General features: G+C 71.7%; 53 protein-coding genes (2 of these 53 running past the window's edge). 29 read left to right on the forward strand and 24 right to left on the reverse strand.

Annotated features, from left to right (window positions below; translation table 11 throughout):
* A protein-coding gene (locus tag FXF65_RS31310) for a hypothetical protein (protein WP_148353649.1) crosses the window boundary here: on the reverse strand, positions 1–85 show its 5' end (the start). Its footprint begins 197 nt before the window's first position; 85 of the gene's 282 nt are visible here — the first part of the coding sequence; it begins with the start codon at positions 83–85; the stop codon falls past the left edge of the window.
* A gap of 420 nt (positions 86–505) precedes the next feature.
* Here FXF65_RS31310 and FXF65_RS31315 point away from each other — a divergent pair, with 420 nt between their 5' ends.
* Positions 506–2,152, forward strand: a complete 1,647-nt coding sequence (locus tag FXF65_RS31315; RefSeq protein WP_378231044.1) for an NsdA family TPR-like regulatory protein — start codon at positions 506–508, stop codon at positions 2,150–2,152.
* A gap of 6 nt (positions 2,153–2,158) precedes the next feature.
* Positions 2,159–2,770, forward strand: a complete 612-nt coding sequence (locus FXF65_RS31320) for a GNAT family N-acetyltransferase (RefSeq protein WP_148353650.1) — start codon at positions 2,159–2,161, stop codon at positions 2,768–2,770.
* A gap of 389 nt (positions 2,771–3,159) precedes the next feature.
* Here FXF65_RS31320 and FXF65_RS31325 read toward each other — a convergent pair whose 3' ends face one another.
* The gene (locus FXF65_RS31325) at positions 3,160–4,308 is read right to left on the reverse strand and encodes a hypothetical protein (protein ID WP_148353651.1); all 1,149 of its coding nucleotides are present in this window, start codon (positions 4,306–4,308) and stop codon (positions 3,160–3,162) included.
* A gap of 111 nt (positions 4,309–4,419) precedes the next feature.
* Between FXF65_RS31325 and FXF65_RS31330 the strand changes: the two genes are divergently transcribed.
* A complete protein-coding gene (locus tag FXF65_RS31330) occupies positions 4,420–4,833 on the forward strand; it encodes an ATP-binding protein (RefSeq protein WP_148353652.1) in 414 nt (137 codons plus the stop codon).
* 408 nt (positions 4,834–5,241) lie between these two features.
* Positions 5,242–5,613 carry a hypothetical protein gene (locus FXF65_RS31335; protein WP_148353653.1) on the forward strand — a complete coding sequence of 124 codons (372 nt, stop codon included), beginning with the start codon at positions 5,242–5,244 and terminating at the stop codon, positions 5,611–5,613.
* A 198-nt stretch (positions 5,614–5,811) separates the two neighbouring features.
* Here FXF65_RS31335 and FXF65_RS31340 read toward each other — a convergent pair whose 3' ends face one another.
* The 3 genes from FXF65_RS31340 to FXF65_RS31350 form a co-directional block, all read right to left on the reverse strand.
* The gene (locus tag FXF65_RS31340; RefSeq protein ID WP_148353654.1) at positions 5,812–6,954 is read right to left on the reverse strand and encodes a site-specific integrase; all 1,143 of its coding nucleotides are present in this window, start codon (positions 6,952–6,954) and stop codon (positions 5,812–5,814) included.
* 482 nt (positions 6,955–7,436) lie between these two features.
* The gene (locus FXF65_RS31345; protein WP_246199251.1) at positions 7,437–8,213 is read right to left on the reverse strand and encodes a methyltransferase domain-containing protein; all 777 of its coding nucleotides are present in this window, start codon (positions 8,211–8,213) and stop codon (positions 7,437–7,439) included.
* On the reverse strand, positions 8,210–10,312 hold the full coding sequence (locus FXF65_RS31350) for a prolyl oligopeptidase family serine peptidase (protein WP_148353655.1): 2,103 nt from the start codon (positions 10,310–10,312) through the stop codon (positions 8,210–8,212). Before FXF65_RS31350 ends, FXF65_RS31345 begins: the two co-directional genes overlap by 4 nt.
* Positions 10,313–10,590: 278 nt before the next feature.
* Here FXF65_RS31350 and FXF65_RS31355 point away from each other — a divergent pair, with 278 nt between their 5' ends.
* Complete coding sequence (locus FXF65_RS31355) at positions 10,591–11,100, forward strand: HNH endonuclease (protein ID WP_148353656.1); 510 nt, start codon at positions 10,591–10,593, stop codon at positions 11,098–11,100.
* Positions 11,101–11,148: 48 nt separating this feature from the next.
* A complete protein-coding gene (locus tag FXF65_RS31360; protein ID WP_148353657.1) occupies positions 11,149–11,361 on the forward strand; it encodes an FmdB family zinc ribbon protein in 213 nt (70 codons plus the stop codon).
* Here the strand turns inward: FXF65_RS31360 and FXF65_RS31365 are convergent.
* The 3 genes from FXF65_RS31365 to FXF65_RS31375 form a co-directional block, all read right to left on the reverse strand.
* The gene (locus FXF65_RS31365) at positions 11,358–11,705 is read right to left on the reverse strand and encodes a DUF1330 domain-containing protein (protein ID WP_148353658.1); all 348 of its coding nucleotides are present in this window, start codon (positions 11,703–11,705) and stop codon (positions 11,358–11,360) included. The genes FXF65_RS31360 and FXF65_RS31365 overlap by 4 nt on opposite strands.
* Positions 11,706–11,800: 95 nt before the next feature.
* The gene (gene ilvD / locus FXF65_RS31370; protein ID WP_148353659.1) at positions 11,801–13,654 is read right to left on the reverse strand and encodes a dihydroxy-acid dehydratase; all 1,854 of its coding nucleotides are present in this window, start codon (positions 13,652–13,654) and stop codon (positions 11,801–11,803) included.
* A gap of 362 nt (positions 13,655–14,016) precedes the next feature.
* Positions 14,017–14,859, reverse strand: coding sequence for a nuclease-related domain-containing protein (locus FXF65_RS31375; protein ID WP_246199252.1), 843 nt, complete (start codon positions 14,857–14,859; stop codon positions 14,017–14,019).
* A gap of 224 nt (positions 14,860–15,083) precedes the next feature.
* Between FXF65_RS31375 and FXF65_RS31380 the strand changes: the two genes are divergently transcribed.
* On the forward strand, positions 15,084–16,508 hold the full coding sequence (locus FXF65_RS31380) for an amidase (RefSeq protein ID WP_187412595.1): 1,425 nt from the start codon (positions 15,084–15,086) through the stop codon (positions 16,506–16,508).
* A gap of 28 nt (positions 16,509–16,536) precedes the next feature.
* Entirely contained in the window at positions 16,537–18,618 is a 2,082-nt protein-coding gene (gene malQ / locus FXF65_RS31385) for a 4-alpha-glucanotransferase (RefSeq protein ID WP_148353660.1), read from the forward strand.
* Here malQ and FXF65_RS31390 read toward each other — a convergent pair.
* Both FXF65_RS31390 and pepN read right to left on the reverse strand, forming a co-directional pair.
* Positions 18,599–19,606: a hypothetical protein gene (locus FXF65_RS31390; protein ID WP_148353661.1), complete on the reverse strand. Its 1,008-nt coding sequence runs from the start codon at positions 19,604–19,606 to the stop codon at positions 18,599–18,601. The genes malQ and FXF65_RS31390 overlap by 20 nt on opposite strands.
* 108 nt (positions 19,607–19,714) lie before the next feature.
* A complete protein-coding gene (pepN, locus tag FXF65_RS31395) occupies positions 19,715–22,249 on the reverse strand; it encodes an aminopeptidase N (protein WP_148353662.1) in 2,535 nt (844 codons plus the stop codon).
* Positions 22,250–22,418: 169 nt separating this feature from the next.
* Between pepN and FXF65_RS31400 the strand changes: the two genes are divergently transcribed.
* The 5 genes from FXF65_RS31400 to FXF65_RS31415 all read left to right on the forward strand — a co-directional run bounded on the left by FXF65_RS31400 (position 22,419) and on the right by FXF65_RS31415 (position 25,783).
* Complete coding sequence (locus FXF65_RS31400; protein WP_246199253.1) at positions 22,419–23,033, forward strand: mycothiol-dependent nitroreductase Rv2466c family protein; 615 nt, start codon at positions 22,419–22,421, stop codon at positions 23,031–23,033.
* 144 nt (positions 23,034–23,177) lie between these two features.
* Entirely contained in the window at positions 23,178–23,900 is a 723-nt protein-coding gene (locus FXF65_RS31405) for an energy-coupling factor ABC transporter permease (protein ID WP_222868815.1), read from the forward strand.
* A gap of 13 nt (positions 23,901–23,913) precedes the next feature.
* Positions 23,914–24,258: a PDGLE domain-containing protein gene (locus FXF65_RS44860; protein WP_222868816.1), complete on the forward strand. Its 345-nt coding sequence runs from the start codon at positions 23,914–23,916 to the stop codon at positions 24,256–24,258.
* The gene (cbiQ, locus tag FXF65_RS31410; protein ID WP_148353664.1) at positions 24,258–25,022 is read left to right on the forward strand and encodes a cobalt ECF transporter T component CbiQ; all 765 of its coding nucleotides are present in this window, start codon (positions 24,258–24,260) and stop codon (positions 25,020–25,022) included. Before FXF65_RS44860 ends, cbiQ begins: the two co-directional genes overlap by 1 nt.
* Positions 25,019–25,783, forward strand: a complete 765-nt coding sequence (locus FXF65_RS31415; RefSeq protein ID WP_148353665.1) for an energy-coupling factor ABC transporter ATP-binding protein — start codon at positions 25,019–25,021, stop codon at positions 25,781–25,783. The genes cbiQ and FXF65_RS31415 overlap by 4 nt, the downstream gene beginning before the upstream one ends.
* Positions 25,784–25,802: 19 nt before the next feature.
* Here FXF65_RS31415 and FXF65_RS31420 read toward each other — a convergent pair whose 3' ends face one another.
* Together FXF65_RS31420 and FXF65_RS31425 are read right to left on the reverse strand one after the other, a co-directional pair.
* Positions 25,803–26,909 (reverse strand): hypothetical protein, encoded by a 1,107-nt coding sequence (locus FXF65_RS31420; protein WP_148353666.1) that lies wholly within the window; start codon positions 26,907–26,909, stop codon positions 25,803–25,805.
* The gene (locus FXF65_RS31425; protein WP_246199254.1) at positions 26,906–27,445 is read right to left on the reverse strand and encodes a SigE family RNA polymerase sigma factor; all 540 of its coding nucleotides are present in this window, start codon (positions 27,443–27,445) and stop codon (positions 26,906–26,908) included. The genes FXF65_RS31420 and FXF65_RS31425 overlap by 4 nt, the downstream gene beginning before the upstream one ends.
* A gap of 272 nt (positions 27,446–27,717) precedes the next feature.
* Here FXF65_RS31425 and FXF65_RS31430 point away from each other — a divergent pair, with 272 nt between their 5' ends.
* On the forward strand, positions 27,718–28,665 hold the full coding sequence (locus FXF65_RS31430) for an ATP-binding protein (RefSeq protein ID WP_222868817.1): 948 nt from the start codon (positions 27,718–27,720) through the stop codon (positions 28,663–28,665).
* A gap of 43 nt (positions 28,666–28,708) precedes the next feature.
* A complete protein-coding gene (locus tag FXF65_RS31435) occupies positions 28,709–29,809 on the forward strand; it encodes a hypothetical protein (protein ID WP_148353667.1) in 1,101 nt (366 codons plus the stop codon).
* Positions 29,810–29,841: 32 nt separating this feature from the next.
* Here FXF65_RS31435 and FXF65_RS31440 read toward each other — a convergent pair whose 3' ends face one another.
* Positions 29,842–30,318 (reverse strand): ribose-5-phosphate isomerase, encoded by a 477-nt coding sequence (locus FXF65_RS31440; protein WP_148353668.1) that lies wholly within the window; start codon positions 30,316–30,318, stop codon positions 29,842–29,844.
* A 44-nt stretch (positions 30,319–30,362) separates the two neighbouring features.
* Complete coding sequence (locus FXF65_RS31445) at positions 30,363–30,590, reverse strand: hypothetical protein (protein WP_148353669.1); 228 nt, start codon at positions 30,588–30,590, stop codon at positions 30,363–30,365.
* Between the two features lie 120 nt (positions 30,591–30,710).
* On the opposite strand from FXF65_RS31445, the gene FXF65_RS31450 reads away from it, so the two are divergent.
* Entirely contained in the window at positions 30,711–31,829 is a 1,119-nt protein-coding gene (locus FXF65_RS31450) for a PP2C family protein-serine/threonine phosphatase (protein WP_148353670.1), read from the forward strand.
* Between the two features lie 49 nt (positions 31,830–31,878).
* Here the strand turns inward: FXF65_RS31450 and FXF65_RS31455 are convergent, their stop codons facing one another.
* On the reverse strand, positions 31,879–32,997 hold the full coding sequence (locus FXF65_RS31455; protein ID WP_187412596.1) for a serine/threonine-protein kinase: 1,119 nt from the start codon (positions 32,995–32,997) through the stop codon (positions 31,879–31,881).
* A 439-nt stretch (positions 32,998–33,436) separates the two neighbouring features.
* Between FXF65_RS31455 and FXF65_RS31460 the strand changes: the two genes are divergently transcribed.
* Positions 33,437–34,783, forward strand: coding sequence for a sensor histidine kinase (locus tag FXF65_RS31460; protein ID WP_222868818.1), 1,347 nt, complete (start codon positions 33,437–33,439; stop codon positions 34,781–34,783).
* A gap of 14 nt (positions 34,784–34,797) precedes the next feature.
* Here the strand turns inward: FXF65_RS31460 and FXF65_RS31465 are convergent, their stop codons facing one another.
* Positions 34,798–36,225 carry an amidase gene (locus tag FXF65_RS31465; RefSeq protein ID WP_148353673.1) on the reverse strand — a complete coding sequence of 476 codons (1,428 nt, stop codon included), beginning with the start codon at positions 36,223–36,225 and terminating at the stop codon, positions 34,798–34,800.
* A 72-nt stretch (positions 36,226–36,297) separates the two neighbouring features.
* Here FXF65_RS31465 and FXF65_RS31470 point away from each other — a divergent pair, with 72 nt between their 5' ends.
* The 3 genes from FXF65_RS31470 (at position 36,298) to FXF65_RS31480 (ending at position 39,278) form a co-directional block, all read left to right on the forward strand.
* Positions 36,298–37,785 (forward strand): carboxyl transferase domain-containing protein, encoded by a 1,488-nt coding sequence (locus tag FXF65_RS31470; RefSeq protein WP_222868839.1) that lies wholly within the window; start codon positions 36,298–36,300, stop codon positions 37,783–37,785.
* Positions 37,782–38,399 (forward strand): class I SAM-dependent DNA methyltransferase, encoded by a 618-nt coding sequence (locus tag FXF65_RS31475; RefSeq protein ID WP_148353675.1) that lies wholly within the window; start codon positions 37,782–37,784, stop codon positions 38,397–38,399. Before FXF65_RS31470 ends, FXF65_RS31475 begins: the two co-directional genes overlap by 4 nt.
* 159 nt (positions 38,400–38,558) lie before the next feature.
* Positions 38,559–39,278, forward strand: a complete 720-nt coding sequence (locus FXF65_RS31480) for a type 1 glutamine amidotransferase (protein WP_148353676.1) — start codon at positions 38,559–38,561, stop codon at positions 39,276–39,278.
* On the opposite strand, the gene FXF65_RS44865 is transcribed toward FXF65_RS31480, so the two are convergent.
* Positions 39,223–39,942, reverse strand: coding sequence for a gamma-glutamyl-gamma-aminobutyrate hydrolase family protein (locus FXF65_RS44865; RefSeq protein ID WP_222868819.1), 720 nt, complete (start codon positions 39,940–39,942; stop codon positions 39,223–39,225). The two genes, FXF65_RS31480 and FXF65_RS44865, sit on opposite strands and share 56 nt — an antisense overlap.
* On the reverse strand, positions 39,939–41,408 hold the full coding sequence (locus FXF65_RS44870) for an aldehyde dehydrogenase (protein WP_222868820.1): 1,470 nt from the start codon (positions 41,406–41,408) through the stop codon (positions 39,939–39,941). Before FXF65_RS44870 ends, FXF65_RS44865 begins: the two co-directional genes overlap by 4 nt.
* A gap of 108 nt (positions 41,409–41,516) precedes the next feature.
* On the opposite strand from FXF65_RS44870, the gene FXF65_RS31490 reads away from it, so the two are divergent.
* The 3 genes from FXF65_RS31490 to FXF65_RS31500 are packed head-to-tail and all read left to right on the forward strand — an operon-like array spanning position 41,517 to position 44,703.
* On the forward strand, positions 41,517–42,965 hold the full coding sequence (locus FXF65_RS31490) for an aldehyde dehydrogenase (protein ID WP_148353677.1): 1,449 nt from the start codon (positions 41,517–41,519) through the stop codon (positions 42,963–42,965).
* Positions 42,953–43,858, forward strand: coding sequence for a DODA-type extradiol aromatic ring-opening family dioxygenase (locus tag FXF65_RS31495; protein WP_148353678.1), 906 nt, complete (start codon positions 42,953–42,955; stop codon positions 43,856–43,858). Before FXF65_RS31490 ends, FXF65_RS31495 begins: the two co-directional genes overlap by 13 nt.
* Positions 43,855–44,703: a fumarylacetoacetate hydrolase family protein gene (locus FXF65_RS31500; protein WP_148353679.1), complete on the forward strand. Its 849-nt coding sequence runs from the start codon at positions 43,855–43,857 to the stop codon at positions 44,701–44,703. Before FXF65_RS31495 ends, FXF65_RS31500 begins: the two co-directional genes overlap by 4 nt.
* Here FXF65_RS31500 and FXF65_RS31505 read toward each other — a convergent pair.
* Both FXF65_RS31505 and FXF65_RS31510 read right to left on the reverse strand, forming a co-directional pair.
* Entirely contained in the window at positions 44,700–45,632 is a 933-nt protein-coding gene (locus tag FXF65_RS31505; RefSeq protein ID WP_148353680.1) for a TIGR03619 family F420-dependent LLM class oxidoreductase, read from the reverse strand. The two genes, FXF65_RS31500 and FXF65_RS31505, sit on opposite strands and share 4 nt — an antisense overlap.
* Positions 45,633–45,723: 91 nt before the next feature.
* Entirely contained in the window at positions 45,724–46,296 is a 573-nt protein-coding gene (locus tag FXF65_RS31510; protein ID WP_148353681.1) for a MarR family winged helix-turn-helix transcriptional regulator, read from the reverse strand.
* A gap of 286 nt (positions 46,297–46,582) precedes the next feature.
* Here FXF65_RS31510 and FXF65_RS31515 point away from each other — a divergent pair, with 286 nt between their 5' ends.
* The gene (locus tag FXF65_RS31515) at positions 46,583–47,386 is read left to right on the forward strand and encodes an SAM-dependent methyltransferase (protein ID WP_246199258.1); all 804 of its coding nucleotides are present in this window, start codon (positions 46,583–46,585) and stop codon (positions 47,384–47,386) included.
* A gap of 88 nt (positions 47,387–47,474) precedes the next feature.
* Here FXF65_RS31515 and FXF65_RS31520 read toward each other — a convergent pair whose 3' ends face one another.
* Positions 47,475–47,915: a MarR family winged helix-turn-helix transcriptional regulator gene (locus FXF65_RS31520; protein ID WP_148353683.1), complete on the reverse strand. Its 441-nt coding sequence runs from the start codon at positions 47,913–47,915 to the stop codon at positions 47,475–47,477.
* A gap of 91 nt (positions 47,916–48,006) precedes the next feature.
* Here FXF65_RS31520 and FXF65_RS31525 point away from each other — a divergent pair, with 91 nt between their 5' ends.
* Entirely contained in the window at positions 48,007–48,672 is a 666-nt protein-coding gene (locus FXF65_RS31525; RefSeq protein ID WP_222868823.1) for a maleylpyruvate isomerase family mycothiol-dependent enzyme, read from the forward strand.
* A 72-nt stretch (positions 48,673–48,744) separates the two neighbouring features.
* Positions 48,745–49,392 carry a hypothetical protein gene (locus FXF65_RS31530; RefSeq protein WP_148353684.1) on the forward strand — a complete coding sequence of 216 codons (648 nt, stop codon included), beginning with the start codon at positions 48,745–48,747 and terminating at the stop codon, positions 49,390–49,392.
* Here the strand turns inward: FXF65_RS31530 and FXF65_RS31535 are convergent.
* Complete coding sequence (locus tag FXF65_RS31535; RefSeq protein ID WP_148353685.1) at positions 49,344–50,132, reverse strand: acetoacetate decarboxylase family protein; 789 nt, start codon at positions 50,130–50,132, stop codon at positions 49,344–49,346. The two genes, FXF65_RS31530 and FXF65_RS31535, sit on opposite strands and share 49 nt — an antisense overlap.
* A gap of 161 nt (positions 50,133–50,293) precedes the next feature.
* On the opposite strand from FXF65_RS31535, the gene FXF65_RS31540 reads away from it, so the two are divergent.
* From FXF65_RS31540 to FXF65_RS31550, 3 genes are all read left to right on the forward strand, one after another.
* Positions 50,294–51,682, forward strand: coding sequence for a glutamine synthetase family protein (locus tag FXF65_RS31540; protein ID WP_222868824.1), 1,389 nt, complete (start codon positions 50,294–50,296; stop codon positions 51,680–51,682).
* A gap of 10 nt (positions 51,683–51,692) precedes the next feature.
* The gene (locus FXF65_RS31545; protein ID WP_246199259.1) at positions 51,693–52,946 is read left to right on the forward strand and encodes a cytochrome P450; all 1,254 of its coding nucleotides are present in this window, start codon (positions 51,693–51,695) and stop codon (positions 52,944–52,946) included.
* 152 nt (positions 52,947–53,098) lie between these two features.
* Positions 53,099–54,112: an alpha/beta hydrolase gene (locus FXF65_RS31550; RefSeq protein ID WP_222868825.1), complete on the forward strand. Its 1,014-nt coding sequence runs from the start codon at positions 53,099–53,101 to the stop codon at positions 54,110–54,112.
* 6 nt (positions 54,113–54,118) lie between these two features.
* Here FXF65_RS31550 and FXF65_RS31555 read toward each other — a convergent pair whose 3' ends face one another.
* Both FXF65_RS31555 and FXF65_RS31560 read right to left on the reverse strand, forming a co-directional pair.
* A complete protein-coding gene (locus FXF65_RS31555; protein ID WP_148353687.1) occupies positions 54,119–55,546 on the reverse strand; it encodes an aldehyde dehydrogenase family protein in 1,428 nt (475 codons plus the stop codon).
* Positions 55,547–55,550: 4 nt separating this feature from the next.
* A protein-coding gene (locus FXF65_RS31560) for a PucR family transcriptional regulator (protein ID WP_148353688.1) crosses the window boundary here: on the reverse strand, positions 55,551–55,832 show its end. It continues 1,215 nt past the right edge of the window; 282 of the gene's 1,497 nt are visible here — the last part of the coding sequence; the start codon falls outside the window, past its right edge; it ends in the stop codon at positions 55,551–55,553.

Consider the following 55,832-nt stretch of genomic DNA (forward strand, 5'->3'; position numbering starts at 1 on the left):
TCCGGACGACGCGGGCGACGAGCCCCCGCGTGTCGAGCTCGTGCTCAAGCTGTTCGAGGTAGCCGACGCGTCTGTCGCTGACCACCTTCGCACCCCCTCCGTAGGCGAGCGCCGGCCGCGTTGCGGGCGCGGGCTCCGTGAGCACCGGACGAGTGATCGACAACTGATCGACTCTGTGGAGCCGTTCGGTCACTCGCGGCGAGAATTGCAACTCTCACGGTGCCCGGTCAAGTGACCCGGCGTCCGGCGGAGAACCGGATTGCCCCACCTCAGAGGAAGTCTCCACCCCTGCGGAGGAAGATTCTCTACCCACGGTGCGCGGGACCCATCCGAGACCTCACCACTTCCGCGGAATCGCTTGGCCCGCACTGTGACGGGGGTTACGCTGCGTGCGCGAGAGATTATCTCTCGTGGCCAACCAAAATGACCGGTCGCCGTGGCCGGGACGACCGTCCTCCCCCCGGGAAGCGACGTCCCCGCCCGACGGTGGAGGAGGCCGGAGCCGATGTCGGATCCCCCCCGTAAGGAAACGGACGTGGCTCGCCGGATCCGCGCGCATGCCCTGGCCAGAGGGCGCTCCCCGGTCGAGATCGCGCAGGAGATCCACGAGGCGTGCGGGCCGCTGTTCGGCACCAGCCGGGTCAAGGCGCACCGCCTCGCCCACGGCGTCGCGCTGTCCGACATCGTCGCCCAGGTCAAGGCGCTCTACGAGGTGGACGGCAAGCCTCCGCCCCGGTTAGGCGAGACGCTCCTGTCCGCCTACGAGAGCGGCTACAAGCGCCCCGGCCCCGAGTACCTCCACTACCTGTGCGCCGTGTACCGGGTCGAGCCCGACGCGCTCGACTACCAGAGCCCCTGCATCTGCGGACGTGGCCACGCCGTCCGTCCAGGCGCGGGGAACATCCCCCAGCCCCGGGTGTCCGAGCGGCGCCCGGCCCAAGACCCCGACGCGCTCGTCGGGGCGATCGTCCCCAGGTCCGGAGAGCGGCCCTGGGCGACGGTGACGGATCTAAGGGGCCCCGACCGCGCAGACGGCCCCTTGAACATTGATGTGGGAGAGGAGGACATCGTGCTTCGTAGGACCCTTCTGCAACTTCTGGCCGGAGCGGGCGTGGCGCTCGACGGTCAGTTCCTCGGCGCGGTCGACAACCTGCGCCGCAAGATGGACGACACCCTCGTCGGCGCGACCGTCTCGCCGACCATGCTCGACCAGTGGGAGGAGACCACGTACGGCTACGGACAGCAGTACCAGGCCACCCCTTCCCTGCGCATGCTCTGCGACGTCCTGCTGGACTTCAGCGAGGTGCGGCGGATGTGCGACAAACGGCAGCCGGTCGAGCTCCAGGAGCGGCTCTGCCGGATCGCCGCGCAACTGTCCGGGCTGTCCGGGCTGATCATGATCAACCTCGGCGACCACCGGCTGGCCCGCTCGTTCTTCCGCACCGCGCGCACCGCCGCCGACGAGACCGGCGACCGGCAGCTGCGCGCCTGGGTGACCGTCCGGGAGTCGCTCGTCCCCATGTACTACGGCGACCCGCGCGAGGCGCTGCACCTCGCCCGCAAGGCGCAGGACCTCGCCGGCCGGACGCCCGGCGTCGCCGCCGCCATGGCCCCCGCCGTGGAGGCCCGCGCGCTCGGCATGCTCGCGCTGCGCGGCCGCGGCGACGCCGCGCCGAGCGCCCGGCGCGCCCTCGTCCGCGGCCGGTCGGTCTTCGACCAACTCTCCAAGACCGACACCGGCGACCTCGTGTTCGGGTTCACCGACCGGCAGATGGCGTTCTACGAAGGCGACACCTTCACCAGCCTCGGCGACCACAAGCACGGCGACGAGGCGCTCAGCCACGCCCTCACCCTCTACTCGCCCACCGACCGCGTCGACCTCACCCTCGTCCGCCTCGACCGGGCCATGTGCAAACTCCACGGCGGCAACCCCGACGCCGCGCTCGCCGCCGGGCAGGAGGCCATCCACGACCTGCCGCCCGACCACCGGTCCGACATCCTCGTGCACCGCGCCCGCCAGATCGGCGCCGCGGTCTCCGCGAAACACGGCGAGATCCCCGGGCTGAAGGACTTCTACGAGGCGCTCGCCGGGCCCTTCGTGCAGAGTCCCACCCAGGGCCGCCCGTCCGTCCCGCCGTCCGAGCAGGTCTGAGGCGGCATGGCCACGCCCGACAACGCATCCTGGCCGAGCCATCCCGCGCGCACCCTCGTCCGGCTGACGGACGAGCCGCCCGAATGGCGCTTCGGAGAACTCCGGCTGCGCCGCTACCACGCCGCCGACCACGGCACCGTCCTCGCCCTGCACCGCGAGGGCCTCGCCCAGGTCGGCCTGCGGCCCGGCGACGGCGTCTACTACGACCACGACTTCTTCCGGATGGACGACATCTACCTCCGCAACGACGGCGAATTCCTCGTCGGCGAACTCGACGGCGGCATCGTCGCGATGGGCGGCCTGCGCCGGGCCGACCTCGTCCCCGGCGGCCGCGCCCGCGCCTACGGCGGCTACGCCCCCGGCACCCCCGCGCTCGACGCCGCCGAAATGGTCCGCCTCCGCGTCCTGCCCGCCCTCCAACGCCGCGGCTACGGAGCCGCGCTCGTCCAAGCCCTGGAAGAACGCGCCGTCGAACACGGCTACCGCATCCTGCGCGCCGACACGACGGAACTCCAGGAGCCCGCCCTCGCCCTCTACCGCAAATTCGGCTGGACGGAGACCCGCCGCGAGACCATCGGGGGAATCGTCAACATCTACATCGAGAAACAACTCCGGTGAACACCTGAGCCGCGGGGTCGTCACGCCGGTGGCGCGGCCCGACGGGGCGGCCCCGCTTGTTTATTGCGTTTCTCTCCTCCTTCGGGCCTTGGAGGCACTCAGTCAAGGAGTCCCGTCACGGAGTCGGACGGAGTATGACGGGTGCCTGTTGGCCTGGCCGTGCGCCGTTCGGGCGTCGTAGTGGCGTCTGAGGCGGTCAGGCTGGAACTTCCGGGGTTGGCTCCCGGTGTGGCTCCCGGCTCCCGTGTCGGCGCTCTGAGCACCGTGCCCCCGGCGTCCTCGTCCACGTCACCGTCCGTGTCCCTGTCCGCGTCCCCCTCGGGGGACGCGGACGGCTCGCATTCACGCTGGTCAACCCGATCGGCCGTCGGCCAACCTCGATCATCTCTCTACGTTCGCCGGGGGGCTGGCGTCGCAACCGAGCGGAGGTGCCCGATTGCCTCTCGCATTTCAGGGACGCGGTGCCACTGATTCGCGTAGGTAAGAATTTGCCTCACGTGCCCGTCCAATCGCGCTGAGGTCACGAGTGGAGCGACTGCGGATAGCCCCTCGATTTGGTCCGCCGCCGTGGAGATCTGGCCCGCCGCAAGCGATGCCAAGATCTGACGTGAACGCCAATTTGCGGAGAAGAGCGGGAGGTTCTCAAACATGCGGACGGCATCCTCAAACGCCATGTTTGCCCGCTCGTAGTTCCGCACCTTCGCGAGCGAGAGTCCAGCGTTTGCGGCGATCACAGCCTCGGTGATCGGAGATAGCCCCTCAAGCTCACGGGCGGCGTCTATCGCGGAGAGTGATTCGCTGATATTGAAACCTGATACCCTTGCACTTTGTCCAAGTGCGACTGCAAGCCTGGCGTTCAAGCGTGCCCGATGTTCAGTTGTGATCTCTTCGAGTTGCAGCCCCCGTCGGGCATAGTGTGCCGCCCTTCTTGAATCAACTGACGTGGTGAAGCAACAGAGATTCTCAAGGCTGTGTGCGACGCCCTCAACGTAGTTTGCGCGTCGTGCGAGCGTTAGTCCGACTGATCCGACCTCTTCGGCTTCCCGGGGGAGTCGCGCGTCGTGAAGTATCAGTGACGCACTCCTCGCGAGGTTGGATGCTGCCTCTTGAAGGCGCTGGTCTCGCCCCTTGATCGCGCCTTTTGCGTTCTGGACGTGACGAAGTGCTGTCGAAACAAGTGGGGTCCCGCCGAATTGGGCTTCCGACGCAGTAAGCCGATTGGCCAGTGTCTGGACGTATTCCGCGTCTCCGTACGGGCTGGCGGTAGGGGTTGGAATCAGGGTCACCGACGCGGCGGCGGCAATGAACTCGCGACGCTTCACGGGGTCCGACTCCTCATTTTGAGGGGTTATGCGTATTTTCCAGCCTACACGGGCGAGCAATGCGGCAGCGTGGTTGATCTTCAGGTCTCGCTTGCCGCCGATCAGGCGCGACACCGTGGGCTGATCCATGTCCAGTTCCGAACCTAAGCGGTCCTGGGTCCAACCGCGCCCATCCAAGATCATTTGAAGTGCCTCGGAGATGTTGTGTGCCTCCATGACGTCAGCGTATGCGCGTACGGACATGACGCGCTAGCGCTTCGTGGACATGGTGACAGGATATGACTCACCAGAAAGCACGAAGCGGCCGCCGCAACGCGAGGAGAGGAAATGAAGACATTCACGCAACCAATGAAAGGAGTGACGCTCTGCTGCTCTCCTGAAGAAGTCTCCCGAGCGCGCCGAGCAATTCGTGTCGGGCTGATGGAACGCTTCCCTCAACACGTTGTTGAAACCATCGAGCAGTGCACAAGCGAGACAGTCACGAACGCCATTGTTCACTCCACCTCGAAGGACAACGGCGGTAAGATCCTGCTTCTCATCATCGAACTGCGGGACCGAATTCGGGTCGAGGTCATCGACGGTGGCTCCTCACACAGCACGCCGAGAATCACCGAGCCTGGCACGCCATATCCCGAACACGGGCGAGGATTGTTTCTCGTCAACGCGCTCGCAAGCGCTTGGGGCTCGTACGCAGACGAGACCGGCGGCAATGTCTGGTTCGAGGTCGAGACTTCTAAGTGAGACTCCGGCGCGGCTTCATTTCCGAGACCTAAGGCGGGAACGGCAGTCGCGCCGGTTGGGAGGAAGGTTGCGCGCGGTAGGCGAGAGCCCCCAACGCTCCCTGCCGCGCGACTCCGCGTCATCTCCAACCTCTTGAGGAGTTCTGAGTGCACATATTCCGGCGTATTCGAGAAAGGTGGCAACTCGAAGTATTGCGATGTCGATTCCCGGAATGGGACATCGTTCGGACGGATCATGATATGTGGAGCATCAATCGTTGCCAGGTTCACCGTGCTGTCCATGGCGACATCCAGACGGTTTATTCGGAACTGAAATGGTTTGACAAGCTCTTCCGGTTCGGAATCGCGCGCCACGGCCGACGTTGGCCCTAAGCGGCTGACGCAAGCAACGCAAGAGAAGGGAGCCGCGATGAAGCATTGGCATATGTGGCGATTGAAGTGCGACTCCACGAAAATGTCCACTGAGAACGCCATTGACGTCAATCTCTTCTTCGGCTGGGACCGATACTCCACCACTACGGCGGCGCACGAAGCCATGCGCGAGGACATCCTCCAGCAATACCCACAGGCGAAACAGTTCGCAACGCTCGGCAATACTCCGATAAAGTTCGGCGTCCACTACAGAATCCATCCCGACCTGTTCGTCACCTGGCAACTTGCAGAATGCTCCAGGCGGCGCTGCAAAAAGGTTCGACGCTCGGTAGAGCAACAAATGCACGCTTTTCTTGCTAAGCATCTCGGTGTTGCGCCAACCGTCACCCGGGAACAGGAGAGATCCTGACCGATACTTCTGCTGCAACGGTGCCGTCGCCGCATCCCTCGGTGCATCCGTCGGCGCACCTTTCAGGACGCGCCGACGGATGCACATACCATCAGGTCAGCCCCCATAAATGCAAGCCGTTCCTGTCGGGATCTACATTCTCGGCGGGTGTGCGAAGCCCCTGACGCAAGCGTCAGGCGCTTCCGGGTGTGTGATTGGTCAGGCGGCGCGGAACACGCTGTTGATCACGTCGGCGCTCTGGCGGTGAACCGGGCGCAACACCTTGCGGTAGTACCTCTCCAGCGTCCGGACCGTGTGACCGCAGATATCTGCGATAACCTCGCGAGGGACGCCATTGTGCGACATGACGCTGACGAACGTTGTCCGGGTTTCTCGCACGGCCCAGGTGTCCGGGTCGCTGATCCCCGCCGCGATAAGGACCCTACGGAAGTCATACCGCGCCGTCCGCTGCGTGTACTGAGTCCCGTCCGGGCGCGTGAAGACGAACGTTTCGTCGCTGACCGTTCCACGGAATGCGGCGAATTCCTTTACCTGGATTTCCCGCCACACCCTGAGTGCGGCAATGGCGATATCCGCCAACTCCAGCGACCGGACCGATTGCTTGGTCTTGGTCTTCCCTCGGTGTCGGTCGGCGCGTACGACCGATACCGTTCCAGCATCCATGTCTAGCCCGTACCATTTCAGGCCGTCCAGCTCGTCACCGCGCAGTCCGCTGGTGAGAGCGAGAACCACGTACGCGCCGAACCGCAGGCGATAAGGAACCTCCGCGCTCGCGCGCGCCAGGATCGCGCGAACCTGTTCAGGTGAGAAACTCTTACTCTCTCGACCGTCCTTCTTTCCTTGGATGTTGGCGACCATTCGAGACACGTTCCGGTCGGTGATCTCGTGAACGATCGCGCGGTCAATTGCGCTCGACAACAGGCCATGAACGTTGATGATCGATTTCGTGGACAAGTTCTCTGCGATGTCGATCAACCAGTCGGAGACCCGCGTCGGGTTCAACTCGCTGTCCACTTTGAGCGCGCCGATTCTCGCGATGTGGTTCCGATGCGCCGACCGGAGACCCTTGATGGTTTGCGGGGCGCGCCCCTGCCGCTCCAGGTCGTCAATGTAGTCCGCGACGACTTCGGTAACGGTTTTGTCCCTCGTGGCTATGCGGCCCTTTTCGAGCGATTCAGCTAATTTCGTCAGCTTGTCCTCGACGGCGGCCTTCGTTGCAGCTTTGCGCTTGGGGCGGTTGCGCTTGCCATTGGGGTGCACTCCCAAATCGAGGACGCCTGTGTACCCCTTGCCTTCCCGGTAGATGCTGCCCCTGTACCCGTTGATGAGTACGCTTGCCATTGCGTTCGCCTCTCGCCTTTACCGAGTGGTGGACGAAGGGAGGGGCAGACGTTGGCGCGTCTGGCCTTCCCGCCTCGACCTCTCATCAGTTCGAACGCATGTTCGAGCTGATGGGTTCCTGAGAGCGCGGTGATAGCGGCTCCCGCGATGGCTCCCTTGAGGTCGTTTGAACTTGTGGCCCCTGTTTGACCTGGGGAAACACAGCATCGCACTTTGGAGGCCCTCCATCGTCGAGAAACGCGGTGCGATCGCTGCATCGCTCCGGCTCGCCTTGCGGCTCGCTGCGCGATCAGGTTCTCGCTTCGCTCGAACCTGCCTTCGGACGCGATCGCGATTCTTTCGCCTGTTGCGGGGTCCTGTGGTGGCTGGGGTCGGTGCAGTAGACGGTGCGGGGGGTGCCGCTCGCTCGCTTGGGCTCGCTTTGCTTTTTGGTTTCGGCCAGGTTCTCGCTTCGCTCGCACCTGGCCTGGCCTTACTACGCTCTAGTGCGGGCGGCGGGCGCCTACAAGCTGCATGAAAGGGTAGCGGTGTTGTTTTAGGTCTTGGAATCCGCGATCTTTCAGGGCGTTTGTTACTTCTTTGTCGCCGAAGATTTTGAAGCCTGTGGTTCGGCGTAGTAGGGATCGGGCTATGCCTGGGGTCGGGATTATCGCGGGGTGGCGGGAAGTCAGGATTGTTAGGTGGCCGCCTGGTTTTAGGACGCGGGTCATGTCGTCTATTGCCGCCCAGGGGTCGTTGAACAGGTAGAGGGCGCCGAAGCAGGATACGGCGTCGAAGGTGGCGTCGCGGAAGGGCAGGTCTGTTGCGTCGCCTCGGACGTATTGGATTTTCGGGTCTGTTGTGTCTTTTGCGGCGCGGGTCAGCATTGGGTGGGATGCGTCCAGGCCAATTAGTAGACCTTCTTCTCCTACGCCTTTTGCCAGGGCTCGGGTTACGTTGCCGGGGCCGCAGGCTACGTCCAGGACTGTTGCCGGGTCTCCGGATAGAAATAGCCAGTCTCGGGCCATGGCGTGTTCGGTGGCCGTGTCGGGGCCAAGTGGCCAGCCTTTTGCCACGTTGAAGCCGATTGGGCGCCAGATTCGCTCGTAGATCTTCGGTAGGAACGTTGTTTCCATCACCGACTGGGCGAGCGACGGTGAGCGGTCGGCTTCCGGGCCCAGCAGGTCCAAGTAGCCCCGCGTGGTGTCGGGGTTGGCGGGCTCGTCGCGCAGAAGGGCGAGGACCCGGTCTATGGGAGGTGAGTTCCGCACCATGGTCATCCTGTTATTAGACCACTTGTCAACTCGTCGCCCAGGGGGAGGCCGGTCTGGGCGGCCAGGAAGGAGAGGGTGTCCGTCATCAGGTCCACCGAGCGGGTCACAGAGCGGGCCGCGTGGCCTACGTCTGACTCGTTGCGCAGGAGGATCGGGGACTCTGAGGCGGTCGCGTACTGGAGGGCGGCGCACATCTTGCGGGCGTGCAGGGGGTCTACTCGGGTGTCGCTGCCGAAGGTGGTGAACAGGACGGCCGGGTAGGCGGTGCCCGGGTGGACGTGGTGGTACGGGGAGTAGCCGATCAGCCAGCCGAATTCCTCCGGGTCGTCGGCGGTTCCGTATTCGTCGTTCCAGGTTTGGCCTAGGCCGAAGCGCTCGTAGCGGACCATGTCCAGGAGGGGCGCCGAGCAGACGACCGCGCGGTACAGGTCGGGGCGCTGAGTCAGCGCGGCGCCTACTAGGAGGCCGCCGTTCGAGCCGCCCGAGATCGCCAGTAGGGACGGGGTCGTCAGGCCGTCCTCGATCAGCTTCTCGGCGGCGGCGTGGAAGTCGTCGAACACGTTCTGCTTGCGGTCGCGCATCCCGGCGCGGTGCCAGTCCTCGCCCTCTTCCGAGCCGCCGCGCAGGTTCGCGATCGCGTAGACGCCGCCTGCCTCGACCCAGGCCAGGATGCTCGCCGAGTAGGACGGGGTGAGCGAGATGTTGAATCCGCCGTATCCGTAGAGGATGGTCGGGCGCGGGCCCGTGCGGCCGGGGAGGGACGAGACCAGCATGCGGACTTGGGTGCCGTCGGCTGACGAGTAGGTCACCTGGCGCGTCTCGATCTCTGGGACCTCGACCGTGCCTGGTGCTGACGCCCAGAGTGTCGTTTCGCGTGTTCTTGCGTCGTAGCGCATGACGGAGGAGGGCGTCACGTTGTCGGTGTAGCCGAACCATGCCTCGTGGCCGCCCTCAGGGCGCTCGACTATGCCGCCGATCGAGCCCAGGCCGGGCGTCGGGACCGTCCCGGTTCGTTCGCCGGTTTCCAGGTCGTGGACGGTGATCTCGCTGATCGCGTGGCGCGTCCAGCCCGCGAGGAGGATCGGCCTCTCCAGGTCGTCCAGGATCGCGAAGTCGGTGAGGACGGCCTCCGGGTCCTGCGGGATCAGGTCCCGCCAGGCTTCGTACGCCAGGTCGGACGGGTCGGCCACGCACAGCCGGGAGCGGGGCGCGTCGCGGTCGGTGAAGATGTACGCGCGGCCGTCGCGTCCGATGTGCACGCCGGTGCCCGCGTCCACGCCCACCTGGACGGGCCGCAGCTCCGGCGACTCCAGCGGCGACGCGGACAGGTCCGCGATCCACAGGTCGTTCCGCGGGGCCGTGCCCTGCGAGGACGAGACCGTCAGCCACCGGCCGTCCCGGCTGACGCCAACGCCGTAGTAGTTGGTCTTGTCCATCCCGGCGCCGAAGATCAGGACGTCGTCGGTGTCGGGTTCCGTGCCGACCCGGTGCAGGTAGACGCGCCGGTGGTACTGCTCCTCGCCCGCCGGGACGTCCCGCGCGGGCAGCCGCCGGACGTAGTAGTACGCCTCCCCGCCCGGCAGCCACGCCACCGACGAGTACCGGGAGCGGTCGATCGGGCCCTCCACCCGCTCGCCGGACGCGATGTCCATGACGTAGAGCAGCGACTCCTCGTCCCCGCCGGTCGACAACTTGTAGGCGAGGCGGCGCCCCTCCTTGTCGGGCTGCCAGCCGTCCAGTGTCGTCGTGCCCTCCGGGTCGAGGGCCGTGGGGTCGACGAGGACCCGCTCGGAGCCGTCCGGGTCGACCGTGTACAGCACCGGATGCTCCTGGTCGGCGGTGCGGCGGGTGAAGAACCGCCGCCCGCCCCGCCACACCGGCGCGCCGACGCTGCCCGCGCCGAGCAGCTCGGTGAGCCGCCGCCGCAGCCCCGCCCGGCCCGGCAGGGCGTCCGCGACCTTGTGGAACAGCCGGTCCTGGGCGGCGAGCCACTCCCTGGTCTCCGGGCTGCCCGCGTCCTCCAGCGCCCGGTACGGGTCGGCGACCCGGTGTCCGTGGATCTCCTCGACGATGTCCGCGCGGTGCGCGGGCGGAAACGGCGTCATGGATACACCGTATTGGGCCTTCCGGGCAGCCCGTCCCGCGCTTTCCAACGCGCCGCGAACCGGGGTTTGCGTTCGATCAGGCCCCCGAAGGGGGACTATTGGGGTAGCGGACGGCCTCCCTCAGACGCCACACTGATTTTGGTCGGTTCGCCCCGGGGAGGTCCTCATGGCGAGTGCGCAGGTACCGGAATCGATAATCGGGCCTCGGTGCGAGGCGCGCTCCGACGCGCCCGCCGAGGCGGAGGAACAGCAGGACAGCCCGGCGGAGGGCGTCTGAGATGAGACAGGTCCTCCTCCTGAACGCGACGTACGAACCACTCACCACGCTCCCGCTCCGGCGGGCGGTCTGCCTCGTGCTTCGGGAGAAGGCCGAGATCGTCCACCACGACACCTCGGGCGCCGTGCTGCATTCGGCGACGATGGCCGTCGACGTCCCGTCCGTCATCCGGCTCCGCCGCTACGTCCGCATCCCCTTCCGGACCCGCGTCCCCCTCACCCGCGCCGCGCTGATGCGCCGCGACAACTTCCGCTGCGTCTACTGCGGGCTCCGCGCCGAGACCATCGACCACGTCCACCCGCGCAGCCGCGGCGGCAAGCACACCTGGGAGAACTGCGTCGCGTCCTGCATGACCTGCAACCACCGCAAGGCCGACCGCCTCCTGTCCGAGATCGGCTGGACGCTGACCATCACCCCCGCCGTCCCCAGAGGCGCCCACTGGCGCCTGATCGGCCTGATCAACGACGGCGACCCCCAATGGGCCGCCTACGTAACGGAGCCTGCGGCTTGATCTCCAGGGGGACGACCCCCTGGGCAAGCAGGCCCGTATCCTTGGGGGGTGCCTCGTTATGACTATCGTTGCCGTGCCTGCGGGTCGACCTTTGAGGTGTCCCGGCCGATGATCAATGCGTCCGATCCGGCGCCGTGCCCGGAGGGGCATGACGACACGGTCAAGTTGCTGTCCACGGTCGCCGTCACCGGTGCGTCCGCGCCGCCTCGTCCGGCGGGCGGGGGCGGCGGCGGGTGCTGCGGCGGAGGGTGCTGCTCCTAGCCCTCCTGGGCTGTGCGCAGGGCCGTGGCCGTCTTCGTGGCGTCGTAGTTCTCCGGGACGCCGTCCAACAGGACGAGCGTGCCCTCCATGTGGTCCGTTCGCATGCGCAGGATCTCGCGGTAGGCGTCCGAGGCGTACCAGGCGCGGGCCGTGGCCATGTCGGGGAACTCGACCAGGACGTAGCCGCCCTCCAGTGTTCCCTCCAGCACCTCCGCGTCGCTGGCGTGGACGAGGAATCGTCCGCCGAACGGCTCCATGGTGGCCTGGATGCGCTCCATGTACACGAAGACGTCCTCGTGCAGCGGCGGGCGGGGACGCAGGTGGGCGAGTGCGTACGCGGTCATCGCGGTCTCCTTCCGAGCGGCGGGGCCGGGCTTCCCCGGCCCCTGCCACTCTGGCCCCTGACGGGGAACGGAGGCCATTACCTCCGACGTAGCGCTCAGCCCTCGATCTGGGACACGTCGCGGGCCGCGCCCGTGGACGCCGACGTCGCCATCGCCGCGTAGGCGCGCAGCGCGGCGCTCACCGGGCGGTTGCGGTCGCGCGGCCGGTAGCCGCCGAGGTCGGCGAGCAGCTTCTCGCGCCTGATCTCCAGCTCGTCGGCGGGGACGTCCAGCTCCAGGACGCGGTTCGGGATGTCGATCACGACGCGGTCGCCGTCCTCGACGAGGGCGATGACGCCGCCGCCCGCCGCCTCGGGGGAGGCGTGCCCGATCGACAGGCCGGACGTCCCGCCGGAGAACCGGCCGTCGGTGATCAGCGCGCACGCCTTGCCGAGCCCGCGGCCCTTGAGGAAGCTCGTCGGGTACAGCATCTCCTGCATGCCGGGGCCGCCCTTCGGGCCCTCGTAGCGGATCACGACGACGTCCCCGGCCTTGATCTTTCCGCTGAGGATGCCCTCGACCGCGTCGTCCTGCGACTCGAACACGACGGCGGGGCCGGTGAACGTCCAGAGCTCCTCGTCCACCCCGGCGGTCTTGACGATCGCGCCGTCGGGGGCGATGTTGCCGCGCAGGACGGCGAGCCCGCCGTCGGCGGTGTAGGCGTGCTCGACCGAGCGGATGCAGCCGTTCTCGCGGTCGAGGTCGAGCGACTCCCAGCGGGCGCTCTGGCTGAACGCCGAGGTGGTGCGGACGCCGCCGGGCGCGGCGTGGAACAGCTCGACCGCCTCGGGCAGGACGTCGGGGGAGCGGACGTCCCACTTGGCGACGAACTCGTCCATGGTCGCCGAGTGGATCGAGTGCGCGTCGCTGTGCAGCAGCCCGGCCCGGTTCAGCTCGCCGAGCAGGGCGGGGATGCCGCCGGCGCGGTGGCAGTCCTCGACGTGGTACTTGCCGGTCGCCGGGGCCAGCTTGCAGACGCACGGCACGCGGCGGGACAGCTCGTCGATGTCGGAGAGCCCGAAGTCGGCGCCCGCCTCGGTCGCGGCGGCGAGCAGGTGCAGGATCGTGTTGGTGGAGCCGCCCATCGCGACGTCCAGGACCATGGCGTTGGCGAAGGCGTCGCGGGTCGCGATGTTCAGCGGCAGGACGGAGTCGTCGTCGCCGTCGTAGTAGCGGCGGGCGACGTCGACGACGGTGCGGCCCGCGTCCTCGTAGAGGCGGCGGCGGGCGGTGTGCGTGGCGAGGACGGTGCCGTTGCCGGGCAGCGCCAGCCCGATCGCCTCGGTGAGGCAGTTCATCGAGTTCGCGGTGAACATGCCGGAGCAGGACCCGCAGGTCGGGCAGGCGCTCTCCTCCATCTCCAGCAGCTTCTCCTCCGACAGGGAGGAGTCGGCGGACGCGATGATCGGGTCGATGAGGTCGAGCTTGTTGCCGTCCATCACGCCCTCGACCGGCTTGCCCGCCTCCATCGGCCCGCCGGACACGAACACCGTCGGGATGTTGAGGCGCAGCGCCGCCAGCAGCATCCCCGGCGTGATCTTGTCGCAGTTGGAGACGCAGACGAGCGCGTCCGCGCAGTGCGCGTTGACCATGTACTCGATCGCGTCGGCGATCACCTCGCGGGACGGCAGCGAGTACAGCATCCCGTCGTGGCCCATGGCGATGCCGTCGTCGACGGCGATCGTGTTGAACTCGCGGGGCACCCCGCCCGCCTCGCGGACGGCCCCGGCGACGACCTTGCCGACCTCGTCGAGGTGGACGTGGCCCGGCACGAACTGGGTGAAGCTGTTCGCCACCGCGACGATCGGCTTGCCGAAGTCCTCGCGTTCGACGCCGCTGGCGCGCATGAGGGCGCGCGCGCCCGCCATGTTGCGGCCGTGGGTGACGGTGCGTGACCTGAGCGGTGGCATGTTCGGGACCTCTCCAAGCTGGGGCGGGCGTGCCCTGCGTGTGTGTGCCGTGCGCGCGGTCGCGGGCCGCGCGGACGTGGGCGCGGCGGGCGAGGCGCCGTACTGGGATCGCAGCGGCGGGTCGCGGCGCTGCCGCCGGCTCAGCGGAGGTTCGCGCGGCGGGCCGGTGTCCAGTCGATGCTACCAACCGCCGGCCGCCGTCGAATCGCCCGAAGACGTGCGGAAAGCCGGGACGCGGGACGTCCCGGCCTCTCCGTCGTACCGGTATGCGGGGCGGACACCGGTCCGCCGTGATCGTCGCGGCCGCGCGGGGCGGGCGCGGATCGTCCGGGCGGCCCGGGGAAGTCGGGCCGCGCCGGTCCTCAGTCGGGGTACTTCGGCGGAAGGGCCTGCTCGGCCGCCTGGAAGATCCGCTGGACGTCGCCGTCCGTCAGGATCTTCGGACGGCGCCGCAGATAGGCCCGCGCCCGGTTGCCCGCGTAGACGTCCACGTCCCTGACCCGCATGACCTTCCACGGGATGGACGGTCCGTAGATCGCCACGGACGGCTGCACCGGGACGTCGAACCCGACCTCCTCGCCGAGGATGTTGCTGGCCATCTGCGCTTCCCAGCGGGCCTCGTCGAGGCGGTCCTTCTTGTTGAAGGGGCCGTGGAAGAGCTTGAGGTGGGACATGGTGCGCACGGGGAGACGCTTGTCCCACTTCTCGGAGTCGATGGCGTAGACGCCGCTCGGGCCGATGACCAGGTGGTCGATCCGCCCGTCGCTGACGCCCTCGTCGTCGCGCGGGACGGCCCGCGCGTGCAGCACGAGGTATCCGTTGCGCTGCAGGGATTTGAGCTGCTTCTCGGTCCGCCGTTCGGCCGCCGACGACTTCTGCCAGGCGGTGACGGTGGAGTCCGTGCGGGAGCGGCGGACGATGTCCGCGATCACGACGAGGACCGCGAGTGTGAGGCCGAGCCGCCAGCCGGCGACGAGCCCGACGACGGCGCCCGCGCCGACCGCGACGCCGCCCCGCCACAGCCACCGGCGGGTCCGGGGGTCGTCGAGCACGGTCGCGCCCGGGTTCTCCTCGGGTTCCTCGGGACGCTCCTTCACCGGAGCCTGGTGATGGTGCTCACGCATTTCCTCTGCCGCCGCCTCGTCCGACCCGGCCGTGGGCTGCGCCCTGGCCGCCTGCGTATTGCCCCGCTCCATGGTCGCCATGGTGACGCTCCGTATTCCTTTCCCTTCGGGGGCATGATCCTCCGTGCGCAGAGTAATCATCAGTCCGGTTGGCGACTAGTCATGCCGGGTTAATAGTTTTGTCGCCGCGCGTGAGTGATTCACTGCCGTCAGGGATGGGTACGTAAGTATTCTTCTCCTTTCGACCGCTGCATGCTGCCTGCCCTTTTTGATGCCCGCGCACACGGCGTCTAGCGTTCCGGTCTGTGACACAACCTCATGACCTCAGCGCCACCCGCATGGCGGCGGCCGTCCGCACCAGGGAAGTATCGCCGGTCGAGCTCACCGACCACTATCTGGCCCGCATCGAACGGCTCGACGCGCAGGTCGGCGCTTACGCGACGGTCACCGCGGAGCGGGCCCGCGAGGAGGCCAGGCTCGCGGAGAAGGCGGTCCTGGACGCCGCCGACCCGGCGGAGCTGCCGCCGCTGCACGGCGTCCCCGTCCCGGTGAAGGACCTGAACCTCGTCGACGGCGTCCGGACGACCTTCGGCTCGGCCGTGTACGCCGACCTCACCGGGTTCGCCGACGACAACGTCGTGACCCGGCTCAGGGACGCGGGCTCGGTCCTGCTCGGCAAGACGGCGGCGCCGGAGTTCGGGCTGCCCTGCTACACCGAGGGCGCGGTGTCCCCGCCCGCGCGGACGCCGTGGGACACCTCCCGGTCGGCGGGCGGGTCCAGCGGCGGGGCCGCGGCGGCGGTCGCGGCCGGGCTGGCGCCGGCCGCGCAGGGCAGCGACGGCGGCGGGTCGATCCGCATCCCGAGCAGCGTGTGCGGGCTCGTCGGGATCAAGCCGACCCGCGGCCGGGTGTCGCACGGGCCGATCGTCCCGGACCTTTTCGGGCTGTCCGCGAACGGGCCCATCGCGCGGACCGTCCGCGACGCCGCCCTCCTCCTGGACGTGATGGCGGGCCACATGCCCGGCGACCTGTACGCCGCGCCGCCGGTCGACGGAACGTTCTCCTCCTACGCCGAGCGTCCGCCGGGACGGCTCCGGATCGCGCGCGGCATCCAGCCCGCCGTCCCCGACGCCGAGGTGCATCCCGACTGCGTCGCCGCCTACGAGGAGGCGTCCGCGCTGCTGGAGGAGCTGGGGCACGAGGTCGTGGAGCTGCCGCAGGTGTTCGGGCCCGACCTCGTCCCGCACTTCGAGACGCTCTGGGGCGTGATGGCGACGCTGACTCCCGTCGCGGAGGAGAGCGAGCACCTCCTCCAGCCGCTGACCCGCTGGCTCCGGGCGCGCGGCGAGGCGACCGGCGCGCCGCGGCTGCTCCAGGCGCACGCCGCGCTGCAGGGCGCGCTCCGGGCGGCGTTCCCCGTGATGGACGAGTTCGACGCCATCCTGCACCCGACCCTGGCCCAGCCGCCCGCCCCGGTCGGCTACTTCCACGACCAGGAGCCCGCCGAGAACTTCGAGCGGCAGAAGCGGTTCACGCCGTTCTGCGCGATGTACAACATCTCGGGCCAGCCGTCGGTGAACGTGCCGCTGCACTGGAGCGGCGACGGGCTGCCGATCGGGATCATGCTGTCCGGGCGGCTCGGCGGCGAGGGGACGCTGATCTCGCTGTCCGCCCAGCTTGAGGAGGCCCGTCCCTGGATCGACCGGAAGCCCCCGATCTGGACGGCGTGACCCAGCCCGCACCGGGCATGGTGCAGGGATGGCCGACGAACTGACCAGGCTGGCCGAGTACCACGGCGTGGCGACCCACTACGACGACTGGCGGGGGCGCGCGGTCACCGTCGCGCCGGACACGCTCGTCGCGGTGCTGGCCGCGCTCGGGGTGGACGCCTCGTCCCCGGCCGGCGTCCGCGACGCGCTGGAGCGGGAGCGGGCCCGGGAGGACGCGCTGCCGCCGACCCTCGTCGTCCGCCGCGGGGACGGGAGCGCGACCGGCCCGGTCCTCGCCGAGCTCCGCCGCTACCTCGGGCAGGGCGAGGACGCCGAGGTCGAGATCGAGATCTGCGGCGGCGAGCCGTCCGGGCCGGGGTTCGAGCCGCTGGCGCAGCGGGTCGACGTGCCGTCCGGCTGGCACCGGCTGCGCGTCCGCCGCCTCCGCGACCGGCATCCGGTCCACGTGCAACTGCTGGTGGCGCCCGCGGCGCTCGGGCCGCCGCCGCGCGCCTGGGGGTTCACGGCGCAGCTCTACTCGGTGCGCTCGCGCGCGTCCTGGGGCCTCGGCGACCTGCGCGACCTGGCCGACCTCGCGGCCTGGTCCGGACGGACGCTCGGCGCGGGCTTCGTCCTGGTCAACCCGCTGCACGCGACCGAGCCCGTCCCACCGGTCGGGCCGTCCCCGTACTCGCCCGCGAGCCGCCGCTTCCCCTCGCCGCTCTACCTGCGGGTCGAGGACATGCCCGAGTACGCCGCGCTGCCCGCGGACGACCGGGAGCGGTTCGCGGCGACCGCCGCCGAGCTGCGCGCGGGCACGGGCCCGCTCGACCGGGACGCGGTCTGGGCGGCCAAGCTCGCGGCCTTCGAGACGATGTACCGCGCCCGCCGGGACGCCCCCGACACGGCCTTCGAGGAGTTCCGCCGCCGCGAGGGCCCGGCGCTCGCCCGCTTCGCGACCTGGTGCGCGATCAGCGAGGAGCAGGGGACGTCCGACTGGCGGCGCTGGCCGTCCGCGCTCCGGCGGGCGGGCGACCACGCGGTCGTGGACGATCCGTCCCGGCACGCCCGCGCCCGGTTCCACGAATGGCTCCAGTGGCGGCTGGACGGGCAGCTCGCGGCGGCGCAGCGGGCGGCCCTGGACGCGGGGATGGCGGTCGGGATCGTCCACGACCTGGCGGTCGGCGTCCCGCACGGCAGCGCCGACACGTGGGCCGACGAGTCCCTGTACGCGCCGGGGATCAGCGTCGGCGCGCCGCCGGACGAGTTCAACCAGCGCGGCCAGGACTGGGGCCAGCGGCCGTGGCGCCCGGACGCGCTCGCCCGCGGCGGCTACGCGCCGTTCCGGGAGCTCGCGGCGGCGGCGCTCCGGCACGCGGGCGGCATCCGCCTGGACCACGCCATGCAGGTGTCGCGGCTGTGGTGGGTGCCGGAGGGCGCGTCCCCGGCGGACGGCACCTACGTCCGCTACGACCGCGACGCGCTGCTCGGCTGCCTGACCTGGGAGGCTGAGCGGTTCGGCGCGGTGGTGGTCGGGGAGGACCTCGGCACCGTCGAACAAGGGCTGCGCGACGAGCTGACGAAGCGGGGCGTGTTCGGCACGTCCCTGCTCTGGTTCGAGCGCGACGGGTCGGGGCGTCCGAAACCGGCGGAGCGGTGGCGGGAGGCGTCCCTCGCCACGGTCGGGACGCACGACATGCCGCCCATCAGCGGGTTCGTCCACGGCGACCACATCGACCTGCGCGACCGGCTCGGACTCCTCACCCGCCCCCGCGCGGACGAGGAGGAGGACCACCGCCGCACGCTCTCCGGCTGGCTGGACGTCCTGCACGAGGAGGGCCTGCTGGACGCCGCGCCCGACGAGGTCATGCAAGCCCTCGCGGACGGCTCCACCGCCTACGACGAGCGGATCGTGACGGCGCTCCACGACTTCCTGACCCGCACCCCGGCCCGCCTCGTCGGCATCTCCCTCGCCGACGCCGTGGGGGAGCGCCGCACCCAGAACCAGCCCGGCACCACCGACGAGTACCCGAACTGGCGCGTGCCCCTCGCCGACGCGGACGGGACGCCCGTCCTGTTGGAAGATCTCGAAGCCCGCGCCCTGAACCTCTTCAGCCGAGCGCCGAAGTGATCCGCTTCGTCACGTCGTGGAGGAGCGTGTCGGGACGCAGGTCAGCGGCGGCGATCGCCGAGAACAGCGCGGGCAGGCCGGGCAGCGGATAGGGGTCCTCGTCCGCACCCGCCAGGGCCGCCTTGCCCAGCGGCTGGTGGGCGAGTGACGTGCGGGCCCGCGTCCACGCCGACTGGACCTCCTCCGGCGACGGCACCCCGAAGCCGTGCCCGACCGGTGCGGCGTGCCGCAGTTTGACGAGCGCGCCGTCGGTGAAGTCGGCGGCGAGCCGGCACCGGCCGGCGAGGTCGGCGCGGACGAGGTCGTCCAGCCGGGTCACGACCGTGCAGGGCGTGCGGCAGCGGGCCGCGCAGTCGCCGAGCGCGGCGGCGACCTGGCTGTGCTGGCGGTCCAGGTAGGCGCGCCAGCCCGGCCCCGGCTCCCGCGACACGCGGAGCGTCCGCTCGCAGGCGGCGCGCTCCGGCCGGGTGTGGTCGCACATCCGCGGCGTCCCCGGGTCGACGGGGACGCCGAACCGGCTGCCCTCCCCGTTCACCGCCGCGCCGATCCTGGCCGGGTCGCCGGCGTGCCCGAGGACCGGCTCCCAGGCGAGCATCGGCAGGTACTCGCTGGCGATGTGCACGGCCGCGACCAGCGCCGCCATGTCCCGCCGGGACCAGCGGACCGCGATGACCTCCAGCAGCAGCGAGTACGCGGGCCGCAGGCTGGCGAGCGCCCCGCGCGGCCGCTCCCGCGCCGTCTGCGGCATCCGGCTGGCCCGCGCCCGGTCGAGCAGGACGGACGGGACCTCGCCGACGTCCTCGGGCATGCCGAAGTCCTCGGCGTCGAGGTCGAGGACGCGCTGCCCGAACGCGCAGAGCGCCGCGACCCTGGTGGACCTGCCGGTACGGCCGTCCGCGGCCAGGGCGCCCTGCGTGATCAGGGCCTCCAGGTCGCCGAAGGCGTACCGGCTCGCCAGCGCGGTGAGAACGTCCCGAGCCGTCTTCACATCGACCCCTCCCCATGGCCCCGGCGGTGCCGCCGTCCCCGTGACCATGTAACGATCGCACGGTCACGGGGCACCTGCACAGGGTCATACATACCGGGTCAGGCCGGGTCAGGACGCGGTGGCGTCCTTCGCGCGGGCGCGCAGCGCGCGGGCCACCCCGTCGCGTCCCTCCGACAGCAGCCGGGCGAGCGCGGGCGGCGGCTTCTCGTCGGCCAGGTACGCCTCGGTGCGGTCGATCGTGGACTGCTCGATCACGAGGAACGGGTAGGCGGCCTCGGCGAACGTCTGGGACATGTCGCTGGACCACTCCTTCCACACCCGTCCGACCTCGGCGAAGTACCGGTCGACGTAGGGGACGAGCAGCGCGGCCTGGTCGGGCTCGACGAACCCGCCGAGCGTCGCCCGGTACACCGCGTTCGGCAGGTCGCCGGACACGATCCGGTCCCACGCGGCGGCCTTGGCCTCGGCGGACGGGATCGCCGCCGCGCACGCGGCGGCGTGCCGCTCGCCCGCGGCCGTCCGGTCGCGCTCGTGCTCGGCGTCGATCTCGGCCTGGCCCGCCCGGCCGGTGATGACGAGGCGGCGCAGCAGGGACCAGCGCAGGTCGGTGTCGACGGTGAGCCCGTCGAGGACCTGGGATCCGTCCAGCAGCCCCTGCACGAACGCCAGGTGCTCGTCGGACACCGCCGACGCCGCGAACGCCTGCGTGTAGGCGAGCTGGAAGTCCGAGCCCGCCTCGGCGTCGCGGGCGAGCGCCGACAGCGTGTCCGCGAGCAGCGCGAGGCCCTCCTCGCGCCAGCCCGGGTCGGCGTACTGCTGGACGGCCGTCCGCGCCTGCCGCAGCAGCGTCTGCGTGACCGAGATGTCGGTGACGCCGCTGATGCCCTTCGCGACCAGCCGGATGTAGTCGCGGGTCGCCATCTCGGCGTCGCGGGCCATGTCCCACGCCGCCGACCAGCACAGCGCCCGGGGGAGGCTGTCCTTGATCTCGCCGATGTGCTCGACCAGCGTCCGCTGCGAGTGCTCGTCGAGCCGGATCTTGGCGTAGGTGAGGTCGTCGTCGTTGACCAGGACGAGGTCGGGCCGCTTGCGCCCGACGAGCTGCGGCACCTCGGTGCGGGCGCCGACCACGTCCAGCTCCACCCGCGCACGCCGGACGAGCCCCTCGTCCGCCCGGTCGTAGAGCCCGATGGCGAGGCGGTGCGAACGCAGCGTCGGGTAGTCGGGCTTCGCCTCCTGGAGGACGGTGAACGACGTGAAGTTCCCGTCCGCGTCGACCTCGTACTCCGGGCGCATGGTGTTGACCCCGGCGGTCTCCAGCCACTCCTTCGACCACGCGGCGAGGTCGCGTCCGGACCTCTCCTCCAGCGCGCCCAGCAGGTCCGTCAGGACCGTGTTGCCCCACGCGTGCTGGTCGAAGTAGCTCCGCACGCCCTCCAGGAAGTTGTCGAGGCCGACGTACGCCACGAGCTGCTTCAGCACGGACGCGCCCTTGGCGTAGGTGATCCCGTCGAAGTTCACCTCGACCGCGCGGATGTCGGGGATGTCGGCGGCGATCGGGTGCGTGGACGGCAGCTGGTCCTGCCGGTACGCCCACGCCTTCTCCAGGTTCGCGAACGTCGTCCACGAACCCTTCCACTTCGTGGCCTCCGCCTGGCACAGGACGCTCATGTACGTGGCGAACGACTCGTTCAGCCATAGGTCGTCCCACCAGCGCATGGTGACGAGGTCGCCGAACCACATGTGGGCCATCTCGTGCAGGATCGTCTCGGCGCGGCGCTCGTACGCCGCGTCCGTGACCCTCGAACGGAAGACGTAATCCTCCAGGAAGGTCACCGCCCCCGCGTTCTCCATCGCGCCCGCGTTGAACTCGGGCACGAAGAGCTGGTCGTACTTGCCGAACGGGTACGGGCGGCCGAACACCCGCTCGAAGTATTCGAAGCCCTGGCGGGTCACGTCGACGATCGCGTCCGCGTCGAGGTGCTCGGCGAGCGACGCCCGGCAGTACACGCCGAGCGGGATGGCGGTGCCGTCCGCGCGGCGGTACTCGTCCCGGACGACGTGGTACGGCCCCGCGATGAGCGCCGTGATGTACGTGGAGATCTTCGGGGTGGGCGCGAAGCGCCACGTCCCGCCGCCGGCCGACTCGGCGGCCTCGTTCGTGACGACCTCCCAGTTCTCCGGCGCCTTGACGGTCAGCTCGAAGGTCGCCTTGAGGTCGGGCTGGTCGAAGCAGGTGTACATCCGGTGCGCGTCGGCCGTCTCGAACTGCGTGTAGAGGTAGACGCTGTCGTCGACCGGGTCCACGAACCGGTGCAGGCCCTCACCCGAGCGCGAGTACGCGCAGTCGGCCACGACACGGAGCTCGTTGTCGGCGGCGAGGCCGGGCAGCGGGACGCGCCCCTTCTCGGCGTCGTAGGACGCGGGGTCCAGCGCGTTCCCGTTCAGCGTCACCTCCCGCACGACGGCGCCGTGCAGGTCGATGAACGTCGACGCGCCGGTCTCGGCGCTCCCGAACCGCACCACCGTGGTGGAGCCGAACCGCTCACTGCCCGTCGTCAGGTCCAGTTCGACCGTGTACGACTCGACGGCGAGCAGCCGGGCCCTTTCCCGCGCCTCGTCGCGCGTGAGGTTGCCTGCCACATGAACTCCTCGGTCGGCTTTATCGTCTGGTGCCCCCATGTCTACCAACCGGACGGCGATCCGGCCCGCCCCGCCACGGTCTTGGGGTCCCCTCGCGCGACCGGGAATCAGGACGGGCGACCCCCGGTTGTCGCATTCACGTACCTGGTACAGGCCAAGGAGGCAGACGTTGACGACCGACGAGCGCACGCCGGTGGACTTTTGGTTCGATCCCCTCTGCCCGTGGGCGTGGATCACGTCCCGCTGGATCCTGGAGGTGGAGCGGCAGCGCCCGATCGACGTGCGCTGGCATGTGATGAGCCTCGCCGTCCTCAACGAGGACAAGGACATCCCCGAGGAGTACCGCCGCGGGCTCAAGGACGCGTGGAAGCCGGTGCGCGTCTGCATCGCAGCCGAGCAGAAGTACGGCCCTGAGGTGCTGGGACGCCTCTACACGGAGATGGGCACCCGCCGCCACCACGAGCGGCAGAAGTTCGACCGCGAGTTCCTGGAGGCGTCGCTGACGGCGGCCGGGCTGGACCCGTCGCTCGCCGCGGCGGCCGAGTCGACCGACTTCGACGACGCGGTCCGCGCGTCGCACAAGGACGGCATCGACCGGGTCGGCCAGGAGGTCGGCACCCCGGTGATCGAGGTCGAGGGCCATGCCTTCTTCGGCCCGGTCGTCACCCCGATCCCGCGCGGCGAGGCCGCCGTCAAGCTCTTCGACGGCGTCCTGGCGGTCGCCTCCACCGACGGCTTCTTCGAGCTCAAGCGGACCCGCACCAGGGACCCGATCTTCGACTGACCGGGCGACTGACCGGCCGACTGGCCGGGCGCCCGTCGGAGTGCCGGAGGGTGCCGCCACGGTGACGTAGTTGCGACTTAGTTGCAACTACTAGGGCGATGCCCTCAAACTGGTCCTATCGAAAACGGGTAGGGGCGGTGAAGCATGCACGTACCGGACGGATTCATCGATGCGCCGGTGTCGGTCGCGACCGGTGCGGTCGCGGTCGTCGGGGTGGGGATCGCGCTGCGCGGCGCCAGGCGGGAGCTGGACGACCGCACGGCGCCGCTCGCCGGGCTGACCGCCGCGTTCGTGTTCGCCGCGCAGATGCTCAACTTCCCGGTCGCGTCCGGGACGAGCGGGCATCTGCTCGGCGGGACGCTCGCCGCGATCCTCGTCGGGCCCTACACGGGCATCCTGTGCGTGTCGGTCGTCCTGCTCATGCAGGCGCTCCTGTTCGCGGACGGCGGCCTCACCGCGCTCGGCGTCAACATCACCACGATGGCGCTGGCCACGGTCATCGTCGGGTACGGGCTGTTCCGGCTGCTGGTGCGCGTGCTGCCGAAGACGCGGGCCGCGGCGGCCGGGGCGTCGTTCGCCGCCGCCGTCGTCTCGGTCCCCGCCGCCGCCGTCATGTTCACGCTGATCTACGCCCTCGGCGGGACGGCGGACGTGTCGATCGGCAAGGTCGCCACCGCGATGATCGGCGTGCACGTGCTGATCGGCATCGGCGAGGCGCTGATCACGGCGGTGACGGTGTCGAGCGTGCTCGCCGTCCGGCCCGACCTCGTGTACGGGGCGCGCGACCTGATCAAGCCGCTGGAGCTGCGCACCGCGGGACGTCCCGCCGGTTCCGCCGACGGGCCGGCCGAGCCGTCCCGGGTCTGAGAGGAGCGTTCCGATGACCACCAAGAGGTTCTTCGCGGGGTTCCTGATCGTCTCGCTCATCCTCGCCGGGATCGTCAGCTACTACGCCAGCGGCAACCCGGACGGGCTGGAGAAGGTCGCGGCCGACAAGGGCATCTCCGCCAAGGAGAAGGACCACTCCCTCAAGGACTCGCCGCTCGGCGACTACGGCGTCAAGGGCGTCGACGACGCGCGGCTGTCGGGCGGGCTGTCCGGCGTGATCGGCGTCGGGGCCGTCCTGCTGGTCGGCGGGGGGCTGTTCTGGGCCGTCCGGCGGCGCGGGGGCGCCGCCGCTCCGGAGCCGGCTAAGGCGTCGGCCGAACCGTCCCGGAAGGGCTGATGGGCGCCGGGCACGCGCACCGGCTGTACGTGCCCGGAGACTCGCCGGTGCACCGCCTGCCGCCGCAGTGCAAGATCGTCGCCGTTCTCGCGTTCGTGCTGCTGGTCGTGGCCACGCCCCGGGAGGGCATCTGGGCGTTCGGCCTGTACGCGGTGCTGCTCGCGGTCGTCGCCGCGACCGCCCGCGTCCCCTTCCTGACGGTCGCGCGCCGCATCGTGATCGAGGTGCCGTTCGTCGCGTTCGCGTTCCTCATGCCCTTCGTCGCGAACGGCGAGAAGATCGGCGTCCTGGGGCTGCGGCTCAGCGAGAGCGGGCTGTGGGGCGCCTGGAACATCCTCGCCAAGGGGACGCTCGGCGTCGTCGCGTCGATCCTGCTCGCCGCCACCACCGAGCCCCGGCTGCTGCTCCTCGGCATCGAGCGGCTGCGGATGCCGCAGCTCATCACGCAGATCGCGACGTTCATGCTGCGCTACGGCGACGTCGTCACCGCCGAGCTCGGCCGGATGAAGGTCGCGCGGGCGTCCCGCGGCTTCGAGGCCCGCGACGTCCGCGCCACGCGGGTGCTCGCGAAGTCGATCGGCGCGCTGTTCCTGCGCTCGTACGAGCGGGGCGAGCGCGTCCACCTCGCCATGGTGAGCCGCGGCTACGACGGGCGGATGCCCGTGACGCACGACGTCGGCGCGTCCGCCGTCCAGTGGACGGCCGCCGCCGCGCTGCCCCTCGCCGCCGCCCTCGTGACGCTGGCTGCTTGGATGGTGCCATGACCGCGCAAGCGCCGCCGTCGCTGGAGGTGACGGGCCTCGCCTACGCCTATCCCGACGGCACGCAGGCGCTCTACGGCGTCGACCTGACGGTCGGGCGCGGCGAGCGCGTCGCCCTCCTCGGGCCGAACGGGGCCGGGAAGACGACGCTCGTCCTGCACCTGAACGGCATCCTGCACGGCGGCCTCGGCGGGGTGCGGGTCGGCGGCCTGCCCGTCGACCCGAAGGACAAGAAGGCGCTGCGGGAGATCCGCCGCCGCGTCGGCATCGTCTTCCAGGACCCCGACGACCAGCTCTTCATGCCGACCGTCCGGGAGGACGTCGGGTTCGGCCCCGCGAACCTCGGCCTGCGCGGCCCCGAGCTGGACCGCCGGGTCCGCGACGCGCTGACCCGCGTCGGCATGCTGGACGTCGCCGACCGCCCGCCGCAGCACCTGTCGTTCGGGCAGCGCCGCCGCGTCGCCGTCGCGACCGTCCTCGCGATGGAGCCGGAGATCCTCGTGCTGGACGAGCCGTCCTCCAACCTCGACCCGGCGAGCCGCCGCGAGCTGGCCGAGATCCTCCTCGGCCTGGACGTGACCGTCCTGATGGTCACGCACGACCTGCCGTACGCGGCCGAGCTGTGCCCGCGCTCGGTGATCCTGTCCGGCGGCGTCATCGCCGCGGACCGTCCGACCCGGGACCTGCTGACCGACGCCGACCTGCTCGCCGAGCACCGGCTCGAACTGCCGTTCGGCTTCGACCCGGCGGCCGCCGTCCGCTGATCCCGGGGGACGGTCGCGATCAGCAGACGACCTCCCTGTTCACGACGTCGCCGGTGTCGCGGACGACGACCGCGCGGCCGCCCCGCAGATCGAGCCACTGCGTCGCGCCGCCGGTGCTGAGCAGGAGGTAGCGGCCGTCGCCGGTGCGGCAGGAGACGCTGAACGCCGCCCGCTCCAGCAGCGTGGCGGTGACCGCCCCGGTGGTGGGGGACACCTCCAGGAGCCTGGCGCGGGACGCCTGCTCCGATTCCACGAGCAGGACGCCGCCCTCGATCCTCAGCCAGAGGTTCTTCACCTCGTCCAGCGGGCCGGGGATGGACACGACGCGCCGGCTCCGGACGCTCAGGTCCCCGGCGGGGGCGCCCGTGTCCAGCATCCGGATGCCGTCGCCGGCCGGTGTGGAGAACCACGCGAAGGCGAGTCCGCGGCCGTCCGCGCTCAGGGACAGGTACTCGGCGTGCCCCGTCAGGTCCCAGGCCGTGCGCTGCCCGCTCGCGACGTTCTGCACGTTCACGCGGACGCTCGGACGCTCCGGCCCCCTGCTCGTGTCGACCGTGAACGCCAGCGTGCCGGCGTCCGCGGAGGCCGTCAGCCGCCCGACCGACCCGCCGGGCAGGTCGCCGCCGGGCAGCGGGGCGAGCACCGCGACGCGGCCCCGGTCGTCGATGCGCAGGCGGTACAGGCGGTCCGGTCCCCGCTCGCCGTCGTCGGGGGTGGCCAGCAGGAAGAAGGTCCGGTTGTCGGCGGTGCCCGCCGCCCCCGACCAGCGCCCCGCACCGCGCGGGGTGGACACCCGCTGGAGCGTGCGCCCGGAGTACGGGTCGACGATCCGGACCTGGTCGTGGACGTCCGGGCCCTCGGAGGGGGGCAGCGCGAGCAGGTAGCGCGTCGCCGCCGACACCGGGCGCGTGTCCGGAGCTTGATCGTTCTGCCTGGTCACCAGCACGGCCCCCGTCACGACCATGACGACCATGAGCACGGCGGCGACCGGCGCCCAGTGGCGGGCCGCGCGGCGGGGGCGGGACGTCCCGGCCTCCGGCGCCGACAGCGGCCTGAGGTCCTCGGGCCGCACCGTCGCGACGGCGGCGTCGATCGCCCGGCCGAGCCGCTCCTCGATCTCGTTCACTGTTCCTCCCCCAACCTGGCGGCGAGCGCGGCCAGCGCCCGCGACGACGTCGACTTCACGGTGCCGCGGGAGATCCCGGCGGCCTCGGCGATCTGGGCCTCGTCCAGGCCGAGGTAGAACCGCAGGACGAGGACCTCGCGCTGGCGGTCCGGCAGCGCCCGCAGGGCGGCCAGCACCTCGCGGTGCTCCTCGCCGAGCAGCGCGGCGGACTCGGCCGACCAGACGGGCGGCTCGTAGTGGCGGTGCAGCCGGCCCGCGAGCTTGCGCCGCCGCAGGACGGTGCGGCACTTGTTGATCACGGCCCGGCGCGCGTAGGGCAGCATCCGGTCGTGGTCGCGCAGCCGCTCCAGCCGGGCGTGCATGGCGGCGAACACGTCCTGGACGACGTCCTCGGCCGTCGGCCGGTCGCCGACGACGAGCAGCGCCAGCCGGACGAGGGACACGTGATGGTCCGCGAACAGCGCGGTGAGCATGGCCGCCGGATCGTCCCCACCGCCGGGACCGCCGCCGCGGGCTACCGCTTCTTCTGTTTCCACGTCTATGACACCCGCCAGGCCGTGCCGAGGTTGCTCGCCGTGGCGAATTCGTCCCCGGCCCGCGTCCCGGGCTCGCCCCGGCGTTGGACGCGGCGAGCGGAACCGGCCTGTTCACAGGGCTCGGGTCGCCTCGCACGGCGTTCGCCGCGGGTGCTCGCGCCGGGTGAATTTTCGGTTCGGGGTTTCCGCTTGCGCGCGGACTCCCGGCCTTGCCAGACTCGTGACCCCGAAGGAACAACGGTTACGGTTTTCATTTCCGAAATGGGGCTTTCGTGAAGGTTGCGTTCGTGGGCAAGGGCGGCAGCGGCAAGACCACCCTGTCGTCGCTGTTCGTCCGGCGGCTCGCCGGGCGCGGACTTCCCGTGGTGGCCGTCGACGCCGACATCAACCAGCATCTCGGCGTCGCGCTCGGCCTGGACGAGGACCGCGCCGCCAAGGTGCCCGCCCTGGGCGACCGGCTCACCGAGATCAAGGAGTACCTGCGCGGCGACAACCCGCGCGTCTCCGCGGCGTCCACCATGGTCAAGACGACCCCGCCGGGCGCGGGCTCGCGGCTGCTGCGCTTCCGCGGGGACGACCCGATCCACGCGGCGGGCCAGGAGGTCGACGGCGTCACGCTGCTCGCCACCGGGCCGTTCAACGACGACGACCTCGGCGTCGCCTGCTACCACTCCAAGACGGGCGCGGTCGAGCTGTACCTCAACCACCTCGTCGACGGCCCCGGCGAGTACGTCGTCGTCGACATGACCGCGGGCGCCGACACGTTCGCGTCCGGGCTGTTCACGCGGTTCGACCTGATGTTCCTGGTCGCCGAGCCCACCCGCAAGGGAGTCGGCGTCTACCGGCAGTACACCGAGTACGCCCGCGACTACGACGTCGCCATCCGCGTCGTCGGCAACAAGGTCCAGACCGAGGACGACGTCGCCTACCTCCGCGACCACGTCGGGGACGACCTGCTGACGTGGGTCGGGCAGTCGGCCGCCGTCCGCGCCGTGGAGCAGGGCCGGGGCGGCGTCGCCCTGGAGGACACCAACACCGCCGCCCTCGACCGCATGCGCGCCGAGGTGGACGCCCGCGTCAAGGACTGGGACAAGTACCAGCGCCAGGCCGTCGAGTTCCACGTCAAGAACGCGCGGAGCTGGGCGAACCGCGCGACGGGCGAGAACCTCGAGGCGCAGGTCGATCCGGGGTTCCGGTTTCCGGTCGCCTACGCGGGGTGACGAACGCCTACCGGCGGCGGGTGATCAGCACTACCCTTCGACCATGACGATGCGCCGGATCCTCATGATGGCGGGCGGCGCCGTGCTCCCCGTCGCCGTCTTCGCCCTCCTCTTCGACAACCAGTGGGTCGTCGACGCCATCCGGGACAGCGACTTCAGGTACAACGAGGGCATCGGCCCGCTCGTCTCATGGTCGCACGCGCTGGCTTGGCGGTTCACCCCGGGCGACGGCTCGAAGTGGACGTTCGTCCTCGCCGTCGACTTCACCACCCTGCTGTTCTTCGTCCTGCTGGCGGCGCTCGTCGCGGCGGCCGCCCGGTTCCTCGACGTGAACCGCGGCCCGCTCGGCGCGCTGATCGTCGGCTGGTGGGCCGCGATCGTCGCGGCCGGGATCGCCGGGCTCGTGTTCGGCCCCCTGCTGTACTGGACGCTCGACCTCCGGTCCGCGTCGGAGGCGATCTTCTCGTCCATCAGCCAGGGCGTCTCGTCCGGCTTCGCGTTCGGCTGGATCGCCGGGCTCGGCGCGGTGGGCGGCTTCCTCATGTCCCGGCCGCGGACGCCGGGCGTCCAGCAGCCGTACGGGGGCGGCGGGCAGGCGTACGGCATGCAGCCGGGAATGCAGCCGGGAACGCAGCTGGGCGTCCAGCAGCCGCAGCAGCCGTACGGCGGGCAGCAGCCGTACGTCCCGCAGCAGATGCACCAGCAGCCCATGCCGCAGCAGGCGCCGCCTCAGCAGATGCAGCCGCAGCAGCCGATGCCACCGCAGCAGCCGATGCAGCCGCATCCGTCGGCGGTGCCGTACGTCCCGCCGCAGGGCCAGGGGCAGCAGCCGCCGTGGGGCGCCGCGCCCGTGCCGCCGCAGCAGCAGCCGGGAGCGCCCGCGCCGCAGCAGTTCGGGGCGCCGCCCGTCCCGCCGCAGCAGCCCGCCCAGCCCATCGCTCAGCCCGCCCAGCCCGCCGTGCCGTCCGCTCCGCAGGCGCCCGCGCCGGAGCCCGCGGCGGACGATGAGGAGCCGCCGGAGCCCGAGAACGCGGCCGAGCGCGACGACGCCCCCGCCGACCCGCCCGAGGACACCCCGGAGCGGGACGACGACGACCTCGACCTCGCCGACCGCACCCGGATCGACCGCCAGCGCGACGAGTAGGCCGAGGAGCCGTCGGCGCCCGTCAGTCTTCGTCAGTCTTCGTTGGGCAGCGGTGGGAGGTCGCCGGTCCGCTCGTAGTCGGAGAGCATGTCGATCCGGCGGGTGTGCCGCGACTCGCCGGAGTACGCGGTGCCGAGGAAGAGCTCCAGGAACCGGGTCGCGGTCGCCAGGTCGTGCTGCCGGGCGCCGATGCTGATGACGTTCGCGTCGTTGTGCTCGCGGGCGAGCCGCGCGGTGTCCTCGTTCCAGACCAGCGCGGCGCGGACGCCCTTCACCTTGTTGGCCGCGATCGCCTCGCCGTTCCCGGAGCCGCCGATCACGACGCCGAACGTGCCGGGCTCCGCGGCCGTCCGCGCGGCGGCGCGCAGGACGAACGGCGGGTAGTCGTCCACGGCGTCGTACTCGAACGCGCCGCAGTCGACGGCCTCGTGCCCGTTCTCCTTCAGCCAGGAGACCAGGTGCTCCTTCAGCTCGAAGCCTGCATGGTCGGTTCCCAGAAACACGCGCATGGGCCCGATTGTGGCAGGCTCCGGCGCCCGGCGGCGCGCCGGGGCTAGGACCCGTCCGCGGACGGCTTCCGGGGCGCGCCGCCGCGTTTGCCGAGGCGGCGCCGCTCGTTCTTGGCGGCCTTCGTCCGCCGTGCGGCTCCCGCCGCCGAGTCCGCGGGCGCGGGCGGCTGCGAAACGGGCTGCGGCGGCCCCTCGCCCTCCGGTCTCGGCCGGGAGACGTCCCGCGCGCGCATCGCCGCGTCCACCGTGATCCGCATGCCCGGCTGTCCCATGTGCCGCTCCCTCGAAGAACGCAGGTAATCAGGATCATAGGAGGCTGGACCGTTGCAAGGCCCCGCCGGTGCCTCGGATGCGGGCCCCCGGACGTGTTTGGTCGGTACAGTGCCGGAGTAATGCTGCAACGACTGGTGCATTTCCTTCCGCCGAGGCTGCGGGCCGCGCTGCGCAGGATCCCGATCCTGGTGGCGCTGTACCGCTGGCTCCGGAGGGGCAAGCTCACCAGGGAGCGGTACATGTTCGCCGGGCTGGCGGCCGCCGCGATCGCGATCGGGCTCGCCACCTCCAGCGACTCGCGCGGCCTCGCCCCGTCCGGCGCGCTGGTGCTGATCGTGCTCGGCGGCGGGCTGCTGCTGAAGGTCCGCGCCCTGCTGGCGCTGCTCGGCGTCGTCGTGGCGATGGCGGCCTACAACGCCTCGCAGGACGTCGCCGCGATGGGCCCCGGCATGATCGCCACACTGACGATCACGGCGGTGCTCGCGCTCAGCCTCGCCCGGACGCGGCAGAAGCTCGGCGTCCAGGGGCTGCGCGGCGACTCGATGCTGCTGGAGCTGCGCGACCGGTTGAAGCGCCAGGGCGAGCTGCCCGAGCTGCCGGACGGCTGGGGTTCGCAGGTCGTCCTGCTGCAGGCGGGCGGGTCGTCGTTCGGCGGTGACTTCGTCGTGTCGACCTGCGACGGCGGGACGCTTGAGGTGGCGCTCGTCGACGTGTCCGGGAAGGGCACCGACGCCGGTACACGAGCGCTCATGCTGTCCGGTGCGTTCGGGGGACTGCTTGGATCGGTCCAGCCTGATCGGTTCCTGCCCGCGTGCAACGTCTACCTCCAGCGCCAGCGGTGGGACGAGGGCTTCGTCACGGCCGTCCACGTCGTGGTCGACCTCAAGACCGGCGAGTACACGGTGGAGTCGGCGGGCCATCCGCCCGCCGTGCAGTTCGACGCGGGCAGCGGCGTCTGGCAGGTCAGCTCGGCCAAGGGCGTGGTGCTCGGCGTCGTCCCGGACCTGCGGTGCGTCCCCGAGCACGGGACGCTCCGCCCCGGCGACGCCCTGCTCCTCTACACCGACGGGCTGGTCGAGTCGCCGGGCAGCGACCTCGACGCGGGCATCGACCGGCTGCTCGGCGAGGCGGAGCGGCTCGTCCCGCAGGGCTTCGGCAGCGGCGCCCGGGAGCTGGTCGAGACGATGGCGGCGGCCCGCGACGACGACTGCGCCCTCGTCGTGATCTGGCGCACCTGACTCGCCGCCGGCCCGCCCGCCACCGACCCGCCCGCCACCGGGCGGCCCGTTAGCGGCGGGCCCGCCGGACGAGCCTGGCCTGGGCGCGGCCGACGATGATGGCCCCGATCAGCACGGTCCCCGCGGCGGCGCCGAGGCCCGCGAGCAGCCGCGTCCGGGGCGACGGCCCGGTCACCGCCCACCCGAGCGGCGTGAACGCCTTGGTCGGCGTCTCCACCGGATCGGCGGCGAGACGCGGCGGAACGTGCGGCGGCGGGGACGGCGCCGGGCGCGGCCGGCGCGGCACGGCGATCTCCACCCCGCCCGCCGCCACGGCCGCCGCGGGAGCCGGACGCGCGGCCGCCCCGACGCCGACCGGCGGCTGCGCGACGAGCGCGAGCAGCAGCTCCGACGCGGGCGGACGGTCCGCCGGGTCCCGCGCCAGCGCCCACCGCACCGCCGGGACGAGCGGCTCCGGCAGCCCGGACAGGTCCGGCTCGTCGGCCCCGGTGCGCAGGGTGGCCGGGTCGCCGCCGATGGGCATGCGGCCCGTCCCGGCGTGGGCGATGAGGCAGCCCCAGGCGAACACGTCGGCGGCCGAGGTCGCGGGCCCGCCGATGAGGACCTCGGGGGCCATCCAGCCGGGCGTGCCGAGGACCTTGCCGGTCGCCGCGGTCGCGCCGGGCATGTCCTGGCTCCGCGCGATCCCGAAGTCGATCACCCGGCACCCCGACAGTGTGAGCATCACGTTGGCGGGCTTGAGGTCGCGGTGCACGAGCCCGGCGGCGTGGATCGCGGCGAGCGCGGACGCGACGCCGACGGCGACGCCGTGCAGGTCGGCGGCGGGCAGCGGGCCGTCGTCGACGAGCCGGTCGTGCAGCGAGATGCCGCCCACGTACTCGGTGACGAGGTAGGGGCGGCCGTCCTCCTCGCCGTGCGCGAGGACTCGCGCCGTGCAGAACGACGCGACGCGCCCGGCGAGGTACGCCTCGTCCTTGAAGCGGCGGCGGTAGGACGGGTCGCCCGCGAGGTGCGGATGGATGGTCTTCACAGCGACGCGCCCGCCGGACACCGGGTCGGCGCCGAGGTACACGGTCCCCATGCCGCCGGTTCCGAGGCGGCCGAGCAGTGTGTGGCCGCCGACCTCGCGCGGGTCGGCGGGTTCGAGCGGCCTGATGTCTCCGTCCATGCCCGCTCCCGTAGCTCCGTTCCCGAGGTTCGTTTCCGAGGTCTCCGCGTCCCCGGGGCTTTCGGCTCCGGCGTTCCCGCGGTCTCTGGGGTCTCCGCGGGCAACCGGTGTCTCACCCGCAGTCCCGTCCATCCCCGTTCGGCGGCGGATTATGGCGTGATCTTCCAGGAAGTGCGCGGGCCGTGCCGTGGAACGCGCCATCCGCAGGGGCGACGGATCGTCCGGATACGTGAACGTCATGCCGTCGCCGCGCCCTGTGCACCTGGAGGCCGATCGGGACGTCCGCCCAGCGTGCGGCCATGTTTCGGCGGGCAATGACCAGGTAACAACCAGTTCTGCGTTCAACCCCCCAGGCGCTGGACGCGCGCGGCGCCCGGCGCCGCGTGCGGGCCGCGCGTGCCGGAAGGGGGAGGGCGCCGGGGTGCGGAGATTCCGGGGCGTGCTGACGCCGTCGCGCTGGTCGCTGCGGACTCGCGTGACCGCCGCCGCGACCCTCGTCGTGGCGCTCCTCCTCACGGTCGGCGCCGTGATCTTCTACCAGGCCGTCCGGGGCGTCGTGTACGGCGGGCTGCACGAGCGCGGCGACTTCGTCGTCACGGACGTGAGCACGCTCGTGCACAGCACCGACCCGCACGGGACGCTGCCCGTCCAGGACACCGAGTTCACCCTCCTCCAGGTGGTGAGCGCGGACGGCGCGCTCGTCGCGTCGAGCGACTCGCTGAGCGGGCACGGGCCCCTGGACGTCCCGCCGCCGAGCAGGCCGGGGCATCCCGAGTCCCGCACGATCGACATCCCGGGCAAGGGCGCGGTGTACGTCGTCTCCGAGAAGGTGAGCTCTCCCGGCGGCTGGCGGATCGTGCACGTGGGCGCGCCCAGCACGCTGTTCGTCCGCTACCGGGGCCTGCTCGCCGGGCTGCTCGCGGGGCTGGTGGTGATCGCGACGGTCGCGCTCGCCTGGATCGTGTCGCTGTCGGTGCGGCATGCGCTGCGCCCGGTGCGGGTGATGAGCGGCGAGCTGACCGAGATCACCGGGCGCGGCGCGGGCCGCCGGGTCACCGTGCCGGGCCCGAAGGACGAGGTGTCCGAGCTGGCGGAGTCGGTGAACGTGACGCTCGGCAGGCTGGAGGCCGTCCTGACCCGGCAGCGCGGCTTCGTCGCGGACGTCTCGCACGAGCTGCGCAGCCCGCTGACCGGCCTCCGCGCGCAGCTCGAACTGGCCCTCGAACATCCCGAGGACGAGGACTGGCCCGCCGTCGCCCGCGCCGCGCTCGCCGACGCCGACCGGCTCCAGGGGATCGTCAGCGACCTGCTGATCCTCGCCAAGCTCGGCGCGGGTGTGAGCGTCTCGCGGGAGCGGGTCGACCTCGGCGAGCTGGTCCGGGCGGAGACGGGGCGGCGGCCCCGGCGCGTCCCGATCGAGGTGGGCGCGCCCGACGGGATCATGGTGAGCGCCACCCCGCACCATCTCGTCCGGCTGCTGACGAACCTGCTCGACAACGCCGAGCGGCACGCCGCGTCGCGGGTGTGGGTGACGGTCGCGGTGGACGGGGGCGACGCCGTCCTGGAGATCCTGGACGACGGCGCCGGCATCGCCCCCGAGGACCGCGAGCGCGTCTTCTGGCGGTTCCAGCGGCTCGAAGAGGGCCGCGGGCGCGACCCGGGCGGCACCGGGCTCGGCCTGACGATCTCCCGCGACATCGCCCGCGCGCACGGCGGGACGCTCGTCGCCGCCGAGAGCGGCAAGGGGGCGCGGTTCGTCCTGCGCATCCCGCTCGACGACGACTGAGCCCGAGCGCCGGGTCAGGCGAGCGGCGGGCGGCGCGTCCCGTGCCGGGTGGCCTGCTCGAAGGCGTGCCCGATCCGGAGGACGTCGAGGTCCGCCCGGTGCGGGCCGACGATCTGGAGCCCGACCGGGAGGCCGTCCCCGGTGAACCCGGCGGGCACCGACAGCGCGGGGCAGCCGGTCGCCGAGACGAGGAAGCACGACCGCATCCATTCGAGGTAGTCGGGCATGGGCTGCCCGGCGACCTCGTCCGGGTACTCGATCTCGGCGTCGAACGGCGGGACCTGGCTGACCGGGAGGAGGAGCGCGTCGTACCGTCCGAAGAACTCCCGGACACGGTGGAAGAGCGCCGTGTGCAGGGCTTCGGCGCGTCCGACGTCGGGGCCGGAGAGGGCGCGTCCCGCCTCGATGTTGGCGGCGAGGGACGGTTTGAAGTCGGCGCGCCGCTCGTCCAGGAGGGGGCCTAGGGCGACGTCCCAGTGCCAGGCGCGGAGCGTCCGGAAGACCTCGTCCGCGCCGGACAGGTCGGGGCACGCCTCCTCGACCGCGCAGCCCAGCTCCTCGAACACCTTCACGGCCGGTTCCAGGACGCCCGTCACGGCGGAGTCGACGGGGACCGTCCCGCCGAAGTCGGGGGACCAGGCGACGCGCAGCCCGGCGAGGTCGCGGCCGAGCGGGACGGCGAACGCCGAGCCCGGCGTCTCCAGCGCGATCGGGCTGCGCGGGTCCGGGCCCGCGAGGACGGACAGCAGCAGCGCCGCGTCGGCCACGGTCCGCGCCATCGGGCCCTGCACGCCCATCGTCGCCCATCCGGCGGGCACCGGCCAGGACGGCACTCGTCCCGGCGACGGGCGGAACCCGACGACGTTGCAGAACGACGCGGGGTTGCGCAGCGAGCCGCCCATGTCGCTGCCGTCCGCGATCGGGTGCATGCCGCAGGCCAGCGCGGCCGCCGCCCCGCCGCTGCTCCCGCCCGCCGACCGCGACGGGTCGTACGGGTTGCGGGTCACGCCGAAGATCGGGTTGAACGTGTGCGAACCGGCGGCGAACTCCGGCACGTTGGTCTTGCCGAGCGTGATCGCCCCGGCGGCGCGGATCCGCTCGACGACGAGGTCGTCGGCGGCCGGGACGTGGTCGGCGAAGATCGGCGAGCCGGACGTCGTGCGGATCCCGGCGGTGGCGTGGGTGTCCTTGTGCGCGACGGGCAGGCCGTGCAGCGGGCCGGGGTCGGCGCCGCGGGCGAGCTGCTCGTCGGCGTCCCGCGCCTGGTCGAGCGCGCGTTCGGCGACCAGCGTGACGATCGCGTTGACCTGCGGGTTCGTCCGCTCGATCTGGTCGAGATGCGCCTGGACGACCTCCCGCGCGGACAGTTCGCGCGCCCGGATCCGGCGGGCCAGCTCACGGGCGGACGCGAAGCGGATCTCCGCGTTGATCTCTTCGGACACGGCGACGTCCCTTCTGCCACGGTGCCTCCAGTGTCCACCCCGGACGGCCCCTGACCAGCCCTCACGGTCATGATGGAGCACGTGACGGAACGGGTCGGCGCGACCGGGCTGCTGCGCCGCGTGCTCGACGGCGGCCGGTGGACGTCCTGGGACGTCCCGCCCCGCGCCGGGCCCGAGCCCGGCTCGCCCTACGGCCGGGACCTCGCCGCCGCCCGCGAGCGCAGCGGCTGCGACGAGGCCGTCCGCACCGGGGAGGGGCGGCTGCGCGGCCGCCGCGTCGCGTTCGTCGTGTCGGAGTTCCGCTTCCTCGCCGGGTCGATCGGCCTCGCCACCGCCGACCGGATCGTCGCCGCCGTCGAGCGCGCCACCGCCGAGCGGCTGCCGCTGCTCGCCGCGCCGTCGTCCGGCGGGACCCGCATGCAGGAGGGCACGGCCGCGTTCGTGCAGATGGCGCGCATCACCGCCGCCGTGGCGGCGCACCGCGCGGCGGGGCTGCCCTACCTCGTCTACCTGCGGCATCCGACGACCGGGGGAGTGTTCGCGTCCTGGGGGTCGCTCGGGCACGTCACGGCGGCAGAGCCGGGCGCGCTGATCGGGTTCCTCGGGCCGCGCGTGTACGAGGGCCTGCGCGGCGAGCCGTTCCCGCCGGGCGTGCAGGTCGCCGAGAACCTCGCCGCCAAGGGGCTGCTGGACGCCGTGGTCGGCGTCGACGACCTGGCCGAGGTGGCGGCCCGCGCGCTGGACGTCCTGTGCGGCGCCCCGCCGCCCGCCGCCCCGCCCGTGCCGCTCGTCCCGGCCGCCGTGCCGGAGACGGCGGCGTGGGAGTCGATCGAGCGGTCGCGGCGGCCGGGCCGTCCGGGCGTCCGCGACCTGCTGCGGCACGGCGCGGCGGACGTCACGCCCCTGTCGGGCACCGGCCAGGGGGAGGCCGACCGGGGGATCGTCCTCGCGCTCGCCCGGTTCGGCGCGGCGCCGTGCGTCCTCGTCGGCCAGGACCGGGTCGGCCGGCGCGCCGGGAACCCGCTCGGCCCGGCCGGGCTGCGGGTCGCGCGGCGCGGCATGCGGCTCGCCGCCGGGCTGGGCCTGCCGCTCGTCACCGTCGTGGACACGCCGGGCGCCGCGCTGTCCGCCGAGGCGGAGGAGGGCGGCCTCGCCGGGGAGATAGCGCGCTGCCTCGCCGACCTGATCACGCTGCCCGCGCCGACGCTCTGCCTGCTGCTCGGCGAGGGGGCGGGCGGCGCGGCGCTCGCCCTGCTGCCCGCCGACCGGGTGCTCGTGGCGCGGCACGGCTGGCTGGCGCCGCTGCCGCCGGAGGGGGCGTCGCTGATCGTCCACCGGACCCCGGCCCGCGCGGACGAGCTGGCGGCGGCGCAGGGCGTCCGGTCGGCGGACCTGCTCCGCGACGGGTTCGCCGACGTCCTCGTGGACGAGCGTCCTGACGCCGCCGACGAGCCGGAGGCGTTCTGCCGCCGCGCGGCCGCCGCCGTCGGACGCGAGCTGGCGGGCCTCGCGCCCGGCACGGCGGCGTCCCGGCAGGCGCGCTACCGTGCGGGCCCATGACCGAATCCGCCACGCGCGAGGCGTATGACGCCGTCGCCCAGCTCTACGCCGACACCTTCCGCGACGCCCTCGCCGACATGACGCTCGACCGCGCCATGCTCATGGCGTTCGCCGACCTGGTCCGGGGCCTCGGCCCCGTCGCCGACCTCGGCTGCGGGCCGGGGCGGCTGACCGGCCACCTGGTGTCGCTCGGACTGGACGCGTTCGGCGTCGACCTGTCCCCGGAGATGATCGAGCTGGCCCGCGCCGAGCACCCCGGCCTGCGCTTCGACGTGGGGACGATGGCGTCGCTCGACCTCGCGGACGAGAGCGTCGGCGGCGTCCTCGCCTGGTACTCGACGATCCACGTCGCCCCCGACGACCTGCCGCGGATCTTCGCCGAGCTGTACCGGGTGCTCGTCCCCGGCGGGCACCTGCTGATCGGGTTCCAGTCCTGCGACGGGGACGAACCGGTCCCGCACGACCACCGGGTCGCGCGGGCCTACCTCTGGCCGCTGGAGCCGATGGCCGCCCTGCTCGCCGAGACGGGCCTCGTGGAGGTGTGCCGCGTCGGCCGCGCGGCCCTGGAGGGCGAGCGCGTCCCCTCGGGCCACCTCATATTCCGCAAGCCTTGAGCGCGGGGGCGCGGCCTCGCCGCGCCCTCCCGCCGCTCCCCGTTCCGGGTGGCCCCGATTCGGGGACGATTCGGAGTGAAGCGGCCACCGTACGCATCGCGGCGAATCCGTACGGGAAAGGTCGTTTGGGGGCTTACGATTTGGTCCGGGAGGGGTGCCGTGCGCGCGTTGCTGCTACAACATGATCATGTGTCGCCGTCCGGGCCGGTCGGGGAGCGGCTGGTCCATCACGGGTACGAGGTCGCCGAGCTGATGGTGGTGCCCGAGGAGCGGCAGCACGCACCGGGCGTGACCTTCGACTTCCCCGACCCGGCGGAGTGGGATCTGATCGTCCCGATGGGCGCGCCCTGGTCGGTGTACGACCCGGCCGTCGCGTCGTGGGTCGAGCCCGAGTTGCGGATGCTCGCCGCCGCGCACCGCGCCGGAGTCCCGGTCTTCGGGGTCTGCTTCGGCGGCCAGGCGCTCGCGGCGGCGCTCGGCGGGGCCGTGGAACGGTCTCCGAGCCCAGAGATGGGCTGGGTGGACGTCGAAACGGACGACCCCTCGATCGTCGGCCCCGGTCCCTGGTTCCAGTTCCACTTCGACCGGTGGGTGCTGCCGCCGGGCGCCGTGGAGGTCGCGCGCAGCGCCGTCTCCTCGCAGGCGTTCGTCCTCGGACGCTCCATGGGCGTGCAGTTCCACCCCGAGATCACGGCCGAGGAGTTCGGGCTCTGGTCGGCGCACGGCGCCGCCGCGCTGATGCGCGCAAGGGGCATCGACCCCGACGCGGTGCTGGCGTCGGTTCAGCGGGACGAGGCCGAATCGACCCGCCGCACCTTCGCCCTCATCGACGCCTTCCTTGAGCGGACGAACGGGCAGACGCCTGAACAAGGGCGCTGAACAGCGCCTGCTGTGTCCGGTCGGTGGCGGCCGTGTCCTCGGGATGCCATTGGACGGCCAGGAACCAATGCCCCGGTTCCGCCAGTTCCGCGCCCTCGATCGTCCCGTCGAACCCGAACGCCGTCGGGGTCAGGGCGGGGGCCAGGGTCGCTATCGACTGGTGGTGATAGCAGGAGGCGGCGGTCTCCTCGGTGTCGAGGGTCTTGGCCAGAAGGGTGCCGGGCTTCACGTTCACCGAATGCACCTTGTGGCGGTGGTCTCGCGGCATGTGCTGGTTGAGCGTCCCGCCGAGAACGGTGTTGACGATTTGCAGTCCCCGGCAGATCGCGAGGGTCGGGACGCCCGCCTCCAGGACGTGGGCGGCGAGCGCGAGGTCGAATTCGTCCTGCTCGTCGTCGACGTCGTAAAGGGCCTCGTGCTCGGTCTTCTCGCCGTAGTGGCGCGGGTGCAGGTCGCCGCCGCCCGGCAGCAGGACGCCGTCGCAGCGGGCCAGCCGGGACGCGTCGAACGGCGCGGCCGGATGCATGACGAACGGCTCGCCACCCGCCTGGAACACCGCCTCCACCAGGGCGCGGGCCGCGACCTCGGCCCGGTAGCGGAGCGCGGACGCCGACTCGGAGAAACGGGCCGGAAGGGCGATCAGCGGGCGGGTCGGGCCGGTCACAGTTCGATCCACGTCGTCTTCAGGTCGGTGTACTTGTCGAGGGCGTGCAGGGATTTGTCGCGTCCGTGGCCCGATTGCTTGACGCCGCCGAACGGGACGCTCATGTCGCCTTCCTCGTAGCAGTTGACCCAGACCGTCCCGGCGCGGAGGGCGCGGGAGACGCGGTGCGCGGTGGAGAGGTTCGACGTCCAGACGGCGGCGGCCAGGCCGTAGTCGGTGTCGTTGGCGAGCGCGACGGCCTCGTCCACGTCGTCGAATTCGAGAACGGCGAGGACGGGCCCGAATATCTCGTCCCGCGCCACCCGCATTTCGGGTTTCACCTGGTCGAAGACCGTGGGGGTGATGAAACGGCCGTCGACCTCCGCGCCTGTGCGCAGCCGGGCGCCGTCCGACTGCGCCGCCCTGATGTGCGCGAGGACGCGGGAATGGTGCGTGGCGGAGACCAGCGGCCCCATTTCGGTGGCCGGGTCGAGCGGGTCGCCGGTGCGCAGCGATTCGGCGCGGGCGACCACGCGGTCCACGACCTCGGCGGCGATCGAGCGGTGGACGAGAAGCCGCGACGGCGCCGTGCACATCTCGCCCGCGTTGAAGAAGATGCCCCATGCGGCGGTGTCGGCGGCGGCCTCCAGATCGGGGGCGTCCGGGAGGATGATGTTCGGCGACTTCCCGCCGAGTTCCAGCCACACGCGCTTCAGGTTGGAGTTGGCCGCGTAACGGAGGAAATGGCGTCCGACCTCCGTCGAGCCGGTGAAGGCGAGGACGTCGACGCCCGGGTGCTCGCCGAGCGCGCGTCCGGCCACCTCGCCGGGGCCGTTGACGACGTTGAACGCGCCGGGCGGCAGCCCCGCCTCGGTGGCGAGCGCGGCCAGGTGCAGCGCCGACAGCGGCGACTCCTCGGCGGGCTTGAGGACGACCGCGCACCCGGCGGTGAGGGCCGGGGCGAGCTTCCACGCGGCCATCGTCAGCGGGAAGTTCCACGGGACGACCGCCGCGACGACGCCGACCGGCTCCCGGGTGACGAGCGCCAGCGACGAGGACGCGGTGCGCGGCGACTCGTCCAGCTGCTTGTCGGCGGCCTCGGCGTACCAGCGCAGGCAGTTGATCACCGCGCGCAGCTCGATCCCGTACGCCTCGCTGATCGGCTTGCCCATCTCCAGGCTGATCAGGAGGGCGAGCGTCGCGCGGTCGCGCTCGACCAGGTCGGCCCAGCGGAGCAGGGCCGCCTTGCGCTCGGCGGGGGAGAGGCGGGGCCACGGGCCGGTGTCGAAGGCGGCGCGGGCGGCGGCGACGGCCGCGTCGACCTCGGCCGTCCCGGCGGCCGCCACGCGCGCGATCGTCCTGCCGTCCCGGGGCGAGACGACCGGCGTCGCGCCGGTGCCGGTGAACACGCCGCCGACGTGGTGCCCGGTGTACGGGACGAGCCCGGCGGCGCGGGCGCGCCACTCCTCGTACGGGACGTCGTTCACAGGCCCTCCTCGAAATTTCGTTTGATCCCGAACAGTAGTCGCCGCGGCTTGACCATCGCACCCCCGCTTCCTAGATTATTTGGGACCAAACAATATGGAGGTGGAGCGATGGCAACCGTCGCGGGGGTCGCCGTCGACCCCGGGCACTGGATCGGCGGCGAGCGCGTCCGGTCGGCGGGGACGTTCACCGACGTCTCGCCGATCGGCGAGACGCCGCTCGCCGAGATCGCGCGGGGCGGAGCGGCCGAGGTGGACGCGGCGGTCGCCGCCGCCCACCGCGCCTTCCCGGCCTGGGCTCGGACGAGCCGGGACGAGCGCGCCCGGCTGCTGCACGCCGTCGCCGACGGCGTGGAGAAGCGGATCGAGGAGCTCGCCCAGGTCGAGACGGCCGACAACGGCGCGCTGATCAGGTCGCACCGGCGCGGCGTGATGCCGCGGGTCGCGCACAACTTCCGGTTCTTCGCGGACTGGCTGCTCAAGCTCGGGCACGACGACTTCGAGACGCGCGGGCACACCAACCACGTCAGCTGGGACCCGGCGGGCGTGTGCGCGCTGATCACCCCGTGGAACGCTCCGCTGATGCTCGCGACGTGGAAGATCGCGCCCGCGCTGGCGGCCGGGAACACGGTCGTGCTGAAGCCCGCCGAGTGGACGCCGCTGACCGCGTCGCTGCTCGCCGACATCGCCGCCGAGGCCGGGCTGCCGGACGGGGTCTTCAACGTCGTCCAGGGCTATGGCGCGGAGGTCGGCGGGCCGCTGACCGCGCACCCGGACGTCCGGCGGATCAGCTTCACCGGGTCGGTCCCCACCGCCCGGACGATCGCCGCCGCCGCGGCGCCCAACCTGACGCCGCTGTCGCTGGAGCTCGGCGGCAAGTCGCCGCTGCTGGTCTTCGCCGACGCCGACCTCGACCTCGCCGTCGACCTGGCGGTCGAGCAGTACGACAACGCCGGGCAGGTCTGCCTCGCCGCGACCCGGCTGCTCGTCGAGTCGTCCATCGCGGACGAGTTCACCGCGCGCTTCCTGGAGAAGGCCGGGCGGATCAGGCAGGGCGACCCGCGGGAGGAGACCACCGACATCGGCCCGCAGATCCACCGCCGCCACCTCGAACGCGTGGACGGCTTCGTCCAGCGCGCCAAGGCGGACGGGGCGCGAGCCCTCATGGGCGGCGGTCCCAACGAGGAACTGGGCGGGTTGTACTACCGGCCCACGCTCTTCGCGGGCGCGCCCGAGGGCGCCGAGATCCTCACCGAGGAGGTCTTCGGGCCCGTCCTCACGCTCCAGACGTTCGACACCGAGGACCAGGCCGTCGCCATGGCGAACGGCACCCGGTTCGGGCTCGCCGCCACCCTCGCCACGGGCGACCCAGAGCGCGCGCGGCGCGTCACCGAGCGGCTCGTGGCCGGGACGGTGTGGGTCAACTGCTTCTTCGTCCGCGACCTGAAGGCTCCGTTCGGCGGGTCCCGGCAGTCCGGGATGGGACGCGAGGGCGGCGACTGGAGCTTCGACTTCTACTGCGACCTGAAGAACACGGTGACGGCGCCATGGGCGAAATAGTCGGCGCGGGGCTCCTCGCGCACGTTCCCACGATCGTGCTCCCCGAGGTCACCCGGCGCGAGCTGAACAACGGCGAGGACACCACGCTCGTCTCCGGGCTGGAGCGCCTCCGCCTGGACGTGTTCGAGAAGGACGACTACGACACCGTCGTCGTCCTCGACTCGCACTGGGCGACGACCGTCGAGTTCGTCACGACCGCTCAGGAGCGGCGCGCCGGGCTGTACACGTCCGAGGAGCTGCCGCGCGGCATGTGCCGCATGCCGTACGACTTCCCGGGCGATCCGGAGCTGGCGCGGGCGGTCGCCCGGTATGCGGGCAAGCACGGGACGTACATCACCCCGGTCGACGACCCCTACCTGCCGATCTACTACGCGACCGTGAACCTGTGGACGCACCTCGGCGTCCGCGACGACCCCTACCTCGGCCTGCCCGGCAAGCGGTGGATGTCGATCGGGGTGTGCCAGACGGCCGACACCGAGGACTTCCTACGCCTCGGCCGGGCGCTCGGCGACGCGATCGCCGAGACCGACCGGCGGGTCCTGCTGATCGCGTCCGGCGCGCTGTCGCACACGTTCTGGCCGCTGCGGGTGATCCGCGACCACGAGGCGTCCGGGCCCGAGCACATCTTCACGCCGGAGGCGCGTGCGGCGGACGAGCAGCGCATCGCGTGGCTGAAGGACGGCGACCACGGGCGCGTCCTCGACGCCATGCCGGAGTTCCTGACCTTCAAGCCCGAGGCGCGCTTCGGGCACTACCTCATGATGATCGGCGCCCTTGGCGAGCACGCCTGCAGCGCCCCGGGACGCCAGTACAGCCAGTACGAGAACTCCGTCGGAACCGGCCAGGTGCACATCTGGTTCGACCGGCCCGAGAACGGATGGACCAGCCGATGACCGAGTACCGACGGATCCTGCTGGACGGCGCCGCCACGGCCGTCGTCCGGGACGGCGACGAGCTCGTCAGCGGGGACGGGCGGCGGGTCGGGGTCGACGACGCCGTGCATCTGCCGCCTTGTGAGCCGTCCAAGGTCGTGGCGGTGCACCTGAACCATCGGAGCCGTGTCGAGGAGTTCCAGACGAAGCTGCCGTCCGCTCCGACTTACTTTCACAAGCCGATCTCTGCGTTGAACTCGCATGGCGGGGCGGTCGTTCGTCCTGAGCGGTGCAAGTACCTCAACTACGAGGGCGAGATCGCGATCGTCATCGGGCGGACGACGCGGAACGTGTCGCCCAAGGAGGCCGGGGACTACATCGCCGGGTACACGGTCGCGAACGACTACGGGCTGCACGACTTCCGCGACACGGATGCGGGGTCGATGCTGCGTGTGAAGGGCTCCGACACCCTGTGTCCCCTGGGGCCCGGTCTTGTCACTGACTGGGACTTCCATGGGAAGTACCTGCGGACGTATGTGAACGGCGAACTCGTCCAGGACGGCAGCACGGACGAGATGGAGTGGGACATGCACTACCTCGTCGCCGACATCGCCCGCACCATCACGCTCTATCCCGGGGACGTGCTGCTCTCCGGGACGCCCGCCAACTCGCGTCCCGTCCAGCCGGGGGACGTGGTGGAGGTCGAGGCGGAGGGGCTCGGACGGCTCCGCAACCACATCGTCGCGGGGCCCGTGCCGATCCGGGACGACTGCGGGGCCCAGCCCACCGAGTCGGAGGAGGTCATGTCCACCGTGCTCGGTGGGGACTGGGAATTCCGCGGGATCCGCCCGCCGCGTTCCTCCTAGGAGGTCAGGGCTGCCGCGCGGTTCACCACCTCGCGGCAGAACGCGCCTACCGCGTCCGGGTCGTCCGTGAACTGGGACGGCTTGATGCAGAACGTCGTGAACCCCTGCTTGAGCTGCGCGGGAATGCTCTCCAGCGCCGGTTCGAGCGGGGACACGGAGTCGTCGGCGGGGAACACCGGGCGGCAGCCCCCGATCATCTCCAGGTCGGCGGCGTCGCGGCCGGCGGCGGACATCGCGGTCTTCAGGCGGTCCACCTCGTCCGGGGTCGGACGGCCCAGCGGGTGGAAGCCGTGCCCGTACTTCACGAGGCGGTCCAGCAGGCGGTCGTGGAGGTGCTGCCCGCCGAACCACATGCGCGGCCCGTCCTCGCGGTACGCGCGAGGCTCGAAGTAGACGTCCTCGAAGGAGAAGTGGGTCCCGGAGTAGGAGACGGGGGAGCCGCGCCAGAGCAGGTCCCAGATCTCCAGCTGCTCGTCCAGGATCGCGCCCCGCTTCTCGAACGGGACGCCCATCGCGGCGTACTCGTCCCGGCTCCAGCTCACGGTCGGCTGGACGACGAGGCGCCCCTCCGAGAGGAGGTCGAGCGTGCCGATGTCGCGGGCCAGGGCCAGCGGGTGGCGGAGAGGGGCGAGGACGGCCGCCGCGGCGAGCCTGATCCGGGTGGTGGCGGACGCGATCGCGCCGAGCAGCATGAGCGAGCCCGGCCACGGGGTGAAGGGGTCCTGGTTGCCGGGGTAGGCGTAGTCGCGGGGGTTGCCCATCACGCCCTTGGCGCCCGCGTCCGGGCCTAGGACGATGTGCTCGCTGACCATGACGGCGTCGAAGCCCGCGTCCTCCGCCTCCCGCGCCCAGCGGACGAGGACGGGCAGGTCGCGGCCGGTGGTCAGGGTCCAGTTCTCGCTGAGCACGAGCACGAAACGTGGCGTCATCCCGGTATCGTATGGGCCCAAACGATAGCGGGCAAGGGGTGCCGGGAGCTGTTCGGGAGCCGGCGGGAAGCTGTTCGGGGGCCGTCTCGGTTCAGGTGCGGGAGCGGCGGCCCGACCGGCGGGGCGGGGGCGGTGACTGCTCGCGGAGGGCCGCCCGGCGCTGCTCGCCCCCGTCCTCCAGGTGCTCGATGACGGAGCGGAGCGTCTCGGCGAGTTCCTTGTTGTCGTCGGTGCTCAAACGTTCCACGACGAACGCCTCCTCGGCGTTGAACGCCGGGAACAGGCCGCGCATCAGCTCCTGGCCCTTCGAGGTCAGGCGCAGGAGGACGAGCCGTCCGTCGGTCGCGTGCGAGCCGCGCTCGATCAGGCCGCGTCCCTCCAGGGTCTTCACGACGCCGGTGAGCGTGCCCTTGGAGATGCCCGCCTCCTCGGCGACGTGGCGCGTCTCCATCTCGTCCCAGATCCAGACGACCCAGAGGACGACGAACGCGGTCCAGGTCAGGTCGGCGCCGCGCAGGACCGAGCTCTCGAAGTGCTGGCGGATGGCGGCGGCGGCGCGGTAGATGTTGGAGACCGCCATCATCGCGTCGTGCCGCAGGGGGACGTCGCCGAGGCGCCGCTGGATGGCCTGCTCGGTCTCTTGCAGTGTGTGATGCCCGGTCACGTGCGTCCTCTCTTTGGACAGAATGTGAATCTACCCCTTACCGGGCCTCGTTTGGCTCCGTACGATCCCCGCGGTTCGGAAAACCGCGCGGGCTTGACGAGGGGCCGCCCGTGCGCGCTGGGGGCCCGTGCGCGCTGGGGGCCCGTGCGCGCTGGGGGCAGGCGCGGCGATCGGGTCGGGCATGTCCGCTTCGTCCACCTACGGTCAGATCGGTGGCGGGGGGCGCTCTCCGGAGTCTTGATCGCTAGGTTGTCCTGCTAGTTGATCACTCCGGGAGGTGGTGGCGTTGTCGGAGACGCCTCGTATCGACACGTCCGTTCCGCATTCGGCACGGGTCTGGAACTTCTTACTCGGCGGCAAGGAGAATTATGAGGTCGATCGGCGGGCGGCCGAGCAGTTTCAGGCCATGTTCCCGCAGATCGTGGATATCGCGCTGGCTGACCGCGCCTTCCTCGGGAGGGCGGTGAGGCATCTCGCCGGTGAAGGCGGGATCCGCCAGTTTCTGGATATCGGTACCGGGCTGCCGACCATGGACAACACGCATGAGGTGGCGCAGCGGGTCGCTCCGGAGTCACGGATCGTATACGTGGATAATGATCCGCTGGTTCTCACGCATGCTCGGGCGCTCCTGAGCAGTAGCCCCGAGGGTGAGTGCGATTACATTCAGGCCGACCTTCGTGATCCGGGCGGGATTCTGGAGCGGGCCGCCGAGACGCTGGACTTCTCGCGGCCGGTCGGAATCATGTTGCTGGGGATCATGCATTTCGTGCACGAGGACCGGGAGGCTCAACTCATCCTGCGTCGGCTGATGGACGCGGTTCCGCCGGGCAGTTATCTGGTCATGACGCATGCCACGCTCGACTTCGACGCGGGAGAGACCGCTCAGGAGGAGGCGCAGGCCGAGTGGAACCAGAAGTCCGCGAATCCGATGGTTCCGCGAGGGCGGAACGCCATTCGCTCGTTCCTTGAGGGGCTGGACGTCCTGGAGCCGGGCGTGGTGTCGATGTCTCGGTGGCGTCCTGAGCACACGCCCTGGGGAGAGCCCAAGGTAGTCGCCGGATATGCCGCGGTGGCTCGTAAGTCTTCTTAGCTCGCTTCGGTGTGTGCGCAGTTTCGGGTTCGCCAGACGTGATGGGGGCGGCCTGCGTACGGGGCACCGTGAACCTCGGCCGGTGATGTCAGTGGTCTAGGTAGGGGTCGGTGATCTCGCGGAGGCGGGTGAGGATGTCGTGGAGTTGGTCCATGCGGCGTTTGCCGAGATGGGCCGTCCAGCGGGCCTCCACCTCGGCGACCGCGGCGTCGCCCACGGGGCGGAGTGCGCGGGCCTGAGCGGTCAGGAGGACCAGGCGGGCGCGGGCGTCGGCCGGGTCGATCGTGCGCTCCACGTATCCGGCCTTCTCCAACTGGTCGACGAGGTATCCGGCCGTCTGCTTGGTCACCTGGGCGGACTCGGCCAGGTCGCTGAGCCGGGAACCGTCCTCGTCCACCCGCTGCAGGAGCTTGGCCTGCGCCTGCGTGATGTCGTCGTGGCCCGCCGCCGCCAGCTCCGCGAAGACGTGGCTCTCCATGGACCGGTAGGCGATGAACAGCAGGACGCCGATGTTGGGTTCGGCCGCCATGCGACTCCTTGACATTAGTCAGAGATTCGAATTAATTTAGACAGAGAAGCTGACTAAAAAGGTCGGCCGATCGTATCAGGACGGGGCGCGTGTGGACGCTGCGGCCATGTGGCGGGTCATCGACGCCGAGCGGGCGGGACTGGCCGATCTGCTCGCCGGGCTCACCGACGAGCAGTGGGAGCGGCCCTCGCTGTGCGCGGGATGGCGGGTCCGCGAGGTGGCCGCCCACCTGGGCCTCGGGCCGCGCGCCCGGCTCGGGTGGACGCTGGTCGAGGCGGTGAAGGCCGGTGGCGGCTTCAACCGGATGATCGACAACACCGCCCGGCGGGAGGCCGCCCGCCGTTCGCCGGAGCGGCTGACGGCGGCTCTGCGGGAGGCGTCCGGGTCCCGGCGCCTCGCGCCGGGGCAGAAGCTCGGTTACGCGATGCTCGACGTCCTCGTCCACGGGCAGGACATCGCCGTCCCGCTCGGGATCGAGCGGGCCATGCCGCCGGAGGCGGCGCGCGGTTCCGCGGAGATCACCTGGCGGATCGGGTTCCCCTTTCGCGCTCGGCGGCGGCTGCGCGGGGTGCGGCTGACCGCCGTCGACGTCGACTGGACGGTGGGCGACGGTCCCGAGGTCTCCGGTCCCATCGCCGCGCTTCTGCTGCTGCTCACGGGGCGGGACGACGCCGCGTTGGCGCGGCTCGACGGGCCGGGCGTCGCGGCGTTGGTCGGCGCGAGATCTCACCCGTCCGGGGGAGCGACACCGCGCTGACGGGTGATCAGCTCCCGCGGCGTGCGGCGGTGGACTGGGGACGTCCACGAACCGTCGCCGGAAGGGGCATCGATGACCCTCGTGACCGCATCGCCCGCACGCCTGCGCGCCGCCTGGGGAGCCGCGCACGAACCCGTCGCGGGCGTTCCCCGGTGGGCGCGGATCGCGGCGCTGGCGATTCCGTTCACCGTGCTGCCGTCCGGGCTGTGGCGGATCGCGGCGTTCGCCCTCCACCTGCCGATCATCGACGGTGACGCCTTCGGGTCCGGCGACGTACGGGGCAACGTCCCGGCGTGGCTGCCCATGGAGCTGTACGTGGTGCTGCTGTCGATCCTGTCGGAAGGGGTGGCCTTCCTAGGGGTCGGGCTCGTCGCAGAGTGGGGCGAGGTGTTCCCGCGCTGGATTCCGGGGCTGCGCGGACGCCGCGTCCCCACGGCGGCGGCGGTGATTCCGGCGGCCGTGGGCGCGGCGATCCTGACGGTGTTGTGGACGGTCGTCGTCGTGACCGCCCTCGTCCTCCACGAGACCGTTCGGGGGGACCCGCTGCCGGACAACTTCCCGATCGGCTTCCAGGACTGGCAAGGCGTGCTCGGGGTCGTCGCCTACGCGCCGCTGGTGGCGTGGGGGCCGCTGCTCGCCGCCGTCACGGTCGCCTACTGCCGGCGCCGGGCTCAGGCCAGGCGGCGGCCGCCGTCCCAGACCACGCCGACCTGGCGGTAGTACGCGGCGATGGGCTCCTCGACGGTGAGGAGGGAGAGCTCCTCGGTGGGCGAGTCGTAGAGCGTCAGGTCGGCGTCGCCCGTCCAGGCCGGGCCCGCCTCGAAGCTCGCCGCGCCCGACTCGATCAGCTCGTCCAGGGCGGCGGGCTGTCCGGGCTCGATGGACGGCAGGTAGCGGTGGTGCGCCATCGGGTGGCCGTTGACGAAGCCGTTCGTCTCGGACGGTCCGCGCAGCGTCACCGCGGCCTCGGCCAGGCGGCGGTCGGCGGCTGCGAGGGTGGCGCCGAACCGGCCGCCCTCCGCGAGGCGGGGCGCGCCCTGGCCGAACGGGTGCGGGCGGGTCTGGTGGATCGAGCCGAGCTTCTTCGGATATCCCTGGTGCAGGCCGCGCGCGATGGCGAAGTCCTTGTCGACCCAGATGTAGACGCAGCGGGAGTAGGTCCGTCCCTCGAAGGAGCAGCGGACGACGACGAAGCACTCCTTGTACTGCGCGCGGACCGGGTCGAGCAGCTCCTCGCCGGACGCCGAGCACGACTGCCAGTCCGCCCAGATGATCGCGACCGCGCCCGGGTCCTCCGCGGCGGGGGACAGCGGGGCGGGCAGCAGTTCGGCGACGCGGGCCGGGTCCGTGCGGTACTCGACGGTGAGCAGGTCGCCCGAGTAGTGCCAGGGCGGGCTCGGGATCAGGGACGAGCGGCCCGTCGCCGTCCTCGGGTGCAGGAAGCCTCGCACGGTCGCCACCACGTCCTCCCGGAAACCAAGTCGTTTGGGCCCGTACGATAGTTGGTTCCGCCGGGATCCGCCACTCCGGCGCTGGTGATCAGCGCATTCGGGGCAGGAGTCTTGTCAGGAATCTCTCGGCCGCCATATGGTTTGAGTCCAAATGATCTGAGGGAGTGTGCGTGAGCCGACCGGTCGAGGACGTGGTGAAACGGCTGGCCGCCGACGGGATCGACGTGGTCCGGGTGTCCTACGCCGATCTGATCGGCGTCGAGCGCGCGCGGGACGTGCTCGTCGAGCGGCTGCCCGCGGTCATGGACCACGGGCTGTCGTTCTGCCGCGCGGTCTACCACACGACGCCCGGCGGCGGGACGGTCGACGTCCCCGGCGGGCTCGACGCCGGGCTCCCGGACATCCGCATCCGGCCCGACCTGTCCACCATCGCCCCGATCCCGTGGGAGGACGGCGTCGCGTCCTGCGTCGGCGACGCGTTCGAGCCGGACGGCGACGGCCCCTGCCCCGAGGCGCCCCGCGAGGTGCTGCGGCGGGCCGTCGCGCGGCTCGGCGAACTGGGGCTGGACGCCGTCGCCGGGCCCGAGCTGGAGTACTACGTGTGCGACCCGGACCCGTCCTCGCCGACCGGCTGGCGCCGGTACGCGGACGCGACCGGCAACGTCTACACCGCCGGGCGCAAGGGCGACCCCGAGGGCCACCTGCTGCGCACCCTCCGGCACCTGCGCGACCTCGGCCTCGGCGTCACGATGGGCAACCACGAGTTCGGCGGCGGGCAGTTCGAGATCAACCTGGACCACTCCGGCGCCCTCGACGCCGCCGACCGCGCGTTCCGGTTCAAGGCGGGCGTCCAGGAGATCGCCCGGTCGGAGGGACGCCTCGCCACCTTCATGGCCAAGCCGTTCAACGACCAGGACGGGTCCGGGTTCCACGTCCACCTTTCCTGTGTGGACGCCGACGGCCGCAGTGTCTTCGCGGGCTCCCACCCCGATCCCTCGCGGGGGGACGACCCCCCACACCCCCCGGGAACCGCGTCGGATGGCCTCTCAGACGTCGCCCACCACGCGATCGCGGGAGTGCTGGAGCACGCGCCCGCGCTCGCCGCGCTGCTCAACCCCACGATCAACTCCTACAAGCGGTTCGGGCCCGACAGCCTCGCCCCCTGGCTGACCGACTGGGGGCTCGACAACCGCAGCGCCATGGTCCGGATCCCGCCGGAGCGGGGCGAGGCGTCCCGGATGGAGGTCCGGCTCGGGGACGCGTCCGCCAACCCCTACCTCGGCATCGCGGGCCTGATCGCCGCCGTCTACCTCGGCATCCGCGACAAGGCCGTCCCGCCGCCGCCGCTAGAGGGCTACGGCTACGACGCCGCGAAGGCGCCCGTCCTGCCCGGCGACCTGCCGACCGCGCTGGACGCCCTCGCCGCCGACGAGGCCCTCGCCGACGTGCTCGGCGAGCCGTTCGTCACCGCCTTCCTGACCTACAAGCGGGACGAGGTCGCGCGCTTCCGCCGGCACGTCACCGACTGGGAGTTCACCGAGTACGCCTACCACCTCTGAGGGGGCCCGGTTGCCGCACGAGACCCTGGCCGTGGACCTCGCCGACCTGGACAACTTCATGGACGGCGAGACGCCCTGGCGGATGTTCGCGGAACTGCGCCGCGCCGCGCCCGTCCACTGGAACCCCGAGCCGGACGGCGGACGCGGCTTCTGGTCCCTGACCCGGCACGCCGACATCGTCGCCGCCGACCGGGACGCCGCCACGTTCACCTCCGAGGAGTTCGTGAACCTGGAGGAGGTCGACGAGCGCCAGGCCGGGATCCGCCGCTCCATGCTGGAGATGGACGGCCCCCGCCACCTGGCGCTGCGCCGCCTCCTGTCCCGCGAGTTCACGCCCCGCGCCGTCGCCGGGTACGCGACGTTCCTGCGCGGCCTCACCGCCCGCACCCTCGACGCGGCCCTGACCGGGGACACGTTCGACTTCGTCGCGGAGATCGCCGCCGACTTCCCGATCAACGTGCTGGCCCGGATGCTGGACGTCCCCGACGGCGACACCCGCAAGCTCATCGACTGGGGCAACCGGATCATCGCCAACACCGACCCCGACTACGCCGACGTCCTGCTGCACAGCGCGGAGAGCGAGCGGTACCGCGACCTCCCGTTCCGCAGCCCCGCCTCCCTGGAGGTCTTCGAGTACGGGCGCGAGCTCGCCGCCCGCCGCCGGGGCGGCACGGGCGCCGACCTGATCAGCCGCCTCGTCAACCAGCCCCCGGCGGACGGCGTGCCCCTCTCCGAGCGCGACTTCGACAACTACTTCCTGCTGCTCGTCGTCGCCGGGAACGAGACCACCCGGCACGCCATCACGCATGCCATGCGCGCCCTGATCGACCACCCGGAACAGGCCGAGCGCCTGCGCGAGGACCCCGGTCTGATGCCGGGCGCGGTCGAGGAGTTCCTGCGCTGGGCGTCGCCCGTCTACCACTTCCGCCGCACCGCGACCCGCGACACCGTGATGGGCGGCGCGCGGATCCGGGAGGGCGACAAGGTCGTGCTGTGGTTCGCGTCCGGCAACCGCGACGAGAACGTCTTCGACGACCCGGACCGCTTCGACGTCACACGCACCCCGAACGACCATATCGCCTTCGGAAAGGGCGGCCCGCACTACTGCCTGGGCGCCGCCCTGGCCCGCCTGGAAATGCGCATCATGTTCGAGGAACTCCTACCCCGCCTGGCGGACATCCGCCTGGCAGGCGAGCCCCGCCGCGTCCGCTCCAACTTCGTCAACGGCATTAAGGAAATGCCCGTGACCATCACCCGCGCCTAGACGGACGGGCCGGCCGAGTGCGGCGTCGACTCCCCGAGCTACTGGGAAGTAGGGTTGGCGTTGGCCTGGCGCTGGAGGGTGATCGTATGGCGGGTGGCGGTGGCGTGGAGAGTGGGCTCGCGCGGGTGGCGGAGAGGGTTCCGCCTTCGGTGGTGAGTGGGTTCTTGCGGGCGGCGTTCGGGTTGCCGCGGCCGGTCAGGCGGGTGATCGCGGGGGCGCCGGTTCGGTTGGAGGGGCAGGAGCTTTCGCTGGACGCCCAGTTCCTTCTGCGGCTGATCAGCTTGGAGGGCTCGAAGCTGAGTTCGCCCACGGTGGCGGCGGCGCGGGGCGGGCTCGCGCGGAGCCAGATCTATCTGAGGCGCGCTCCGGGGCGGCCGGTGGGGGCGAAGGAGGTGGACGCGGGCGGGGTTCCGGCGCGGCTCTACACGCCGCGCGGGCTGCCGGACGGGTCCCCGCTGCTCGTCTTCTACCACGGCGGCGGATGGGTCATCGGCGACCTCGACACGCACGACACGGTGTGCCGGTATCTGGCGGTGCACGCGGAGGTGCGCGTCCTGTCGGTGGACTACCGGCTCGCGCCCGAGCACCCCTACCCGGCGGCGGCCGACGACGCGCTCGCCGCCTACGCCTACGCGGCGGCGAACGCCGGGGCGCTCGGCGCCGATCCGGACGCGATCGCGGTCGGCGGCGACAGCGCGGGCGGCAACCTCGCCGCCGTGGTCGGGCTGCTCGCCGAACGCCGTCCCGACTTCGCGCTGCTGATCTACCCGGCGACCGACATGACGGTGCGGCGCAGGTCCCGGGAGGTGTTCGGGGACGGCTTCTACCTGACCGACGCCGACATGGTCTGGTTCAGCGACCACTACTGCCCGGACGTCGGCCGCCGCGCTGAGCCCAAGGCGTCGCCGTTGCTGGCCGAGGATCTCAGCGGCTTCCCGACGACGTATCTGGTCACGGCCGGTTTCGACCCGTTGCGGGACGAGGGCGAGGAGTTCGCGAAACGGCTGGGGGAGGCCAGGGTGCCGGTCGCGCTGCGGCGGCAGGAGGACCTCTTCCACGGGTTCGCCAACACCTGGTCGCTCGGCGGACGGTTCCGGGAGGCGCTGTCCGAGGCGGCCGGGGCCCTGCGCACGGGTCTGTACGCGGGGCCCCGCAAACGCGGCTAGCGCGGGCTAGAGCGGCAGCCCCGTGAAGATCAAGACCTTCTCCTCGGTGTAGTCGGCCATCGCCGACCGCAGGCCCTCGCGTCCGACGCCCGAGTCCTTGACGCCGCCGTACGGCATCTGGTCGGCGCGGTAGGACGGGACGTCCCCGATCACCACGCCGCCGACGTCCAGCTCGCGGTGCGCGCGGAACGCGATGTCGAGGTTGCGGGTGAACACGCCCGCCTGGAGCCCGAACTTGGAGTCGTTGACCAGCGCGAACGCCTCGTCGACGCCGTCCACCGGCTGGACGAGCATGACCGGGCCGAAGACCTCCTCGCGGGAGACCTTCGCGTCCTCGGGGACGTTCGAGAGGACGGTCGGCGCGTACGCCGCGCCCTCGCGGGTGCCGCCGGTGAGGACCTTCGCGCCCGCGGCGACGGCCTCGTCCACCCAGGACTCGACGCGCTCCGCCGCCTCCTGGCTGACGAGCGGGCCGACCTGGGTCTTGTCGTCCCACGGGTCGCCGGTGACGAGCGCGCCGACCGTCTCGACGAGCTTCGGCACGAACTCCTCGTACACCGAGCGGTCGACGTAGACGCGCTGGACGGCGATGCAGCTCTGCCCCGCCTGGTAGTTGGCGAACAGCCCGATGCGCTTGGCGGCCCAGTCGAGGTCGGCGTCCGGCAGGACGACGGCCGCGCCGTTCCCGCCGAGTTCGAGGGTGACGTGCTTGCGCGGCGCGCGGTCGTTGATCGCCCAGCCGACCGGCACCGAGCCGGTGAACGAGACGATCGGCAGGCGCGGGTCGTCCACCAGCGCGGACGCCCGGTCGTTCGGCACCGGCAGGATCGAGAACATCCCGGCGGGCAGGTCGGTCTCGGCGAGCAGCTCGCCCAGCAGCAGCGCCGACAGCGGCGTCGCGGGGGCGGGCTTCAGCACGATCGGGGTGCCCGCCGCGATCGCCGGAGCGATCTTGTGGGCGGCGAGGTTCAGCGGGAAGTTGAACGGCGAGATGCCGAGCACCGGGCCGCGCGGCACGCGGGTGATGTAGGCCATCCGGCCCTCGGCGGCGGGGTCGGTGTCGAGCCGCTGCGTGGTGGCGCTGAACCGGCGGGCCTCCTCGGCGGCGAACCGGAACGTGGAGACCGCGCGGGTCACCTCGCCGCGCGCCCAGAGCAGCGGCTTGCCGTTCTCGCCGGTGATCAGCCGGGCGACCTCCTCGGACCGCTCGGCGAGCCGCGCGGACACGTGCGCGAGCGCCTCGGCCCGGACGTGCAGCGGCAGCGCGGCGGCCCGCGCCCGGAGCGCGTCGGCCGCGGCGACGGCCTCCTCCACCTGCTCCGGCGTCGGGACGGCCGCCGTCCCGACCACGCGGCCGTCGTAGGGGTGCGTAACGGTGAGCTCGCCGGCACCGGTCTCGGGCCGGCCGGCCAGCCAGAATGGAGTCACGTTCATACGTTCACGCTATCTCCGGTGAGCCGTGCTTCGACTCGCCATGATGTCCAATCCTCGGGGCGGGGCTGGACGAGATGGCGAGCGCGATCCACAGCTCGGCGCGGACGGCCGGATCGTCCGGGTCGCGGCCGAGCACCTCGGCGGCCCGGCGCATCCGGGAGCGCAGCGTGTGCCGGTGGACGCCGAGCGCCCGCGCCGCCGCCTCGCCCTGCCCGTTCGCCGCGACGTACGCCTGGACGGTCTCGATCAGGCCCTCGTCCCGCAGCGGTGCGAGGAGCGCGGCGGC

Source organism: Actinomadura syzygii, from assembly GCF_008085905.1.
In the GTDB taxonomy this organism is placed as follows: Bacteria; Actinomycetota; Actinomycetes; order Streptosporangiales; family Streptosporangiaceae; genus Spirillospora; species Spirillospora syzygii.

Bases quoted from the DNA above. Each gene is read 5' to 3' on its own strand.
- FXF65_RS31345 (WP_246199251.1), bottom strand. From the start codon at position 8,213: ATGACCATGGTGCGGAACTCACCTCCCATAGACCGGGTCCTCGCCCTT.
- FXF65_RS31355 (WP_148353656.1), top strand. From the start codon at position 10,591: ATGAGACAGGTCCTCCTCCTGAACGCGACGTACGAACCACTCACCACG.
- FXF65_RS31440 (WP_148353668.1), bottom strand. From the start codon at position 30,318: ATGCGCGTGTTTCTGGGAACCGACCATGCAGGCTTCGAGCTGAAGGAG.
- cbiQ (WP_148353664.1), top strand. From the start codon at position 24,258: ATGGGCGCCGGGCACGCGCACCGGCTGTACGTGCCCGGAGACTCGCCG.
- ilvD (WP_148353659.1), bottom strand. From the start codon at position 13,654: ATGCCACCGCTCAGGTCACGCACCGTCACCCACGGCCGCAACATGGCG.
- FXF65_RS31435 (WP_148353667.1), top strand. From the start codon at position 28,709: ATGACGATGCGCCGGATCCTCATGATGGCGGGCGGCGCCGTGCTCCCC.
- FXF65_RS31375 (WP_246199252.1), bottom strand. From the start codon at position 14,859: ATGGCGACCATGGAGCGGGGCAATACGCAGGCGGCCAGGGCGCAGCCC.
- malQ (WP_148353660.1), top strand. From the start codon at position 16,537: ATGGCCGACGAACTGACCAGGCTGGCCGAGTACCACGGCGTGGCGACC.
- FXF65_RS31415 (WP_148353665.1), top strand. From the start codon at position 25,019: ATGACCGCGCAAGCGCCGCCGTCGCTGGAGGTGACGGGCCTCGCCTAC.
- FXF65_RS31500 (WP_148353679.1), top strand. From the start codon at position 43,855: ATGACCGAGTACCGACGGATCCTGCTGGACGGCGCCGCCACGGCCGTC.
- FXF65_RS31520 (WP_148353683.1), bottom strand. From the start codon at position 47,915: ATGGCGGCCGAACCCAACATCGGCGTCCTGCTGTTCATCGCCTACCGG.
- FXF65_RS44860 (WP_222868816.1), top strand. From the start codon at position 23,914: ATGACCACCAAGAGGTTCTTCGCGGGGTTCCTGATCGTCTCGCTCATC.
- FXF65_RS31315 (WP_378231044.1), top strand. From the start codon at position 506: ATGTCGGATCCCCCCCGTAAGGAAACGGACGTGGCTCGCCGGATCCGC.
- FXF65_RS31455 (WP_187412596.1), bottom strand. From the start codon at position 32,997: ATGGACGGAGACATCAGGCCGCTCGAACCCGCCGACCCGCGCGAGGTC.
- FXF65_RS31350 (WP_148353655.1), bottom strand. From the start codon at position 10,312: ATGACGCCGTTTCCGCCCGCGCACCGCGCGGACATCGTCGAGGAGATC.
- FXF65_RS31530 (WP_148353684.1), top strand. From the start codon at position 48,745: ATGACCCTCGTGACCGCATCGCCCGCACGCCTGCGCGCCGCCTGGGGA.
- FXF65_RS31325 (WP_148353651.1), bottom strand. From the start codon at position 4,308: ATGGAGGCACACAACATCTCCGAGGCACTTCAAATGATCTTGGATGGG.
- FXF65_RS31365 (WP_148353658.1), bottom strand. From the start codon at position 11,705: ATGACCGCGTACGCACTCGCCCACCTGCGTCCCCGCCCGCCGCTGCAC.
- FXF65_RS31555 (WP_148353687.1), bottom strand. From the start codon at position 55,546: ATGAACGTGACTCCATTCTGGCTGGCCGGCCGGCCCGAGACCGGTGCC.
- FXF65_RS31505 (WP_148353680.1), bottom strand. From the start codon at position 45,632: ATGACGCCACGTTTCGTGCTCGTGCTCAGCGAGAACTGGACCCTGACC.
- FXF65_RS31445 (WP_148353669.1), bottom strand. From the start codon at position 30,590: ATGGGACAGCCGGGCATGCGGATCACGGTGGACGCGGCGATGCGCGCG.
- FXF65_RS31335 (WP_148353653.1), top strand. From the start codon at position 5,242: ATGAAGCATTGGCATATGTGGCGATTGAAGTGCGACTCCACGAAAATG.
- FXF65_RS31475 (WP_148353675.1), top strand. From the start codon at position 37,782: ATGACCGAATCCGCCACGCGCGAGGCGTATGACGCCGTCGCCCAGCTC.
- FXF65_RS31330 (WP_148353652.1), top strand. From the start codon at position 4,420: ATGAAGACATTCACGCAACCAATGAAAGGAGTGACGCTCTGCTGCTCT.
- FXF65_RS31320 (WP_148353650.1), top strand. From the start codon at position 2,159: ATGGCCACGCCCGACAACGCATCCTGGCCGAGCCATCCCGCGCGCACC.
- FXF65_RS31405 (WP_222868815.1), top strand. From the start codon at position 23,178: ATGCACGTACCGGACGGATTCATCGATGCGCCGGTGTCGGTCGCGACC.
- FXF65_RS31340 (WP_148353654.1), bottom strand. From the start codon at position 6,954: ATGGCAAGCGTACTCATCAACGGGTACAGGGGCAGCATCTACCGGGAA.
- FXF65_RS31490 (WP_148353677.1), top strand. From the start codon at position 41,517: ATGGCAACCGTCGCGGGGGTCGCCGTCGACCCCGGGCACTGGATCGGC.
- FXF65_RS31470 (WP_222868839.1), top strand. From the start codon at position 36,298: ATGGAGCACGTGACGGAACGGGTCGGCGCGACCGGGCTGCTGCGCCGC.
- FXF65_RS31450 (WP_148353670.1), top strand. From the start codon at position 30,711: ATGCTGCAACGACTGGTGCATTTCCTTCCGCCGAGGCTGCGGGCCGCG.
- FXF65_RS31495 (WP_148353678.1), top strand. From the start codon at position 42,953: ATGGGCGAAATAGTCGGCGCGGGGCTCCTCGCGCACGTTCCCACGATC.